General features: G+C 75.2%; 32 protein-coding genes. 17 read left to right on the forward strand and 15 right to left on the reverse strand.

Annotation, left to right across the window (positions count from 1 at the left end; genetic code table 11):
* From ACFWIC_RS25940 to ACFWIC_RS25955, 4 genes are all read right to left on the reverse strand, one after another.
* Positions 1–687, reverse strand: a 687-nt coding sequence (locus ACFWIC_RS25940; protein WP_380520131.1) for a helix-turn-helix domain-containing protein, incomplete at its 3' end; no start/stop codon positions are given.
* A complete protein-coding gene (locus ACFWIC_RS25945) occupies positions 684–2,474 on the reverse strand; it encodes an ABC transporter ATP-binding protein (RefSeq protein WP_329884330.1) in 1,791 nt (596 codons plus the stop codon). The genes ACFWIC_RS25940 and ACFWIC_RS25945, both read right to left, overlap by 4 nt.
* A complete protein-coding gene (locus ACFWIC_RS25950; protein ID WP_380520132.1) occupies positions 2,467–4,386 on the reverse strand; it encodes an ABC transporter ATP-binding protein in 1,920 nt (639 codons plus the stop codon). The genes ACFWIC_RS25945 and ACFWIC_RS25950 overlap by 8 nt, the downstream gene beginning before the upstream one ends.
* 420 nt (positions 4,387–4,806) lie before the next feature.
* The gene (locus ACFWIC_RS25955; protein WP_380362197.1) at positions 4,807–5,802 is read right to left on the reverse strand and encodes a TauD/TfdA family dioxygenase; all 996 of its coding nucleotides are present in this window, start codon (positions 5,800–5,802) and stop codon (positions 4,807–4,809) included.
* A gap of 244 nt (positions 5,803–6,046) precedes the next feature.
* Between ACFWIC_RS25955 and ACFWIC_RS25960 the strand changes: the two genes are divergently transcribed.
* The 6 genes from ACFWIC_RS25960 to ACFWIC_RS25985 all read left to right on the forward strand — a co-directional run bounded on the left by ACFWIC_RS25960 (position 6,047) and on the right by ACFWIC_RS25985 (position 18,702).
* A complete protein-coding gene (locus ACFWIC_RS25960) occupies positions 6,047–7,204 on the forward strand; it encodes a thioesterase domain-containing protein (protein WP_380520133.1) in 1,158 nt (385 codons plus the stop codon).
* Entirely contained in the window at positions 7,201–7,977 is a 777-nt protein-coding gene (locus ACFWIC_RS25965; protein ID WP_355407829.1) for a thioesterase domain-containing protein, read from the forward strand. Before ACFWIC_RS25960 ends, ACFWIC_RS25965 begins: the two co-directional genes overlap by 4 nt.
* Positions 7,974–10,226, forward strand: a complete 2,253-nt coding sequence (locus ACFWIC_RS25970; RefSeq protein WP_380520134.1) for an amino acid adenylation domain-containing protein — start codon at positions 7,974–7,976, stop codon at positions 10,224–10,226. The genes ACFWIC_RS25965 and ACFWIC_RS25970 overlap by 4 nt, the downstream gene beginning before the upstream one ends.
* Positions 10,227–10,306: 80 nt before the next feature.
* Positions 10,307–10,528: an MbtH family protein gene (locus ACFWIC_RS25975; protein ID WP_329884344.1), complete on the forward strand. Its 222-nt coding sequence runs from the start codon at positions 10,307–10,309 to the stop codon at positions 10,526–10,528.
* Between the two features lie 3 nt (positions 10,529–10,531).
* Positions 10,532–14,014 carry an amino acid adenylation domain-containing protein gene (locus ACFWIC_RS25980; protein ID WP_380520135.1) on the forward strand — a complete coding sequence of 1,161 codons (3,483 nt, stop codon included), beginning with the start codon at positions 10,532–10,534 and terminating at the stop codon, positions 14,012–14,014.
* Positions 14,014–18,702 (forward strand): condensation domain-containing protein, encoded by a 4,689-nt coding sequence (locus ACFWIC_RS25985; protein WP_380520136.1) that lies wholly within the window; start codon positions 14,014–14,016, stop codon positions 18,700–18,702. Before ACFWIC_RS25980 ends, ACFWIC_RS25985 begins: the two co-directional genes overlap by 1 nt.
* Positions 18,703–18,858: 156 nt before the next feature.
* Here ACFWIC_RS25985 and ACFWIC_RS25990 read toward each other — a convergent pair whose 3' ends face one another.
* The 3 genes from ACFWIC_RS25990 to ACFWIC_RS26000 form a co-directional block, all read right to left on the reverse strand.
* A complete protein-coding gene (locus ACFWIC_RS25990; protein ID WP_380520137.1) occupies positions 18,859–20,100 on the reverse strand; it encodes an ATP-grasp domain-containing protein in 1,242 nt (413 codons plus the stop codon).
* Between the two features lie 8 nt (positions 20,101–20,108).
* Complete coding sequence (locus tag ACFWIC_RS25995; RefSeq protein ID WP_380520138.1) at positions 20,109–22,643, reverse strand: ATP-grasp domain-containing protein; 2,535 nt, start codon at positions 22,641–22,643, stop codon at positions 20,109–20,111.
* A gap of 68 nt (positions 22,644–22,711) precedes the next feature.
* On the reverse strand, positions 22,712–23,977 hold the full coding sequence (locus ACFWIC_RS26000; protein ID WP_329952635.1) for a condensation domain-containing protein: 1,266 nt from the start codon (positions 23,975–23,977) through the stop codon (positions 22,712–22,714).
* 224 nt (positions 23,978–24,201) lie between these two features.
* Here ACFWIC_RS26000 and ACFWIC_RS26005 point away from each other — a divergent pair, with 224 nt between their 5' ends.
* Together ACFWIC_RS26005 and ACFWIC_RS26010 are read left to right on the forward strand one after the other, a co-directional pair.
* Positions 24,202–25,242: an LLM class flavin-dependent oxidoreductase gene (locus tag ACFWIC_RS26005; protein ID WP_380520139.1), complete on the forward strand. Its 1,041-nt coding sequence runs from the start codon at positions 24,202–24,204 to the stop codon at positions 25,240–25,242.
* Complete coding sequence (locus ACFWIC_RS26010; RefSeq protein WP_380361386.1) at positions 25,239–25,772, forward strand: flavin reductase family protein; 534 nt, start codon at positions 25,239–25,241, stop codon at positions 25,770–25,772. Before ACFWIC_RS26005 ends, ACFWIC_RS26010 begins: the two co-directional genes overlap by 4 nt.
* A 9-nt stretch (positions 25,773–25,781) precedes the next feature.
* On the opposite strand, the gene ACFWIC_RS26015 is transcribed toward ACFWIC_RS26010, so the two are convergent.
* The 5 genes from ACFWIC_RS26015 to ACFWIC_RS26035 form a co-directional block, all read right to left on the reverse strand.
* On the reverse strand, positions 25,782–27,716 hold the full coding sequence (locus ACFWIC_RS26015; protein WP_329952638.1) for a BTAD domain-containing putative transcriptional regulator: 1,935 nt from the start codon (positions 27,714–27,716) through the stop codon (positions 25,782–25,784).
* A gap of 268 nt (positions 27,717–27,984) precedes the next feature.
* Entirely contained in the window at positions 27,985–28,641 is a 657-nt protein-coding gene (locus ACFWIC_RS26020) for a vitamin K epoxide reductase family protein (RefSeq protein ID WP_380520140.1), read from the reverse strand.
* Entirely contained in the window at positions 28,638–29,483 is an 846-nt protein-coding gene (locus ACFWIC_RS26025) for a DsbA family protein (protein ID WP_380520141.1), read from the reverse strand. The genes ACFWIC_RS26020 and ACFWIC_RS26025 overlap by 4 nt, the downstream gene beginning before the upstream one ends.
* 83 nt (positions 29,484–29,566) lie before the next feature.
* Complete coding sequence (locus tag ACFWIC_RS26030) at positions 29,567–30,241, reverse strand: hypothetical protein (protein ID WP_329952640.1); 675 nt, start codon at positions 30,239–30,241, stop codon at positions 29,567–29,569.
* 86 nt (positions 30,242–30,327) lie between these two features.
* On the reverse strand, positions 30,328–30,825 hold the full coding sequence (locus tag ACFWIC_RS26035) for an SRPBCC family protein (RefSeq protein WP_380520142.1): 498 nt from the start codon (positions 30,823–30,825) through the stop codon (positions 30,328–30,330).
* 167 nt (positions 30,826–30,992) lie between these two features.
* On the opposite strand from ACFWIC_RS26035, the gene ACFWIC_RS26040 reads away from it, so the two are divergent.
* Complete coding sequence (locus ACFWIC_RS26040) at positions 30,993–31,862, forward strand: DNA-formamidopyrimidine glycosylase family protein (protein WP_355408495.1); 870 nt, start codon at positions 30,993–30,995, stop codon at positions 31,860–31,862.
* Between the two features lie 121 nt (positions 31,863–31,983).
* Here the strand turns inward: ACFWIC_RS26040 and ACFWIC_RS26045 are convergent, their stop codons facing one another.
* The gene (locus ACFWIC_RS26045) at positions 31,984–32,838 is read right to left on the reverse strand and encodes an SAM-dependent methyltransferase (protein ID WP_329884366.1); all 855 of its coding nucleotides are present in this window, start codon (positions 32,836–32,838) and stop codon (positions 31,984–31,986) included.
* Positions 32,839–33,045: 207 nt separating this feature from the next.
* On the opposite strand from ACFWIC_RS26045, the gene ACFWIC_RS26050 reads away from it, so the two are divergent.
* From ACFWIC_RS26050 to ACFWIC_RS26075, 6 genes are all read left to right on the forward strand, one after another.
* The gene (locus ACFWIC_RS26050) at positions 33,046–33,888 is read left to right on the forward strand and encodes a polysaccharide deacetylase family protein (protein WP_380520143.1); all 843 of its coding nucleotides are present in this window, start codon (positions 33,046–33,048) and stop codon (positions 33,886–33,888) included.
* A 179-nt stretch (positions 33,889–34,067) separates the two neighbouring features.
* Positions 34,068–34,403, forward strand: a complete 336-nt coding sequence (locus tag ACFWIC_RS26055; protein ID WP_329952644.1) for a hypothetical protein — start codon at positions 34,068–34,070, stop codon at positions 34,401–34,403.
* A gap of 139 nt (positions 34,404–34,542) precedes the next feature.
* Positions 34,543–36,222, forward strand: a complete 1,680-nt coding sequence (locus tag ACFWIC_RS26060) for a beta-N-acetylhexosaminidase (protein WP_380520144.1) — start codon at positions 34,543–34,545, stop codon at positions 36,220–36,222.
* A gap of 64 nt (positions 36,223–36,286) precedes the next feature.
* Entirely contained in the window at positions 36,287–37,384 is a 1,098-nt protein-coding gene (locus ACFWIC_RS26065) for a class I SAM-dependent methyltransferase (protein ID WP_380520145.1), read from the forward strand.
* 83 nt (positions 37,385–37,467) lie between these two features.
* On the forward strand, positions 37,468–38,340 hold the full coding sequence (locus ACFWIC_RS26070; protein ID WP_329884374.1) for a sulfurtransferase: 873 nt from the start codon (positions 37,468–37,470) through the stop codon (positions 38,338–38,340).
* 169 nt (positions 38,341–38,509) lie between these two features.
* Positions 38,510–40,072, forward strand: coding sequence for a M1 family metallopeptidase (locus tag ACFWIC_RS26075; protein ID WP_380520146.1), 1,563 nt, complete (start codon positions 38,510–38,512; stop codon positions 40,070–40,072).
* Between the two features lie 71 nt (positions 40,073–40,143).
* Here the strand turns inward: ACFWIC_RS26075 and ACFWIC_RS26080 are convergent, their stop codons facing one another.
* On the reverse strand, positions 40,144–41,526 hold the full coding sequence (locus ACFWIC_RS26080) for a condensation domain-containing protein (protein WP_380520147.1): 1,383 nt from the start codon (positions 41,524–41,526) through the stop codon (positions 40,144–40,146).
* A 384-nt stretch (positions 41,527–41,910) separates the two neighbouring features.
* Between ACFWIC_RS26080 and ACFWIC_RS26085 the strand changes: the two genes are divergently transcribed.
* Entirely contained in the window at positions 41,911–42,348 is a 438-nt protein-coding gene (locus ACFWIC_RS26085; RefSeq protein WP_329952650.1) for a hypothetical protein, read from the forward strand.
* A 125-nt stretch (positions 42,349–42,473) separates the two neighbouring features.
* Here ACFWIC_RS26085 and ACFWIC_RS26090 read toward each other — a convergent pair whose 3' ends face one another.
* Positions 42,474–43,286 (reverse strand): class I SAM-dependent methyltransferase, encoded by an 813-nt coding sequence (locus ACFWIC_RS26090; protein WP_329884383.1) that lies wholly within the window; start codon positions 43,284–43,286, stop codon positions 42,474–42,476.
* A 192-nt stretch (positions 43,287–43,478) separates the two neighbouring features.
* Here ACFWIC_RS26090 and ACFWIC_RS26095 point away from each other — a divergent pair.
* On the forward strand, positions 43,479–45,365 hold a 1,887-nt coding region (locus ACFWIC_RS26095), incomplete at its 3' end, for a DEDDh family exonuclease (RefSeq protein WP_380520148.1).

Here is a 45,365-nt window from a genome sequence, read left to right on the forward strand (position 1 = left end):
GGCGTGGTCCAGGAGGCGGTGCACGTTGGTCTGGGCCTCGAGCCCGGCCGCGGCGGGGGGCCCGGATCCGGGCCCGCCGCCGCTTCCCGTGCCGCCGCCGCTGCCGTGGCCGCCGGGGGCGCCGGCCCGGCCCGCCGGACGCCCCCGGCTCAGCTGCCTCCGCACCCGGTGCAGGACCTCGGCGGTCTGTTCCTCCCCGGGGCGCTCGGCCCTGATGTCGCCGAGCTCCACGACCTCCACGCCGTCCCGGAAGAAGTGGCTGACCTGGGCGGCCACGCTCAGCGCCATCCGGGTCTTGCCGACCCCGCCCGGTCCCAGGAACGTGGTCAGCCGGTTGGCCCGGACGGTGTTCGCGAGCTGCTGCTGGACGGCGGGGCTGCCGACGACCGGGGCCGGGTCCGGCCCCGGCAGGCCCTGCCACCGCGCGTGGTCGTGGCTCTCGGGGCTCGGCCGCTGCTCGTCGGCCACGCCGAGCGCGTTCACCAGCAGGTCGACCGAGGAGCGGCGCGGGTTCTGCACCCGGCCGAGCTCCAGGTTCCTGATGGTGCGCACGCTCAGGCCGGAGTACTCCGCGAGCTCCTCCTGGGTCCAGCCGCGCTGGATCCTCAGCGCCGCGATCAGCCGGGAGTCCCACGCCGGGAGCGGGCCGCCCAGCAGCGTGCGTTCGTGGGTGTATTCGAGTGTCATCGGTACCCCCGGGATTGAAGTTCGAAGAGCTCGGCGTAGAGCCCGCCCCGGTCCATCAGCTCCCGGTGGCTGCCCTGTTCCCTGACCTTTCCGCCGTCGAGCACGATGATCAGGTCGGCCATGCCCACGGTCGAGAACCGGTGGGAGACCAGGAGGGTGACGGTGCTTCGCTCCCGGCCGGCCCGTGCGGCGGCGGCGAAGCGTTCGAACAGCGCGTTCTCGGTGTGTGCGTCCAGCGCGGCGGTCGGCTCGTCGAAGACGGCGATCAGCGGTTCGGTCCGCATCAGTCCGCGGGCCAGCGCGAGCCGCTGCCACTGGCCGCCGGACAGCTCCGTGCCGCCGTCCCAGCGGGTGCCGAGCCGGGTGTCCAGGCCCTCCGGCAGCCCCTCGACGACGCCGGTGGCGTCGGCCCGTTCCAGGGCCGCGCCGACGGCCCGCCGGTCCTCGATCCGGGGCAGGTCGCCGATGCCCACCGTCTCCAGGACGGGGAACTCCAGCTTGGCGTAGTCCTGGAAGGCGGCCGAGCACCTGGCCCGCCACTCGGCGGTGTCACAGTCGGCGAGGTCCACGCCGTCGACCAGGATCCGCCCGGAGCCGGGCCGGTAGAAGCCGCAGAGCAGCTTGATCAGCGTGGTCTTGCCCGCGCCGTTGTCCCCGACCACGGCGACCACCGCGCCCGGCGGCAGCCGAAGGCTGACCCCGTCGAGGACACCGCGGCCTTCCTCGGAACCCGGGTACGCGAAGCCGACGTCCTGCAGCTCGATGCCGCGGCTCAGGGTGGCCGGCAGCCGGGCGGGCTCGGCGGGCGCGCGCCGCTCGCCCGCCACGTAGTCCTGCAGCCAGACCAGGCGCTGGCCGACCCGGATCACCACGAGGAAGTAGGTGCCGTACCGCACCGCCGTGCCGACGGTGGCGCTCAGCTGCGCGGCCAGGCCGAGCACCAGCACCACGTCACCGGCCGTGGCGTGGCCGCGGACGGCCAGCACCAGGGCGAGCGAGATGGCGCCGACGTACCCGGCGGCGGAGATCAGCGCGTCCAGCGACTGCAGGCCGGCGCCCTTCCAGCTGGCCCGGTTGCGCTCGCCGACGACGGCCCCCGAGGTCCGGTGGTGGCGCGTGCCCAGCAGGTCCGTCAGGCCGTAGACCCGCAGTTCGCCCGCCGCGTTCGTGGAGGTGCCCAGCTCGAACAGGTGGGCGCGCAGCCGCTCCCGCTCGCTGGTCGCCTCCTGCGCCCGGACGGTCAGGTCGCGGCTCCGCTTGCCGAGCCAGAACGACACCACGGTGAGTACCGGGAGGCAGAGCAGCAGCGGGTCCACCCCGGCCAGCAGGATCGCGGTGACCGTCAGGGTGGCCCCGACCCGCAGCACGCCGGCGGTGGCGTTCACCATGCCGGACAGCTGGAACTGCTGCTCCCGGATGCGCTGCACCTGGTCCAGGTACTCGGGGTACTCGTAGTGGGCCAGGCCCTCGGCCCCGCCGATCAGCCGCATCAGCCGCCGGCTGGCGACGGCCGTCGCCCGCTCCTGGACGGTGAAGAGGCAGTGCACGTAGTAGAAGACCGAGGTCAGCGCCGCGGCGACGGTGATGCCGAGCATCACGGCCGCGCCGAGTCCCAGCCGGAGGTCCTCGGAGACCGCCGCGTCCACGATCATCTTGGCGCCGAGGCCGCCGATCGGGACGGAGATCTCGAAGACGATGCCGGTGAGGAACTGCATCGCCGCGTGCCACGGGGCCGCGCCGAAGCCGATCCGCATCAGCTCCCGGAACGCCTGGAATGACTTACGCATGTCCCGCCTCCGCTGCGGTCCGGAGCTCGATGCCGGCTTCCCCGCCCTGTTCCGGGTCGGCGAAGCGGGCCGCCTGGATGTCGAACATCGCCGCGTAGCGCCCGCGCCGGGCCAGGAGTTCGTCGTGGGTGCCGTCCTCGGCGACGACGCCGTCGTCGAGGACGATGATCCGCTCCGCGCACCGGACGGTGGAGAAGCGGTGCGAGATCAGGATCGTGGTCAGTCCGGCGGTGAGTTCGAGGAACCGCTCGTAGATCTCCGCCTCGGCCCGGACGTCCAGCGCCGCGGTCGGCTCGTCCAGGATCAGCACGCGGGCACCGGCGTCCACCGCGAACATGGCCCGGGCCAGGGCGATCCGCTGCCACTGCCCGCCGGAGAGATCGGTGCCGCCGGTGTACTCGGGCGACAGCACGGTGTCCCAGCCGTTCGGGAGCCCCTCGACCAGGGCGAGCGCGCCCGCGCGGTCCGCCGCCTCGCGCAGCCGGTCCCGGTCGCCGGCGAACCGCGGCGCGCCCATGCCGATGTTCTCCGCCGCCGTCAGGTGGTAGCGGGCGTAGTCCTGGAACAGCACGCCGATCCGGCTGCGCCAGAGCGCCGTGTCGAGTTCCGCCAGATCGTGGCCGTCGACCCGGATGGTGCCCCCGGTCGGCGTGTGCAGGCCGCAGAGCAGCTTGACCAGCGAGCTCTTCCCGGCGCCGTTGTCGCCCACGATGGCCAGCGAACGGCCGGCGGCGATGTCGAGGTCGACGCCGCGCAGCGCCTCGCGGTCCGTCCCGGGGTAGCGGAACCGGACCCCGGCGAAGCTGATCCGGTCGGCGGGGAAGGCGGCGGGGAGCTCGGCGTGCCGCGGCTGCGCCGCGCCGGAGGAAGCGGAGAGCCGCTCGTCCAGACCCAGGACCTGGGGGACGGCGGCGCCGGCGAACGAGAGGTAGGCGTTGTTGTCGTCGAACGCCGTGTAGTTGTTGGCCAGCGCCAGCGCCTGGGTGAAGACGGCGACGCTGCCGAGGCCGATGTCGTGGTGCACGGCCGCCCAGGCCAGCACGCCGTACGAGACCAGGTTGACGAGCGCGATCGTCCCGGTGGCGCCGAGCACCACGCGCGGCCGCGGCTTGCGTTCCCGCCAGACCGGCTCGGTCGCCTCCTGCCAGGACCGGGCGAAGCGTTCGAGGAGCCAGTCCAGCAGGCCCCACAGCCGGACCTCCTTGGCGGCGGGCCGGGTGAGCACCAGGTCCCGCAGGTACTCGGCCTGGCGCAGCAGGGCGCTGCGGCCGAAGCCGACGCGGCCGACCCGGAAGTACTCGCGCTGCATGAAGTGCACGACCAGCGGCCAGGCCGCCAGCCACATCAGACCCACCCACCACTGGAAGGCCAGCAGGGTGATCGCCGCGGTCACGGCGCGCAGCCACGCCGGCAGCACCACCGCGAGGGCGGCCACCGCCTGGCTCGGCCGGTCGGTCTCGGCCATCCCGAGGCCCCGGACGACCCGCAGGGTGTCCAGGACGTGCGGGTCGGTCAGGTGGGCCGTCCCCTCCGGCCGGCCGACGGCCGCCATGACCCGCTGCTGGAGTTCCCGGTCGACCTCGCGGCCGAGGGTCTCGCCGAGCGCGGTCAGCAGCGGCGCGAGGGTCTGCTGGACCAGCACCAGCCCCCCGGAGACGGCCAGCAGGACGATCGTGTGGTGCCCGGCGGGGGAGGAGAGCCCCGCGTCGAGGGTCGCGCCGATCGAGCCGATGAGCAGACCGGTCACCACGGCGACCGCCACCGGAAGCACCGCGGACACCAGCACGCCGAACGCCCCCAGGACGGCCTTGGCCCGGTTGACCCGGGGCAGCAGGCGCAGGAGGTTGAAGATCCCGTGGATGGTCGGCGAGAGCCTGGGCCTTCGTTTCAGGGGGATGCGCAGGACGGCCATGGGGTGAGCACTCTTCCTGTCTGTCGACGGTCGCGTGGCTGGCGGAGGAGCCGGTTGAGGAGGGTCGAACAGGTGGGGAGCCTGGCGGAGCCGGGGGAGGGGTCCGGACGCGGTGCCTGGTCCGCGGTCCCCGCTGCGACGGGTCGCGAGGACGCGGTGGCGCGGCGCCCCGGAGGCCGTCGGGGCGACCGGTGGGGCGCCGCACCGCCCGGTGCCGCCCGCGGTCCGGCCGGGGTGCGCCCGGGTGGGCGGTACCGGTGGTCCGTCGGCGGTACCGAACCTAGGGACGCCTGATTCGGAGGCGGTATGGGGCCGGTATGGAACGGCTATTCGCCGTGGTCGGGGCGGTTCCGCCGGGACCGGGGCGGGCCGGGACCCCGCCCCGGCGCCGGGGCGGGGGACCCCGGCCCGGCGGAACCGTCAGGTCAGCACGGCCCCGTTGTCGGGGCGGTGCCGGCGGCTGCGACGGTGGTCCAGGTGGACGAAGACGCGGTGCAGCCACCGGTCGTTGCCGTCGTAGCGGGGTGAGAACGCGACCCGCCCGTGGACGACCAGCCGGTTGTCGACGAAGATCATGTCACCGGGGCGGAGCACCACGTCGGACCGCACCTCGACCAGCGCCTCGCGCAGCTGCGCCAGGGACTTCTCGGCGCGCTCGTCCAGGGCCCGGGTGGCGTGGAAGTCGACGCAGATGTCCGGGTCCTCGGGCGCGCCGCCGAGCACCGGGTGCGGGCTGGAGAGCCCCACCGCGTGGAAGGACGGCGGCGCCTCGGTCATGAAGCGCGCCTCCCGCAGGACGGTCAGCGCCTCCTCGTCCAGCAGCGGGAGGGCGCGCCGGATCGAGGCGACCTGGGTGCCGACCTGGTCCTCGTGCGCCGGGCGCAGGCACAACAGCCCGACGTAGTCGGGACGGTGGGGGTGGAAGGCGTTCTCCGTGTGGAACTCCAGCTGCACCGATCCGCCGTTGCTCTGGGAGCCCGCGAGCGCCGGCACCGGGACGACGTTCTGGACCAGCGCGCCGAACTTCTCGTCCCGGTAGGCGATCACCGTCCCGAGCTCGCTGCCGAGCAGGACGGCCAGGGCGGCCGGGACGGTGGTCCGGCGCTCCACGGAGTCGGGCACGGTCGGGGTGGGCGGCAGCGGCTCCGCCGGCATCGGGAGGTTGCTGATCGTCAGGGTGCCGGCGTCCCCGGCGTCGTGCCGGAACGCCCGGACCGCCCGGCTCAGCCGGCCGGGCAGCCGGCAGCTCTCCTCGCGGGCCGTGGCCTGCCAGCCGGGATCGTCCACCAGCCCCGGGCCGGTGCGCGCCAGCTGCCGGGCCAGCGACTCCAGCTCGGCCCGCTCGCCGCCGGTGAGTTCGAGTACGGAGGTGTCTCCGCGGTGGTCGGTATTGGTGCTCGCCATGGTTGAGGTCACGCTGGTTCTCCTCGTCGGAATACCCTTGAGGCGACCGGGGCCTGTCCTCTCGGATGAGAGTCGCCGCGGAATACACAATCGCCGTGCGGCGACCCGACGGCGATTCTTTCCCGCCACGTCGCACGGTCTCCAGGCAGCCAACCGGCAATTGGGGGCGGGTAACTTGCCTGCCGGATGCCTGTCCTGGGGCGGGCGCGGAAACCAAGCTTTCCGACAAGCCCGATCCAGGAGACGGAGCCTTGCCGTGCAGCCGAACTTTCGGACCCGAATACCTCCGCCCCCACCGGCGGACGGCCGCCGTGCCGGCCGCGCGGACACCGCGGACCCGCTCGGCTGCCGTGCCGTCGAGCGCCTGCTGTGCGAGCTCTGGAGCGCGCACTTCGGGCACCGGGTCTCGCCGTACGACGACTTCTTCGACCTGGGCGGCGACTCACTCGCGATCACCACGATCGTGGCCGCCGCCCGGGAACGCGGCCTCCGGGTCCGGAGTTCGGCGGCGCTGCGCCACCCGACGCCGGCCCGGCTGGCCGAGCACCTGACCCTCGGCGGCCCCGGCGCGGGCGGCACGCCGACCGGCCCGCCGCGCGCCCTCGCCCTCGACCCCGGGGCCGCCGCCGCGGTGTCCGCGCCGGACTGGACCGCGGCGGACGTCCGGCCGGAGCCGATAGCCGAGGGCGACCCGGCCGCGCCGCTGTTCGTGGTGCATTCCGACCGTCACGTCCGGGCCGAGCGCGCGGCGGTCGCCCGGTGGACCGGTGGCCGGGCCGCCCACGGGTACGCCCTCCCGGGCGCCCGCGGCCCGATCCCGCCGTTCGGGAGCGTCGGGGAGGTCGCCGAGCGGCTGCTCGCGGACCTGCGCGGGCGCCGGCCCGACGGGCCCTACCGGCTGGCCGGCTTCGGCCTCGGCGCGGTGGTCGCCCTCGAACTGGCCCGCCGGCTGCGCGGTTCGGGCGCCCAGGTGGCGCTGCTGGCCCTGGTCGCGCCGCCCGCCGGGCCGGCGCCGGGCGAGCCGGACGCCGGACCCGACGACCTGCTCGGCCGGCGGCTGGCCCTGCTCGCCGGACGGTTCGGGCTCACCGGGGGCGAGAGCCTCGCCGAGATCCACGACCGGATCGCCGAGGAGGAGTGGTACGACGGGACGGTGGGGCCCGGCGACCTCCCCCGGCTCCAACTGGCCTGGGCCCGGCTCGCGTCGGCCGTCCGGGCCCACGCGTACGAGCCGTACGACGGGCGGGCGCTGCTGTTCCTGGACGGCCCGGACCCGCATCCGGCGGAGCGGGCGTGGGCGGGCGCGGCCCGGCCGCCGGACGTCCACCGGCTCGACCACGGGCTCGAATCCCCCCTGGCCGTCATCCGCGACCCGCAGGTGGCCGAGACGATGAGGAAGGCGCTCGACGTATGAACGGCGGTACCACGAGTGCAGCGGCGAACCGGGTGATCGCCCGGCTCAGGCCCCCGGAGCGCCCCGCGCTGCGGATCTTCTGCTTCCCGCACGTCGGCGCCGGCGCCGCCGCGTTCAAGCCCTGGCTCGACCACCTGCCGCCGGAGGTCGACCTCTGCGCGGTCCGGCCGCCCGGGCGCGAGAACCGGGTGCGGGAGGCCCTGCTCACCGACGGGCACGCCCTGATCGACGACCTCCTGCCGCACCTGACCCCGCTGCTCGACCTGCCGTACGCGGTGGTCGGCCACTGCTCCGGCAGCGTGCCGGCCACCGAGCTGGTGCGCCGGCTCGCCGCCGTCGGCGCACCGGCCCCGGTCGAGCTGGTGGTCTCCTCCGCGGAGGGACCGCGGGTGCGGACGGTCGAGGACCCGCCGCTGCACCGGCTGCCCCGCGCCGAACTGCTGGCGCGGGTCGTCAAGTACGGCGGCATGGCCGAACAGGTCCTGGGCGACCAGGACCTGATGGCCATGTTCGAGCGGATCCTCCGGGCCGACTACCAGATCGTCGAGACCCTGGAGTACACCCAGGGCCCGCCGCTCGACCTGCCCGTCACCGTCGTCGGCGGTCGCCGCGACGAGTTCGTGAGCGCCTCGTCGATGGCCGCCTGGAGCACCGAGACGAGCCGCGAGTTCACGCTGCACCTGCTGGACGCGGGTCACTACATCCTCAACGACGCGGGCCCCCTGATCGGGCGGATCGCACGACGGCTGCTGGACCTGGAGGGCGAGGCGTGAGCGCCGGAGACGTCAGACTGCCCAGTGCGTGGCGCACCGACCGGGCCGGAGCGACGGCCCACCGGGCCGAGGTCCGCTACGACGACCTGGCCGCCGCCCTGGACGCGCTCGCCGCCGCGGCCGGGGCCGACCCGGTCGCGGCACCCGCCGCGGCCCACGTCAAGGTCCTGAACACCCTGGTCGAGGAGGCCGAGTTCAGCACCGACGTGCTCCCGGCCGGGGACGGTCCCGGCCCGCACAGCCTCACCGTGCGGCCCGGTGCCGCGCGGACCTGGCGGGAGCTGGTCGGGCTGGTCGGGACGGCCCTGCGCGCGGTGCGGCCCGCCGCCGGACCGGAGGGCGGGGCGGCCGGGCCCGCCGACCACGTGCTGTTCGCGGCCGACGCCGCCGACCTCGGCAAGCCGGACGAGCCGGCCGACCCGGCCCGCCGCCACGGCCTGCGGGTCGGCGTCGACGGCCGGACCCTGGTGCTGCACGCCGACGGCTACCTGGCCGCCGCCGAACTGGACCGGCTGGCCGTCATGTACCGCCGCGTCCTGGAGGCGATGGCGGGGGCGCCGGAGGGTGACGCGGTGGCCGCCGTCCTGCCGGACGGCGAACGGCACGCCGTGCTGCGCCGCTGGGCGCTCGGCCGGAGCGTTCCGCGCGAACCCGTCGGCGTCCTCGAACTCTTCCGGCGCCAGGCGGCCCGGACGCCCGACGCGCCGGCCGTCCGCGCCGACGGACGGACGCTCAGCTACCGCGAACTCGACCTGCGGTCCACCCGGATCGCCCGGCACCTGCTCGCCCGCGGCGCGCGGCCCGAGGCGCTCGTCGGCGTCTGCCTGCGGCACGGGGAGGACCTGCTGCCGACGCTCCTCGGCGTCTGGAAGAGCGGCGCGCCGTACCTCCCGCTCGACCCCGACCTGCCCGCCCAGCGGCTGCGCGGCATGGTCGCCGCCGCCGGGTGCCCGCTGGTGGTGACCCGCTCCGAGCACCGCCCGCTGTTCGACCGCCCCGCCGCCGACGGCCTGGTGGACGAGGGACCGGCGGCCGAGGGTTCCGGTCCGGAAGGCTCCGGTCCCGAGGGCCTGGGTCCCGAGGGTCTGGGGGACGAGGCGTTCGTCCTGCTCGACCGGGAGCGCACGGAGATCGACGCGCTGTCCCCGGACCTCGTCGACGTCCCCTCCGGACCGGCCCACCTGGCGTACGTCATCTACACCTCCGGGTCGACCGGAGCGCCCAAGGGCGTCATGGTGCACCACGCCGGACTCGCCAACTACGTGCTCTGGACGGCCCTGGAGTACGCCGCCCGGGGCACCGGCGGGTCCCCGCACTTCAGCTCGATCGGCTTCGACCTGGGCGTGCCGAGCCTGTACACGCCGCTGGTCGTCGGACAGCGGGTCGACCTGCTGCCCGACCCGCTCGACCCCGCCGACCTCGGCGCGCTCCTGGTCGACGGTGCGCCCTACAGCTTCATCAAGATGACGCCGGGCCACCTGAACCTGCTCAGCACGGACCTCGAACCCGAGGAGGCGCACGGTCTGGCCGGGCTGGTGATCGCCGCCGGAGACGCCTTCCCGACCGACCTGGCCCGCCGCTGGCACGACCTGGCCGGCCCCGGCGGCACCCCGGTGGCCACCGAGTACGGCCCGACCGAGATCACCGTCGGCAACTCCGGGCAGGTGACCACGGAACTCCCGGACGACGGGCTCGTCCCGCTCGGCCGGCCCATCCCCAACACCACGATGTACGTCCTCGACGACCGGCTCGAACCCGTCCCCGAGGGCGTTCCCGGCGAGGTGTACGTCGGCGGGGCGGGGGTGGCCCGCGGGTACCTCGGAGCGCCCGCACTCACCGCCGAGCGCTTCCTGCCCGACCCCTACGGGCCACCGGGATCGCGCCTGTACCGCACCGGCGACCGCGGCCGCTGGCGCCGGGGCGAGCTGGAGTTCCTCGGCCGCACCGACCACCAGGTGAAGATCCGCGGCTACCGGGTGGAGCCCGGCGAGATCCGGGCCGTGCTGCAACGGCGCCCGGAGATCGTCGAGGCCGTGGTGATCGCCGTCCCCGGGCCGTCGGGGGCCCAGCGGCTCGCGGCGTTCCTGGTGCCCGAGGCGGGCGCCGCCGTCGACGTCGCCCGGGTGCGGGCCGACCTGGCCGGGGGCCTGCCCGCGTACATGGTCCCCGCCGAGGTCCGGATCGTCCCGGAGATCCCGCTGACCGCGAACGGCAAGGTCGACACCCGCGCGCTCCAGGCAGGCCTCTGACCCGCGCGGCGTCGCGCCGCCCCCGCCGGCCCGCGACCCGCCACCCCACGTACCCGAAGCACTCAGGAAAGCAGGATCCGGTGAGCGACACGGCTGCGGACAGGACGTACCAAGTAGTGGTCAACCAGGAGGAGCAGTACTCGATCTGGGACGCGGACCGCCGACCGCCGGAGGGCTGGCGGGCCGCCGGCTTCACCGGCGACCGGCGGCAGTGCCTGGCGCACATCACCGCGGTCTGGACGGACCTGCGTCCGCTCGGTGCCCGCGGCGGCCGGCCCACCGCGCAGAGCGAGGCGAGGTAGCCGATGAACCGCCTGCTGCCGGAGCTCTTCCTGGCCCGCGCCAGGGAACACCCCGACGCCCCCGCGGTCGTCGCCGGGACCGACGAGCTCTCCTACGGCGCGCTGGAGCGCTCGGCCCGGCGGGTCGCCGGCGCCCTCGCCGGGCTCGGCGCCGGACCCGAGTCCGTCGTCGCCGTCCTGATGGCCCCCGGGCCGCAGCTGGTCGAGGCACTGCTCGGCGTCTGGCTGGCCGGTGCCTGCTACCTGCCGCTCGACCCCTTCGCCCCGCCCGGGCGGCTGCGCCGGGTCGTCGAGGCGGCGGGTGCGCACCTCACCGTCGTGGACCGGACCTGGTCCGGACGGGGCGCGGAACTCGCCCCGTCGACCGCCGCCCACCTGGTCGACGACCTGCTCGACGCCGGGGACCCGGACACCCCGCCCCTGCCCGCCACCGGGCACCGGGCCGCCTACGTGATCTTCACCTCCGGCTCCACCGGCGCTCCCAAGGGCGTCGTCGTGGACCACGCGGGCATCGCCAACCGCGTGTGCTGGGGCGTCCGCGCCCTGGGCCTCGGCGCCGACGACCGGGTCCTGCAGAAGACCCCGCTCACCTTCGACGCGGCCGGCTGGGAGATCTTCGGCCCGCTGGTCTGCGGCGCCCCGGTGACCTTCGGCCGCCCCGACGCGGGCCGCGACCCCGCCGAACTCGTCGCCTCGATCCGCGAGCAGCGGGCCACCGTGGTGCAGGTCGTCCCCACCATGCTGCGCCTGCTGGCCGCCGAGCCCGGCCTGGACTCCTGCACGACTCTGCGGACCGTCTGCTCGGCGGGCGAGCCGCTGCACGCCGAACTCTGCCGGCGCGTGCTCGACCGGGTCGACGTGGAGATCTGGAACACCTACGGGCCCACCGAGTGCTCCATCGACGCCCTGGCGCAGCGCTTCGACCGCGCGCAGCTCACCGGGGCCGTTCCGATCGGCGAGCCCATCGACAACGCCCGCGTGCTCCTCCTCCCGCCCGGGGACGGCGAGAACGGCGGGGACGCCCCCGCCGGGGACACCGCCGCCGGGGACGGTGATCCGCTGTACGAGCTCTACCTGTGCGGCCCCGGCGTCGCCCGCGGCTACCACGGGGACCCGGCCCGCACCGCGACGCGCTTCCTGCCGGACCCCGCCGGGCCGCCCGGCGCCCGGATGTTCCGCACCGGCGACCTCGTCCGCCGCCGCCCGGACGGCGCCCTGGAGTTCGCCGGCCGCATCGACGACCAGCTGAAGGTCAACGGCGTCCGGATCGAACCCGGCGAGGTCGAGGCGGCCCTGGAGACCCACCCCGAGGTGGTCGAGGCCGCCGTCCGGGCGGTCGACGGGCCCGACGGCACCCGGCGCCTGGTGGCCTGGGTGGTCACCTCGCGGACCGGCGCCGCCGAGGACCTCGTCGCCCACCTGCGCGACCGGCTGCCCCCGGCCCTCGTCCCCGCCCTGGTCACCGAGACCGACGCCTTCCCCCGGACCACCAGCGGCAAGACCGACCGGGCCCGGCTGCCCGAGCCCGACTGGTCGTCGGCGCCGGGCCCCGCCGCCCCGGCCCCGCAGACCGCCGAGGAGCGGATCGTGCTGGCGGCCTGGCGGCAACTGCTCGACACCGACGGGATCGGGCCCGACGACGACTTCTTCCGCCTGGGCGGCCACTCGCTGATGCTGACCCGGCTCGCTGCCGGGCTCACCCGGGCCTCCGGCCTGGACGTCCCGCTGCGTGACCTGCACTACGCGTCGACCGTGCGGCAGCAGGCCGAACTGCTGTCCCGGGCCTCCGCGGCGCAGCCGATCGAGGCGCTGCCGCCCGGCGCCCGGCTGCCGCTCACCCACGCGCAGGAACGGTTCTGGGTCCTCGACCGGATGTCCCCCCGGAGCCGCGAGTACCTCCTCCCGATCCTGCTCTGGCTGCCCGCCGAGGTGCCCGCCGACCTGGTCGAGGACGCGCTGGCCCGGCTGGTGGAGCGGCACGAGGTGCTGCGCACCCGCTACGTGATGGACGGCCGGGGCCTGGCCGCCGTCGTCGAGCCGGCGGACGCGGCCCCGGTCAAGCTGCGCACCGTCGAGACCACCCCCGACCGGGTCGACGGTCTCGTCGCCGAACAGCTCGGCGAGGGCTTCGACCTGGCGTCCGCGCCGCTGCTGCGGGCCGCGCTGCTGCGGGACGGCGGGCCGGAGCAACTGCTGCTGCTGGTCTGCCACCACATCGTCGGCGACGGCTGGTCCTCCCGGCTGCTCGAACAGGAGCTGCGTGCGACGGTCTCCGCGCTCGGGGAGGGCCGTGAGCCGGTCCTGCCGGAGCCCGCGCTGCGCTACGTCGACGCCGCCGCCTGGCTCCGGGCCCAGCTGACCGACGACCTGTTGGAGGAGCAACTCGCCTACTGGCGCGAGACGCTGGCCGACCTGCCCGCGCTGGAGCTGCCCACCGCCCGCGAACGCGCCGAGCGGCGAGGCATCGACGGCACCGGGGTCGTCGTCGACCTGCCCGCGCCGTCCGTCGAGGCGCTTCTCGCGCTCGGCCGCCGGACCGGCGCGACCCCGTACGTGGTCTTCCTGACGCTCTGGACGGTCGCGCTCGCGCGGGCCGCGGGCCAGTGGGACTTCGGGACCGGCTCCCCGCACGCCGGGCGGATCCGCCCGGAGCTGCACGACCTGGTCGGCCTGTTCCTCAACACCGTGGTCCTGCGGCCCCGGCTCACCCCGGACCTGCCCTTCGAGGAGGCGGTGGCCGTGGTCGAGCAGACCTGCCGGGAGGCGTTCGCCCGGCACGCGGCGCCCTTCGAGGCCGTCGCCGAGGCGGTCGCCCCGGCCCGCGACCTCTCCCGGACCCCGCTGTTCCAGAACCTGTTCGCCCTGACCGGCGACGACGGGATCGGTCAGGTCCCGCGCGAGCGCGACCTCGAACTGCTCGGCCGGGCCTGGACGGTGTCCCGCACCGACCTGGCGCTCACGCTCTGGCCGTACCCCGACGGCAGTTACGGGGGAGCCCTGGAGTACTCCTCCGCGCTCTACGACGAGGCGGTGGCGACCGGCCTCGCCGGGCGCCTGCGCGACCTGGCCGAGCGGTTCGCCGCCGACCCGGCCCTGACGGTCGGCGCGGCCGGCCTGGACGAACCGGAGGTGACGGAGGTGCCGGAGTTGACGGAGACGGCGGAGGTGCCGGACGTGGCGGAGGCCGACGGGACGGCCGCGGACGGGACGGCCGCCGGGCTGGAGACGATCCTGGGCTTCGTCCGCGAGCTGCTGGAACTGCCCGACGCCGGCCCCGACGACGACTTCATGACGCACGGCGGCAACTCGCTGCTCGCGGCCCGCCTGCTGTGGAACATCCAGACCGCCTTCGGCGTGGAGGTGTCGATGCGCGCCTTCTTCGACCGGCCCACGGCCACCGACCTCGCCCGGGAGGTCGAGGAACTCCTCCGGGAGTCCGACGGCACCCCCGACCGGCAGGGCGACTCGACAGGGAAGGACACCTGATGGCGGCCGCACCGTCCCGGGGAAGGCGGACCATCGAACCGGCGGACCGGAGCCGTCCGCTGCCGCTCTCCTCCGGCCAGCAGCAGATGTGGCTGCTGCACCAGTTCGCCCCCACCGGCCGGGCCTACCTGATGACCTGGACGCTCCGGCTCTCCGGGCCGCTGGACACCGAGGCGCTGCGCCGCTCCTGGGAGCGGCTGGTGACCCGCCACGAGATCCTCCGGACCCGCTACCAGCAGATCGACGACGAGCCCTGCCAACTCGTCGACCCACCCGGGCCGTTCGCCCTGCGCGTGGTCGACCTGGCGGACGAGCCGGCCGCGACCCGTGAGGAGCGCGCCGGGCAGATCGCCGAGTGGGAACGGCGCCGGCCCTTCGACCTGGCCAGGCACCAGCCGGTCCGGGTCACCGTGATCGGGGCAGGCCCGGAACTCCACCTGATGGTCGTCAGCATCCATCACATCGCCGCCGACGAGGACTCCTACCAGGTGATGGTGGCGGAGCTGGCGGCGCTCTACGGGGAGGAGAGCGCCGGCACGCCGTCGGGCCTCGACGAACCGCCCGTCCAGTACGCCGACTTCGCGGTGTGGGAACAGGGCCGCACGACGGACGCGGCGCTCCGCAGGCACCTGGACTACTGGCGGGACGCGCTCGGGGACGTCCGGGACGTGCCGCTGCCGCTGGACCGGCCGCGGCCGGCCCGCGCCGACCGCCGCGGCGGCCTCGTCGACCTGACGGTCGCCCCGGAGACCGCCGACCGCGTCCGCGCGCTCGCCGCGGCCAACCGGGCCACCCCCTTCATGGTGCTGCTGGCGGCCTACCACGTGATGCTCGCCCGGCTGACCGGCAGCGACGACGTGGTGGTGGGGCTCCCGGTCTCGACCCGGACGCCCGATCTGGACGGGCTCCTCGGCTACACCGTCAACACCGTCGTGGTCCGGTCGCGGCACACCGCCGGGCAGACCTTCACCGACCTGGTCGCCCGGATCAGGGCGGGCGTCCTGGACGCCTTCGACCACCGGTTCGTCCCGTTCAAGCGGGTCGTCGACGAGGTGAACCCGGCCCGCGGCCTCGACGAGAACCCGCTGTTCCAGGCCGCCTTCGACATGGAGGCGGCCGGGGAGGACGGCGGATTCCGGCTGCCCGGCCTGACGGTCGAGCGGACCGGCTCCGGCGTCGCGCCCGACGCCAAGTTCGACCTCAACATGCACGTCGCCGCCACCGAGGACGGGCAGTTCGTCGTCCGGCTGGAGTACGCCGCGGCGGTGCTCGACGAGGCCACCGTGCAGGGCTGGGCCACCGCCTGGGAACCGCTGCTCGACGCGCTGGTGCGCGAGCCCCTCGCGCCGCTCCCCGCCGGCGGGCAGGCCGCCCCGGACCGGGCCGCCGGACCGGGCACCGCCGCCGCCACCGAGCCGGGCACGGAACCGGACGGTCCGGGGCCGGCCCCGGGCGGGACCCGGGCCACGGCCGCCCTGGCCGCGACGCTGCACCGGATCTGGGCCGAGGTCCTGGAACTGGACGCCGTCGGCCCGCAGGACAACTTCTTCGACGTCGGCGGCGACTCGCTGCGCGCCGTGGCCCTGTCCGGCCGGCTGCGCGCGGAGGGCCTGGAGGTGTCGGCCACCGACATCTTCGCCTACCAGAGCATCGAGGAACTGGCCGAGTGGTGCGCGGAGCAGACCTCCGGCACCGGGCCCGACCTGCCCGTCCGGGTCGCCCCCTTCGCCCAGCTGTCCCCGGAGGACCGCGCGGCCCTGCCGCCCGACGCCGTGGACGCCTACCCGCTGACGGCGACCCAGCTCGGCATGCTCATCGAGCTGCGGGCCCGGCCCGACGTCAACACCTACCAGGACACCACCTCCTACCTGGTCCGCGACGAGGAGCCGCTGGACCACGCCGCGCTCCGGCGGGCCACCCAGCTGGTCGTCGACCGGCACGAGGTCCTGCGGACCGGCTTCGACCTGAACCGGTACTCGGTGCCGCTCCAACTGGTGCACCGCGCCGCCCTGATCGACGTCGGCGTCACCGACCACGGCGTCCTCGGACCGGGCGGCTGGCGGCCGGCGCTGGAGGAGTACGCGGCCGGCGAGCGCCGCAACCCGATGGACATCGCCGCCGCGCCGCTGATCCGCGTCCACGGCCACCGCGCCGAGGACGCCAAGGAGTGGTGGATCACCATCACGGAGTGCCACCCCATCCTGGAGGGCTTCAGCTTCCACACGATGCTGATGGAGATCCTCACCGGCTACTACGAGCTGCGCGCGGGCCGCACCCCCGCCGAGCCCGAGCCGGTGGCCTTCCGGTACGCGGACTACGTCGCCGCCGAGGCGGCGGCGCGCGAGTCCGAGGAGCACCGCGCCTTCTGGCGCGGCGTGGTCGAGGGCCGGACCGGCACCGCCCTGCCGACCGCCTGGCAGGGCGACCGGGCGCTCGCCCGCGAGCGGTACCAGCACATGCTGGACTTCCGCGACCTGGAGGACGACCTGCGCCGGCTGGCGAGCGAGACCGGCACGTCGATGAAGGCCGTGCTGCTGGCCGCGCACATGAAGGTCATGAGCGCGGTCGTGGCCACCGAGGACTTCTACACCGGACTGGTCTGCGACGCGCGGCCCGAGGTCCTGGGCGCCGACCGGGTCCTCGGCATGTACCTCAACACGCTGCCGTTCGCCATGCCCACCGGGGCGATCACCTGGGGCGGGCTGGTCAAGGCGGTCTACGACGGACTGACCGGGCTCTGGCCGCACCGGGTCTTCCCGATGCAGGTCATCCAACAGGAGTTCGGCCCCGGCGGCCGGCTGCTCGACGTGTTCTTCAACTACCTGGACTTCCGCCAGGTCGACAGGAGCCTGCTCGACGAGGACGCGACGTACAACGACAACGACAACGAGTTCGCGCTGCACGTCTTCACCATCTCGGGGATCCTCAAGCTCAACACGACCAGCCACCGGTTGAGCCGGGCCGCCGCCGTCCGGCTCACCGCCCTCTACCGGACGGTGCTGGAGCGGATGTCCCTCGGACCGGAGGGGGACGCCCGCGCCGACTGCCTGCCGGCGCGCGAGCGGGAGAGCCTGCGGGTCCTGGACCGTACGGAGCACACCGGGCGCACGGCGAAGCGGACGGACGAGCGGACTGACGAGCGTGCGGCGAGCGTCACCGGGGCCTTCGCCCGGGTGCTGGCCGCGCACCCGGACGACCCCGCGCTCCGGTACGGCGACCGGGTGACCGGCTACCGGCAGCTCGACGCCAGGGCCGAGGAGATCGCCCGGGGCCTGCGCGAGCGCGGCGTCGGTCCGGGCTCGCTGGTCGCGGTCGCGCCCGAGCGGGGGCCCGACACGGTCGCCGCGGTGCTCGCCGTCTGGCGTCTGGGCGCCTCCTTCGGCCTCGCCCCGGACGACTCCGGCGGCCCCGCCCTGCCCGCCCTGCCCGTCCTCGCGCAGCCCGCGGTGATCCCCGGGGACACCGCCTGCGTCCTGCCCGGCGCCCCCGGAACGGCCGTGACGCACCGCGCCCTGGCCCGCGCCCTGCACCGGATCCACGTCGAACTCGACGCGCGCGGGGCGGGCAGCGGCCGGGGCTCGTCCTGGCTCTGCGCCGCGCCGCCGGTGACCGCCGCCGGGCTGGTCGAGGTGCTCGCCGCGCTCACCTCCGGGGCCTGCGCCGTCCTCACCTCCGCCCCGCTGCCCGACGCCGTCCCCGAGATGCGGGAACTGATCGCGGGCGGGCGGGTGACGCACCTGTGGACGACCCCGCTGGTCGCGGAGCGCGTGCTCGACCCGGCCCCGCGGCCGGTCACCGTCCTCCTCGGCGGCGACGTCCACGCCGGCCCCGCCCCGGCGGCCGGTCTGCGCTCCCGGGCCAGGGTGATCGAGGTCCTGGACGCCGACGGGCTGCTCGGCCCGGTGGCCTTCGACGGCAGGCCGGTGCCGGGACTGGCCCTGCGGGTCGCCGACGACCGGCAGCGCCGGGTGCCGGTCGGCGTGGTGGGGGAGCTCTGCGTCGACGACCCGGACGCGGACACCGAGGGCGGGCGACCGCACCGCACGGGCCGGCTGGCCCGGCTCGGCCGCAGCGGGCGGCTGGAGCCGCTCGGCCCGGTCGGCGGCCCGCACCGGACCGCGGAACTGCTCGGACTGCACCCCTCGGTGCGGGACTGCCGGGTGGTGGTCCGTCAGGACCCGGCCCGCCAGGACCCGGCGCCGGCGGGCGCGTCCGGGCCTGCCGGACCGCGGCTGATCGGGTACGTGCGCACCGTGACCGAGGAGTTCGCGCCGGACGAGGTGCGCCGGGCGCTCGCCGAACGCAGGCTGCCGCGCCACCTCATCCCGGACGCGCTGGTCGTGGTCGACGAGTGGCCGCTCACCGCGTCCGGCACGGTCGACCCGGACCGCCTGCCCGAGCCGTCCGCCGCGCCGCCCGCCGACGGGCCGGACGAACTGCCCTGGGACGACGGCTTCGCCGACCTCCTGCGCGAGGTACTGGCCGGCGCGTCGTACGAGGGCGCGCTCGAACCGGACGTGCCGCTCGCCGACATCGGTCTGAACTCGATGGCCACCGTCGGCCTGATGGTCGCCATCGAGCAGCTCTACGACATCGTCTTCCCCGACGACTTCCAGGTCGTCGACATGTTCCGGACGCCCCGGATGCTGTGGGAGGCGGTCACCGAGTTCCGTGCGGCGGATCTCTGACGCCGCGGGGGACGGCACGGCCGCGGGGCCGGCACCGGCATCACGTCGGTGCCGGCCCCGGCCCGTCCCCGCCCGCCGTCCCCGGGCCACCGCGCCGGGCGGGTCCGGAAACGCCGACGCGGCCCGGCCGGAGCCGGGCCGCGTCGGGGGCGGGCCCTACAGGAGCGGGTCGACGACGATCTCGATCGCCGTCGCGGCGGCCAGGGCGTTGGCCACGGCCTCCTCCCGGTCGGCGCCGTGGGCGACGATCTCGCCGACCCGCGCGCCCGAGGCGGTGAGCGGCGGCACCGTCCCGCCCGGCTCGACGGACACCCAGACGTACTCGACGCCGGGGGAGGACTGGGCGGCGTCGAGACCGCGCACCTCGCGCACCACGCCCGGGGCCGCGTCCACGAACCGGACCGCCGCCCCGCGGACCGGGGCCGCGGCCATCTCCGGCTCCTTCCCCTCCAGCACGTCGAGGTAGCCGCGGAACAGGTCGCTGCCGTAGGCGAGGCCGATCAGGAACGGGATGTAGTCCCCCGGGAGGCGGGCGGCGCATTCGAGGAGGTGGGGCACTCCGTCCCGGAGGATCCACTCGGCGTGCAGGATGCCGGTGCGGAACCCGGTCGCGGTGACCAGCGTGCGCATGGCCGGCTCCGCCGCCGCACCGGCCGGGGCCGGCACGACGTGACCGCGCTCGACCGGGTGCGGGCCGGGGTAGAGCTCCGTCTCGGTGGTGTTGAGGAAGACCACGCGGCCGTCCAGCACCAGCGCCTCGACGCTGAACTCGCCGCCGTGCAGCCACTCCTCGACCACGTAGCCGGACGCGCCCGCGTGCGCGGTGCGCAGGTGCGGCTGGTCGGCGGACGCCGTCCGCTTCCAGGCCTCGTCGAGGTCGTCCCCGGGACCGAGGAGCTGGACGCCGAGGCTGCCCTGGAGGTGGGTCGGCTTCAGGACGCACTCCCCGCGGTGCGCGTCGCGGAAGCGGGCGACCTCCTCCGGGCCGTCGATCCGCTGCCAGTCCGGCTGGGCGACGCCGGCCGGCTGCGTGGCCTCCCGCAGCAGCGACTTGTCGCGGAAGAGCCGGACGGCGTCGGGCCCGCCGTTCGGCAGCCCCCACGCCTCCGCGAGCTCGGCGGCCGGGACGACCGTGTACTCCAGGGCGGGCAGCACGGCGCGGACGGCGTCCGGCCGGTCGACGTGGTCCGCGAGCCGGACGCTCCCGTTCTGGACGGGGGCCGCGACGAACCCGGCCGCGCAGCGGAACCTCGGGAGCTGCCCGGCGACGTCGCGGGCCTCGCAGATCGTCGGCTCCTCGACGACCAGGACCGAGCCGGGGGGCAGGACCCGCTCCAGCTGGTTCAGCAGGCCGACGCTGAATCCGACCACGACGTGGGTGACTTCGGGAGAGTCCATGTGCGTGTTCACGCCTCCTCGGCGGGGGTGATGGTTGCTTCGATCCGGCTGAACGCCTCGTTCAGGACGCGGTCACAGGTGGCGGCGTCGGGCCCGGTGGCGACGACCGCGGCCAGCCGCGGCACCACGCCGCGGGGCGGGAGCAGCAGCCGCTGACCCGGCTCGGCCAGGGCCACCACCCTTTCCACGCCCGGCACTTCGCGGGCGCCGGAGACGTCCAGGCGGGCGACCGTGCCGTCCTGCGCGGGGTAGAGGAACCGCACCTCGGCGCAGTCGTCGCGGACCGGCCGCAGGTCGGGGACCAGGCCGAGGGCCGTGTCCAGGGCGGCGGCGGTCAGGTCCACGCCGGTGGCGAGCCGGCCGAGCAGCGGGATGAAGTCGCCGCCGAGCCGCCCGTTGAGCTCCACCAGGCGCGGGCCGCGGGCGGTGAGCCGCAGCTCGGCGTGGGTCACACCGGTGGTCACCCCGAGCGCCGCGTGGATCCGGGCGACCAGGTCGGTCGTCTCCCCGGCCCACGGCTCGTGGTGCCACGGCGCGACCAGGTGCCCGACCTCCTCGAAGAACGGGGGGTAGCCGATCCGCTTCCGCGCCAGGTTGACGGCGTGCACCTCGCCCGCGACCACCACGCAGTCCAGGCTGATCTCCGGACCGTCCAGGTACTCCTCGATCAGCAGGCCGTCGAGCGGGTCGAGGCCGGTGAACGCGGCCCGGTCGGCGTGCCGGTGCAGCTCGGTGAGCGCGGTGGGCGAGGCCGCCAGGACTACGCCGCTGCTGCCCGCCAGGGCCCGGGGCTTGACCACCACCGGGTACCCGATCGACTCCGCCGCCGCGAGTGCCTCGTCCAGGCCGTGCGCGACCGCGTAGCGCGCGGACGGCAGCCCGGCCTGCTCCAGCAGGCGCCGGGTCCGGAGCTTGTCGCGGCAGTTGCGGACCGCCTCCGGGGACATGTGGGGCAGCCCGAGCCGCTCGGCCGCCTCGGCGGTCCGCTCCAGCTGCACCTCGCTCCAGGTGAGCAGGCCGACCGGTCCGGTGTCCCCGGCCAGGGCCTCGGCGACGGCCCGGGTGAGCGCGTCGGCGTCCCCGGTGTCCGCCACCAGGTGGCCGGCCAGGTACGGCAGTTCCCAGTCGGCGGGCGCGTCGTTCACCGTGGACACCCGGCCGTGCGCCGCCGCGTCCCGGAGCGCGTACTCCCGGTAGACACGGCCACCGGTGCCGACCAGGACCACGTGGGGCGGGCGGGCCGGGTCGACCGGCTCGCAGCGGTAGTCGAGCCGGTCGACCGTGCGCCTGATCGCGCGCTCCACGTCGGCGGTGGTGCGGCCGCGGAAGCGGAACCGCGCGCCGGAGTGCTCGTACCCGGGGAGGTCGGCCAGGTGGCGGCCCGGGGCCGGGAGCCGCTCGGCGTACGGCCCGTCCTCCAGGCCGGTCTGCGGCGTCGCGGCGAGGACCCGGCACGGGCGCGCGGCGGGGGTCGGGACGAGCAGCCAGCCGCCGTACTCGCCCTCGTCGTCGCCCTCGTGGTCACCCTCGTGCCCGTCCTCGGCCCGGTCCGCCGGAAACGGGAACGCGGGCAGCGGCCGGCCGAGCTGGATGTCGACGGCGGCGGCCATCAGGTCGACGCCGTGCACCTCGCGCCAGACGAACGGGACCTCCGCCCCGCCGGGCCGCGCGCCCACCTCCAGGACGTGGAACTCCGGTTCGGAGCCGTCCGCGGAGGCGAACAGTTCGAGGTGGAACACCCACGGCTCGGCCGACATCGCCAGCACGGCGCGCCGGGTGAACTCGCCGACGGCCTTGAGCAGCGCCGGGTCGTCGATCTCGGCCGAGCCGAGCGCGTCCCCCCGGGTGAAGTCCAGGCAGGTGTTGAGGTAGCGCGAGGCGCGCCAGACCCGCAGGTCGCCGTCGGCGGCGACCCCGTCGACGTGCAGGATCTCGTGCGGCACGTACGACTGCACCAGGACGGCGACGTCCGGCGGGAAGGCGTACGCCGCCAGGTCCTCCGGGCCGTCGAGCCGCGTGACGTGCGAACTCGCCGTCCCGCGGACCGGTTTGAGGATCACCGGCCAGCCGTGCCGGTCGGCGAAGCCGGCGACCGCCGCCCGGTCCGGGGCGGGCCCGGTGGCCGGGACCGGGACGCCCTGCGCGGCGAGCCTTCGGGCCATCGCCAGCTTGTCGCGGAACGGCCGCAGCCGGGCGGGCGTCTCGCCGGGCACGCCCAGCTCCTCACGGAGCTCGGCGGCGACGTCGAGGTCCACCTCGTGCAGCGCCACGATCCGCGCGGGCGCGCCGTGTTCGGCGGTCAGCCGGTCGACGGCGGCCCGCACCGCGGCGCGGTCCTCGGTGCTCGGGACGACGGCCACGGCGGCGGAGGCCGAGGCGGGGATCCCGGCCCGGCCGCCCGGGGTGGTCACGTAGCTGACCCGGTACGCGGTGTGGTCCAGGTAGGCGGCGTAGTCGGCGTAGGAGTCGGTCCACCGGTGGAGCACGACGACGTGGGCGGCGGCCGGGGCGGCGGACGGGGCTGAGGACGGGGCGGCGGGCACGGGCGGCTCCAGGGACGGCGGGCAGGGAACCCGGGTGTGAGGACCGGTTCGGGTGAGCGGTGGCCGGTTCAGGAGGCGGAGTCCGCCAGCCTGGCGACGGTTCCCCGGAGGAGGTCGAGGGTCAGGGCGTCGCCGAGGCCCATGGTCCGCAGGCGCAGTTCGAGCGCCTGCTCGCCCTCGTTGGTGACACGCAGGTAGCAGGGGTGCCCGATCCGGGAGAAGGGGTCCTCCCGGACCGGTCCGGTCTCGTCCTCGGCGCAGGGCGGCGGCGCCTCGCCCGGCAGGAAGTTGAAGGCGAAGGTCGCCCGGTAGGGGTCCCGGTCGCGGCGGACGGCGTCGCGCAGCGCGTCGACCTCGTCCACGTCGTACATCCCGTACCGGAAGGCGGTCAGGCTCCGGGTGTGGACGTGGCGGGCGTACGGCCCGAACTCCTCCGGGCCGGAGTCGAACGGGGCCGCCGCCCACTGGTTCATCGAGCTGACCACGCCGTTCCACGGAGGGACGAAGCGGTTGGAGGACATCAGCTGGCCGACCAGGGCGCCCGGTCCGGCCGCGAGCGCCGCGGTCCGGGCGAAGGCGGCCAGCACGACGCTGGACAGCGGCACGGAGAGCTCCTCGGCGAGCCGGCGCGCGGCGGCGTGGGCCGCCCGGGAGCGGACGGTGTACTGGACGGCCTCGTCCTGGGCGGTGTCCTGGGCGGTGCCGGGGCCCGCGGGGCCGAGCTGTGCGGCGGAGAGGCCGAAGACCCGCTCCCAGTAGCCGGTCAGCGCGGCCCGGCGCGCCCCGCGGCCGGTCGCGTGCTGCCACACCGCCAGCTCCCGGGGCGTGGGCGGCGGGGCGCCGTCCGACGGCTTGCCCCGCTCCAGGGCGGTGCGGAACCCGGACTCCAGGATGCCGAGGCTCCAGCCGTCCGCGACGATGTGGTGCTTGATCACCACGACCGCGCGGGGCCGGCCGTGCTCGGTCGCGACGCGGAACCGCCACGCGGGCGCGGCGCCCAGGTCGAAGGGCTCGGCGGCCAGCGCGGCGGTCATCCCGTCGAAGGTCTCGGCGGTGCACTCGACCACGCCGGCGTCGACTCCGTCGGCGGTCGGCAGCACCCGCTGGGACGGCGCGAACGGGTCCGACACGTCGTAGACGGTCCGCAGCGACTCGTGGCGCGCGGCGAGCGCGAGGACGGCGTCCTGCACCTCGGCGACGCTGACCCCGGCCCCGTCCTCGGGCGGGATCCACACCGTCCGGACGTTGGCCTCGTGCCACCGGCCGCGCGCCAGGTGCCTGACGTCGCGCCAGACCGACAGCTGGCCGTACGAGAGGGGAACCGGCTCGTTCACGGAGGACTCCGTTCGTTCGTGTGGCGCCCGACCTGCGCCCGAGGCTGACGCCGGGTCAGCCTAGGAGCGCCGCGTCGACCGGGAACAGGCAAGAGGGCGGCAGCCGGGGCCCCGGTCCGCAGGCAGCAAAGTTGCCTGCCGCTTACCTGGACGCGGCCGGGAACGCGTCCCACTGTGGGGGTGATGTTCCGTGACCCGTCGGGCCGACGACGAGAGGTGTTGCCGTGGCCGAGGAAGTGCCGGACCTCCGGCTGTTCACGACCGTTCCGCCGCCCGCGGACCGGCACGGCTACCTCGGGGTGGTCCGGCAGGCCGCCCGGCTGGCGGAGGAGGCCGGCTTCCGGGGGGCGCTCGTCTACTCCGACAACAACACGGTCGACCCCTGGGTCGCCGCCCAGGAGGTGCTCGCCGCCACCACCGACTTCGCCCCGCTGGTCGCCGTGCAGCCCGTGTACGCCCACCCGTACGCGGTCGCCCAGCGGATCGCGAGCTACGGCATGCTCTACGGGCGCCGGATCGCCCTCAACCTGGTGGCCGGCGGCGTCGTCGGCGACCTCACCGCACTGGGCGACGCGACCCCGCACGACGACCGCTACCTGCGGCTGACCGAGTACGCCCAGCTGGTCGGCCTGCTGCTGGCCGGTGCGGGCCCGGTGACCTTCGAGGGCCGCTACTACCGGGCCCGCAACCTGCCGCTGGCCCCCGCGCTGCCCGCCGGGCTGGCGCCGGAGCTGTACATGTCCGGCTCCTCCGAGGCCGGCCGCCGGGCGGCCGGGACGCTCGGCGCCGTCCCCGTCCGCTACCCCGTGCCGCCCGGCCCGGGCACCGAGGGGGATCTCGGCGGCCTCGACGGCGGGGGCGTCCGGATCGGGATCATCGCCCGCGACACCGACCGGGAGGCGTGGACCGTGGCCCACGAGCGCTTCCCGGCGAGCCGGGCCGGCCGGCTCGCGCAGATGCTGGCGCGCGGCGTCTCCGACTCGGAGTGGGTGGCCCGGCTGTCCGCCGCCGACGAGTTCCCCGGCGGGCCGGACAGCCCCTACTGGATGGGCCCGTTCCGCACCTACGCGACCTTCTGCCCCTACCTCGTGGGCAGCCACGAGAAGGTCGAGGCCGAGATCGCCCGCTACCTCGACGCCGGGTGCCGGACGTTCATCATGGACACCGCGCGCGCCGCGTCCGACTACACCGCCACGGCCGCGGCCTTCGCCGGGGCCCGGCGCCGCCGCCGCGGCGGACCGGACGCGGCGCCGGTGGGACCGTGAACGCCGACACCGGTGTCGGAGCCGGCGCGGGCGTCGGGACCCCGGTGCTCCGGACCACCGACCCGCTCGCGCTGCGCCGGGTCTACGGCGCCTTCCCGACCGGCGTGACCGCGCTGGCGGCGCTGGTCGACGGCGAGCCGGTCGGGATGACCGCGTCGTCCTTCGTCCCGGTGTCGCTCGACCCGCCGCTGGTCTCCGTCTGCGCCGGGCTCGCCTCGACCACCTGGCCGCGGCTGCGGCGGACCGCCCGGCTCGGTGTGAGCGTGCTGAGCGGCGACCAGGAAGGTGTCTGCCGGCAGCTGTCCGCGCGCGGCGTCGAACGCTTCGCCGGGCTCGACTGGTACCGGACCGGGGAGGGCGCGGTCCTGCTGGACGGCGCGTGCGCCTGGTACGACTGCTCGGTCGAGCGCGAGATCACCGCCGGGGACCACCGGATCGTCCTGCTGCGGGTGCACGTCACGGGCGTCGACCCGCAGACCCCGCCCCTGGTCTTCCACGGCAGCCGCTACCGCCGGCTCGCCGGGTCCTGAGGACCGCGGTCAGCGGGCGACCCGCTGACCGCAGTGTCCGGGACGGTGCGCCTGCGGGCGGTCCGGTGGCGGGGCCGCGCCCTCCCGCGCGTACAGGTGGATCAGCCGCGGCACGGCGTAGACCGCCCGGTGCGCGGTGACCTCGTCGACCGGCGAGGTCACCATGCCGGCGCTGATCAGGGCCTCCAGCTCCCGCAGTGCGGCGCTCTCGTCGCAGTGGAGCGCGGCGGCGGCCTCGGCGAGGGTGAACGGGCGGGCCAGCGGGAGCCGCGCGAGGCGCAGCAGCGCCGCCCGGCCCGAGGGCGTCAGCTCGCGCCAGCAGCGCGCGAGGTGCGGGCGGACGGCGACGTCGCCGGCGGCGAGCTCGTCGAGCACCGCGTCCGGGTCGGCCAGCCGGGCGGCGTACTCGCGCAGCGGGAGGTGCCGCAGGACGGCGAGCTTCAGCCCGCCGGCGCGCACCGCGAGGGGCAGCATCCCGGTCGCGTCGACGATCTCCTCCGCGGCCGCGAGGTCGCTGCGCAGGCGGTCCGGGCCGATGATCCGGCCGAGCAGCTCCAGCGCCTCGTCCGGCGAGTAGGGGGGCGGTTCGACCCGGTGCACCGGCGCGAGGCCGGCCAGGTGGACGCGCGAGGTGACCACGGCGGCGCTCACGCCGTCGGCGGGCAGCAGCGCCCGGGCGACCGTCTCGTCCGGGACGTCGTCGAGGATCAGCAGCACCCTGCGGTCGGCCAGCCAGGCGTGCCACCGGGCGACCGTCCGGCAGGGGTCGTCGGCGGGCTGCTCGGCCATGCCGGCCAGCCGTGCGACGTCGCCCAGCACCTCCTGCCAGGACCGGGGCGACCCGTCCTCGGTGCGGGACCGCACCAGCATCCGGCCTTCCGGGAAGTCGGCCTGCAGCAGGTGCGCGATGCGGACGGCGAGCGTGGTCTTCCCGATCCCGGCGGGGCCCACCAGGGCCGCCACCCGGCCGCCGTCGACGAGCAGTTCCCGCAGCTCGCGCACCTGCTCCGCGCGGCCGGTGAAGTCCGCGGTGTCGGGCGGCAGGACGGTCCGGGCGGGTCCGCCGGCCGGACCCGGCCGGCCGCCGCCGCGCCGGGCGGCCAGGATGCGGCGGTACTGCCGCTCCAGGGCCGGGCTCGGCGACAGGCCCAGTTCGCGGGCCAGCAGCTGCCGGTACCGGTCGTAGGCGGCCAGGGCCTCGGCCTGGCGGCCCAGCACGTGCAGGGTGTTCATCCGGGCCGCCTGCAGCCGTTCGCGCAGCGGGTGCCGTTCGATCAGCTCGCCGACGCCCTCCGCGACCGCGGCGATGGCGCCGCCGCGTTCCAGCTCCGTCTCGGCCCAGTCCTCGTAGCCGCCGAGGCAGCGCTCCTCCAGCCGGGCGGCCTCGGCCCGGACCATGGGGGAGCAGCGCAGGCCGGCGAACGGGTCGCCCTGCCAGAGGTCCAGTGCCTGGCGGAACAGGCCCGCCGCCGCGTCGAGTTCGCCGGCGACCGCGGCGGTCCGGCCGGCCTGGGCGAGGTCCTGGAACCGCGAGACGTCGTACTCCGACCGCTCCGTCCGCAGGCAGTAGCCGCCGTAGTCGTGGACGATCCGGGCCCGGTCGCCGTCACCGCCCTCGCCGGCCTCGTCGCCGAGCAGCCGGCGCAGGGCGGACACGTAGACGTGGAGGTTCTTGCGGGCCGTCCGCGGCGGCTCGTCCTGCCAGACGGCCTCCGTCAGCAGCTCCAGCGAGACGGGGCGGTTGGGGCAGCAGAGCAGCATGGCCAGGACCAGCCGCTGTTTGGGCGGTCCGAGCGGCACCGGCCGGCCGGCGACCTCGACCTGGAGGGGGCCGAGGACCGAGAACCGCACTGTGGTCCGCCGCTGCTCGTCCAAGGACTCCTCCAACGGGTGTCGGTCGCGGTGGTCCGGCGTGGCGGGGGCGTCGCCCGGGACCGCTCGCATCGGGCCGGTCCGGCCGGCGCCCTGCCGGGGGGCGGGCCGCCGCCCCCACCGTGATCTTCCCGATCCTCGCGCGGCCGGACAACGGGGGACTCTGCCTATGTTCTGGCCGCGGCCCCCGACCAGTCCGGTCCGCCCGCCCCCATGAACCGGACGGCGCGAGCAGTCGGTCCCGTACCTGCCGCGGGCCGCTCGGGCCGGGCGGGTGCGAACCGGTCACCGCCCCCGGAGGGGCGGTGACCGGTTCCGTCCGCGGTGACCGGCCCGCCGCTCAGATCAGCGTGCGCCAGTAGTACCAGAAGCGGTTGAGGACCAGCAGGGCGATCACCGCGTACCAGAGCACCGGGACCACCCAGTGGTAGCGGGCCGCCTCGCGGACCGCCGGGCGCAGGGCGCGCGGCACCGGGAGGACGCCGGAGCGCAGGTTGTGCAGGGTGGTGTACCAGAACAGCGGGATCATCGCCGCCCAGACCACCATGCAGTACGGGCAGAGCGCGCCGATCCGGTACAGCGCCTGGTACGTCAGCCAGCTCACGAAGCCGATGCCGAAGACCGTCCCGGCCTGCAGCCCCAGCCAGAACCAGCGCCGGTAGGAGGCCCCGGCCAGCAGCCCGGCGCCGATCGTCAGGACGACGGCGAAGCCGGCCAGGCCGAGCAGCGAGTTCGGGAAGCCGAAGGCCTCGGCCTGGTCGCTGCGCATGATCGAGCCGCAGCTGATGATCGGGTTGATGTTGCAGTTGGGGACGTAGGACGGATCCTCCAGCAGCCGGATCTTGTCCAGCGTGAGGACGGCGGAGGCGAACAGCCCGAGCGCTCCGCCGATCACCAGCAGCAGGGCGAACGGCCGGCTCGCGCCGAGGCCGGCGCGGCGGGCGGGTGCGCCGCTCCCGGGTGCGCCGGAACCGGTCGCGGGGGCGGCGGCGGTCACCCGGTCACCTGCTTGACCATGGCGGTGAAGCGCTCCGGGGTGGCGGGGGCGCCGCCCGAGAAGACGTCGAGCTTCCTGCCGTCCAGCCGGACGGTCGGGGTGCCGGTGACGCCGCTCTTGTCGAAGGCCTTGTTGACCTGCTCGGCCCAGGGCACGTACGTGCCGTCCTGGACCGCCTTGACGAAGCCGTCGGTCTTCAGGCCCGGCACCTGGCCGGCCAGGTCGAGCAGGTGGTTGACGTCGGCGAAGGCGTCGTCCCGCTCGTCCGGCTGGTTGGCGTAGAGCACGTCGTGGAACTGCTTGAACTTGTCCACGCCCTCGTTCAGCGCCGCACCGGCGGCGGCCAGCGCGGTCCGCGAGCCCTTGCCGCCGAGGCCCTGGTCGAGGAAGGTCGCCAGGCGGTACTCGATCTTGTACGTGCCGGCGTCGGCGAGCTGCTGCATGGTCGCGCCGGTGGTGGTCTCCAGCTGCTCGCAGTAGGGGCAGCGGAAGTCCTCGTACACCTCCAGGGTGTGCGGGGCGTCGGCCTTGCCGTAGGTGATCACGGTGCCGTCGGCGCCCGCGTTGGCCGGGGTGACCAGCGGCCCCGTGGCCGCGGTGTCGCCGGAGCCGGAGGAGCCGCCGACGGCGAAGGCCACGCCCGCCGCGAGGGCGAGCACGGCGGCGGAGGCGACGCCGACCACGGTGCGGCGGCGGATCCGGGCGGACCGCTCGGTGCGCTCGCGCTCCTCGCGCATCCGCTCGGTGGCGGCCCGGCGGGCGGCGGCCCTGGCGGACGCCTTGGGGCCGGTGGCGCCCTTGGTGTTCTTGGGGTTCTTCGGGTTCTTCGGGGCGGTGCTCATGGTGACGTCGTCCTGGTGCTCGTGGCGTGCGTGCGGGCGCGGCGGGACGACCGGCGGAGGACCACCGGGGGAGACGGGGTCGCTCAGCAGGCCGGCGCGGACACCGGGGGGCCGCGCCGGACGGCGGGCCGGAGCAGGACGGACTCGGCCGGTACCCGGACCCGGCTGGCGCGCGGGAACGGCATCCGGACGACCGGGCGGGCCGGGCGCGGCGCGACGAGCAGCAGCACCCAGCGGCCGGCGGCGGAGAGGAAGCGCCGGGCGAAGTCCCCGAGCATCCGGACCGACCCGGCCAGGCCGGTCAGCGCGGCGTCGGCACGGCGCAGCCAGAAGGCGGCGGCCAGCGCGATCGCCGAGTGCAGCAGCAGGAGCAGCAGCAGGCTGGTCGGTCGGGAGAGGCCGTGACCGACCAGGAACCCGCCGAGCGAGCCACCGCCGCAGAGCAGCGGTTCGAGGCCGCGGGCGGCGCCCGGCGGCAGCGAGGGGCAGGTGGACTGGGCGAGGTCGAACAGGGCGCTCAGGCCGAGCTGCAACGGCAGGAAGACCGCCGCGACGGCCCGGTAGCCGCGCTCGCGGCCGGCCAGCGCGAACGCCACCGCGAAGACGGCGGCCCCGGCCACGGCCAGCGTGCCGAGCGGCAGCGGGCGGCCGGTGACCAGCACCTGGCCGAGCCCGGCGAGCAGCACGAGCAGCGCGGCGAAGACCGCCGCGCGGAGCGTCCTGGAAGCCGGGCCGACCGGGCCGGTGTGGGTCTGCATAGGATCCGAGTCTGCCACAGGTTGAAACCCGGACGACTGTTCCGGGCGCCCCCTGTGAAGATCCTCACCACGGCCCTGAGCTGCACTTATGGGCCGTTTACGTCCTGGGTGCCGGGCGCCGCGACGACCGGTTCGGCGGGCCGGGAGGCAGCCGCCATCCGGGCCTCCACCAGCTCCCGGAACAGCTCCAGGTCGGCCCGGACGGTCCGCTCGATCGCCCCGGCCTGGGCGAAACCGCGCGGCCCGCCGAACGCCTCGTGCACCGCCTCCGGGTCGTACTCCACCCGGACCTGGAGCCGGGTGTGCTCCCGGTCGAGCGCCAGCAGGGCGAAGGCGCCGTGCAGGTCGAGGCCGTCCAGGGTGCGCCAGGCCATCACCCGGCCCCGGCCCCGGTCGGTGATCTCGGTCTCGACGTCGTGCTCGCTGCCGGAGACCTCGACCCCGAGGTGGGCGAGGTTGCGGCCGTGCGGGTGGGCGCTGCGGACGCCGTCGACGAAGCGCGGGTAGTCGTGGACGCGGTGCAGCTGCTCCCAGGCGGCGAGCACCGGGGCGTCGATGTCGATCTGTTCCTCCAGCGTGCTCATGGCGGGGCGGCCTCCCTCGGTGGTGCGCGGTCCACCTCCCAGCCTGCGCCGGGGGTGGCCGGTCGGCAAAGAGAGCCGCCGGGGCCGCGGTGCGCGGTGGTGCTGTGCGGGGTCGCAGCGGGGTCGCAGCGGGGGCGGAGCGCGGGCGGCTGCGCGAGACTGGGCGCATGCCGGAGCTGCCCGAGGTCGAGGCCCTCACCGCCTACCTGTCCGAGCGGCTGACCGGGCGCGTGATCGCCCGGGTCCAGCCGGTGGCGATCAGTGCGCTGAAGACGTACGACCCGCCGGTCACGGCGCTGGAGGGGCGCACGGTGGGGCCGGTCGTCCGGCACGGGAAGTTCCTGGACATCGCCGCCGGGGACCTGCACCTGGTGGTCCACCTGGCCCGCGCGGGCTGGCTGCGCTGGAAGGAGAGCCTGCCCGCGGAGCCGCCGCGGCCGGGCGGGCGGAACCCGCTCGCCCTGCGGGTGCGGCTCGACGGGCCGGACGGGGACGGGTTCGACCTCACCGAGGCGGGCACCAGGAAGGGCCTCGCGGTGTACGTGGTGCGGGACCCCGCGGAGGTCCCGGGGGTGGCCCGGCTCGGCCCGGACCCGCTCGACCCCGGATTCACCCCGGAGCGCTTCGCCGAACTGCTGCACGGCGAGAAGCGCCGGATCAAGGGCGTGCTGCGGGACCAGGGCGTGCTGGCCGGCGTCGGCAACGCCTACTCGGACGAGGTGCTGCACGCGGCCCGGATGTCCCCGTACAAGCTGGCGTCGAGCCTGTCCGAGGAGGAGACGGCGCATCTGTACGAGGCGCTCGGGTCGACGCTGCGCGACGCGGTGGAGCGCTCCCGGGGGCTGGCGGCGGGGGAGCTGAAGGCGGAGAAGAAGCTCGGCCTGCGGGTGCACGGCCGGACCGGGCAGCCGTGCCCGGTCTGCGGGGACACCGTGCGGGAGGTGTCGCTCGCCGACTCGTCGTTCCAGTACTGCCCGACCTGTCAGACCGGGGGCCGGCTGCTGGCGGACCGGCGGCTCTCCCGGCTGCTCAAGTAGCCCGCCGGTCCCGCCCCTGCCCCCGTCCCTGCCCCTGCCCCCGTCCGTGGCCCCGACCCGGCCCCGCGGTCGGTGCGCAGGCCGGCCCCCGGCGTGCGGGGGCCGGGCCCGTCGTGGGCGTTCAGAGCTTGCGGGCGACGCCGCCCCAGTAGTACGCGGCGTACGGGTCGGCCGGCTGCTCGCCGTCCGGGTGCCAGGCCATGACCGGGGAGACGCCCGGCTCGATCAGCTCCCAGCCGTCGAAGAACCGGGAGACCTCCTCCTTGGTGCGCGGGACGAGGGTCATGCCGCCGGCCCGCGCGGCGTCGGCGACCTTGCCGACGGCCACCGGGTCGAAGTCCTGGGTGGGGTGGGTGAGCGCGAGGAAGCTGCCGGCCGGCAGGGCGTCCCGCAGCGCGGCGACCTTGCCCCACGGGTCGTCCTCGTCGGCGATCAGCATCAGGACGGCGATCATCAGCAGGCCGACCGGCTGGGAGAGGTCCAGCGTGGAGGTGAGCGCCGGGTCGGACAGCAGTTCGGCGGGCTTGCCGAGGTCGGCGTGGATGTAGGTGGTGCGGCTGGCCGGGGTGGAGACCATCAGCGCGCGGGCGTGGGCCAGCACGATCGGGTCGTTGTCCACGTACACCACCCGGGTGCCGGGGCTGGCCGCCTCGGCGATCTCGTGGGTGTTCGGCGACGTCGGGATGCCGGTGCCGAGGTCGAGGAACTGGCGGATGCCCTGCTGCTCGGCCAGGTGGCGGACGGCGCGGCCCTGGAAGGCGCGGTTCTCCTTGGCCATCGCCTTGACGCTGGGCACGGCCTGCTCGATGGCCTGACCCATGGCGCGGTCCGGCGGGAAGTTGGTCTTCCCGCCCAGCCAGTAGTCGTAGACGCGGGCGGAGTGCGGGGCGCTGGTGTCGACCCCGTACTTCTCCCACTGGCTGAGCTCGGCGGCGTCGTTGTCGGGCTGGTCGGCGAAGTCCTGACTTGTCGTCATGGCCACGTCCTCTGAAGACAGATCATCACACTGGGAGAGGTCAGACTAGCGGGCCCGGCCCGGCTCCGGTCGGGGGGAGGGGGGATGAGCTGCGGTTTGGTCCGTCAGGGTGGTGATCGAGCTCGTCGGAGTTGCCGCCGGGAGGCGGGGCGGTGAACGGGGGAGACATTCGACATGCTGTCTGATCGTCAGATTACTTCGCGAAGATTGCTGCTGGTCGCGGCCGGGATGTCGCTGCTCGGGATCGCCGGCTGCCGGGGTCCGGCCGAGGGCGGGGGAGGGGGTGCGGCGGAGGGTGCCGAGGCCGCCGGCCCGCCCGGCCCGGGCGCGGTACCCGGCTCCGCCGACCCGTCGCCCCCGGCGGAACCCTCCCCCGCCCCGTCGCCGTCCGCGGCGCCCTCCCCGACCGCCGCCCCGTCGGTGCCCCCGCCGGTGGCGCGGGCGCTGACGGCGGCCGAGACCCGGCCCGTGTACGAGCTGGACGCCGAGCGCCGGGTGGTCGCGCTCACCATCGACGACGGTCCCGACCCCCGCCACACCCCGACCGTCCTGGCGCTGCTGGAGCAGTACGGGATCCGGGCCACCTTCTTCCTGATCGGGGAGAACGCGGTCGAACACCCCGGGCTGGTCCGGGAGATCGCCGCCCGGGGCCACCACATCGCCAATCACACCTGGTCCCACCCCGACCTGCGGAGCCTCTCCGAGTCGAAGGTCCGAGAGGAGCTGGAACGCACCTCGGACCTGCTGCACCGGTCCACCGGGAAGGTGCCGACCTGGTTCCGCGCCCCCGGCGGGGACTGGTCCTCGACGTCGCTCAAGGTGAGCGCCGACCTGGGGATGCGGCCGATGGCCTGGTCGGTGGACCCCCGGGACTGGGCCCGCCCGGGGACGGGCGTGATCACCGACCGGATCCTCAAGGACGTCCGGCCCGGGGCGATCGTGCTCAACCACGACGGTGGCGGGGACCGTTCGCAGACCGTGGCGGCGCTGAAGACGTACCTGCCGGTGCTGATCGACTCGGGGTACCGCTTCACCGCGCCGCCGGGGTGAAACGGGGCGGCGGCGGCGCCGACGACGGCCGTGCGGTGACGGAAGGTAGCGGGAAATGGTGCTAAACCACCCGAAAGGATGGATTAGCAGAATCGTTTCACCGATTTTTGGGCCTCTAGGGTGAACTCGCATCAATTACCCAGGTACCACCCGGTACCGCCCTGAAAGGGCCACCCGCCATGCGTCTCCGCAACGCCGTGCTCGCCGCCACCAGCGCCGTCGCTCTCGTCCTCGCCGTCCCGGTCTCCGCCAACGCCGCCGACGGCGTCTTCCGCTACACCTATCTGGACGGCGGGTCCGGGCAGCGTGGCGAGCTCGTCGATCCGGCGAGCGAGACGTGCATCGACCTCCCGGGGGCCACCGAGGCCGACCCGGCCTTCGCTCCCGTCAACCGGACCGGCGGGACCTCCGTCGTCTTCCTGGAATTCGGGTGCGGGGGCGACGTCTACTACACGCTGAAGCCGGGTGGCTCGGCCGGGCGGCGCCTCCACGTCCGCTCGGTGCTGTTCTCGTAGCGGAGCCGTCCGGGCCGCCGCGCCTCCGCACGGCGAATTCGTACGAAGCGCGGGACAAGCGGGGAATTGGTTGAGACCATTCCGGTGAACCGGCCGTGAACGCGGGCCGGTCGACTGCGCGACGACACCGGGAGCGACCGTGCCGATTCGAACAGCCGGGCTCTCCGCCCGGGCCCGCGGAGTGTTCGTCCTCGCAGCCGTGCTGCTCCTCGCGGCCGTCGGCTTCGGCGTGCAGCGGGCGGCCGGCGGCGGGGACGCCGGGCCCGGCGGAGGCGCCGCCCCGGCCGCCGCCCCGGCGGGGCCGCGCACCGCCGACCGGATCGTCCCGGCGCCGCTCTCCGCCACCACCGGCTCCGGGCCCGGCTACCGGCTCACCGCCCGCACCGCCGTCCGGACCGCCACCGGTCCGGACGCCCCGGCGCAGCAGGCGCAGGAGGTGCGGCGGATCGCCGGGCAGCTCGCCGAGGCGCTGCGCCGCCCGACCGGCCTGCCGGTCGAGGTGGTGGCCGACGGCGACGCGGCGGCCGACGGCATCGGCCTGCTGCTCGACCCCGCCCTCCCCGCCGAGACCGGCGCCGAGGGCTACCGGCTGACCTCCGACGCCACCGGCGTCCGGATCTCCGCCCGCACCCCCGAGGGCCTCTACCGGGGCACCCAGACACTGCGGCAGCTGCTCCCGCCGCAGATCGAGGGCCCGGCGAAGGCGGCTGACGGCACCGAGTGGACGGTCGCGCCGGTCACCGTCGAGGACCGCCCCCGCTACGCCTACCGGGGCGCGATGCTCGACGTGGCGCGGCACTTCTTCACCCCCGCCGAGGTCAAGGGGTTCATCGACCGGCTGGCCCTGTACAAGGTCAACCACCTGCACCTGCACCTGACCGACGACCAGGGCTGGCGGATCGAGATCCCGTCCCGGCCCGAACTCACCCGGGTCGGTGCGGTGAGCGAGGTGGACGGCACCCCCGGCGGCTTCTACACGGCGGCCGACTACCAGGAGATCGTCCGGTACGCGCAGGAGCGCTACCTGACCGTCGTCCCCGAGATCGACCTGCCCGGCCACAGCAACGCCGTCCTCGCCTCCTACCCGGAGCTCGACTGCACCCGCAGCGCCCGGCCCTGGCCGTACACCGGGATCGAGGTCGGCTTCTCGACGCTCTGCCCGACCGGCGACGCCGTCTTCGCGTTCACCCGGGAGGTGATCGCCGAGGTGGCCCGGCTCACCCCCGGCCCGTACCTGCACATCGGCGGCGACGAGGTGAAGACGATCTCCTCGGAGGAGTACGCGGGGTTCGTGCAGCAGGTGAACGCCCAGGTGCTGGCCGCGGGCAAGACGCCGGTGGGCTGGAACCAGGCCGCGCCGGCCGGGGTCGGGGTGCTGCAGTACTGGGACGGCCGCGGCGGGCGCGACGTCGAGCTCGGGCAGGCCGCCGAGCGGGGCGCCAAGGTGATCATGTCGCCGTCCGGCCGCAGCTACCTGGACATGAAGTACGAGAAGTCCTACCCGCTCGGGCTGGTCTGGGCCGGCACGATCGACGCCCGGCACGCCTACACCTGGGATCCGGACAACGTGCTCAAGCTGCCGGCCGGGTCGGTGATCGGGATCGAGGCACCGCTCTGGACCGAGACCCTGGACACCCCCTACGAACTGGACCTGATGCTGCTGCCCCGGCTGCCCGCGCTGGCCGAGCTGGGCTGGTCGCCGAAGGCCGCCCTCGACTGGGACGGGTTCAAGCGGCGCCTCGCCGAGGAGGGCGCGCGCTGGGACGCCGCCGGGTACGCCTACGAGCGGCGGCCGGAGGTGCCCTGGCCCGCACGGTAGCCCGGGGCGGCGTAGCGTGACGAGGGGAGGGTTCGCGCACGTCCCGAGTTGTGCAGGAGGAACGATGTCCGCACGGGAGCCGGACCCGGCGAGGCAGGAGCGGTTCGCGGGTCGCGTGGTGCAGGTGCTGAACGACGCCTGCCTGGGGATCATGGCCAGCGTCGGCCACCAGACCGGGCTCTTCGACACGATGGCCGGCCTCGCCCCGTCGACCAGCGGGGAGATCGCCGCCGCAGCCGGGCTGGACGAGCGCTACGTCCGGGAGTGGCTCGGCGGCATGGCCGTCGGCGGCTTCGTGGAGTACGAGCCCGGGCCCGAGCCCGGCCCCGAGCACGGTCGCTACCGGCTGCCGCCGGAGCACGCCGCCTCGCTGACCCGGGCGGCCGGGCCGGACAACGCGGCGGGCATGATGCAGTACCTCGCGCTGATGGGCGAGGTGGAGCAGCGGGTCGTCACGGCGTTCCGCGAGGGCGGGGGCCTGCCCTACTCGGCGTACCCGCGGTTCCAGGCCCTCCAGGGCGAGGAGACCGCCGCGGTCTACGACCGGTTGCTGGTGGACGGGGTCGTGCCCCTGGTGCCCGGCCTGACCGAGCGGCTGCGGGCCGGCATCGACGCGGTCGACATCGGCACCGGACAGGGCCACGCCGTCAACGTCCTGGCGAAGGCCTTCCCGGCGAGCCGGTTCACCGGCGTGGACATCTCCGAGAAGGGCATCGGGGCGGCCGAGGCCGAGGCCGCCGCGCAGGGCCTGGACAACGCCCGCTTCGTGCTCGCCGACTCCGCCCGGCTCACCGGCGCGTACGACCTGGTCACCGCGTTCGACGTGATCCACGACCTGGCCCGGCCGGCCCCCACCCTGAGCGCCGTCGCGGGAGCGCTGCGGCCCGACGGCGTCTTCCTGATGGGCGACATCGCGGCGAGCAGCCGGCTGGAGGAGAACCTCGACCACCCGCTGGGCCCCGCGCTGTACGCCTTCTCGGTCTTCTACTGCATGACGGTCTCGCTCGGCGAGGGCGGCGCCGGGCTGGGCACGGTCTGGGGCGAGCAGACCGCCCGGCGGATGCTGGCGGAGGCCGGGTTCGGCACGGTGGACACCCGGCGGGTCGAGGGCGACGTGCTCAACCTCTACTACGTGGCGCGCCCGGCCGGCACCCCGGCGTAGCGGCGGGTGCGGGGCCGGCGGGTGGCCGGGGCGCGGGCGCGGACGTAGGTTCGAAGGGTCCGTCCGAGTGAAGGAGGGCGTCGATGACCGGCAACGGCTACGCACACCCCGAGACGCTGGTCGACACGGAGTGGCTGGCGCGTCACCTGGACGACGGCACGCTCCGCGTCGTCGAGGTGGACGAGAGCACCGGGGCGTACGAGCAGGGCCACATCCCCGGCGCGGTCGGCTGGAACTGGGCCACCGACCTGCACAGTCCGGTCGGCCGCGACTACATCGACCGCACCGGCCTCCAGCACCTGCTGCGCGCCGCCGGGGTCGAGGACGACACGACCGTGGTGCTCTACGGCGGCCGGAACAACTGGTTCGCCGCGTACGCCTACTGGCTGATGCGGCTGCGCGGCTTCGGGCCGGTGCGGCTGCTGGACGGCGGGCGCAAGAAGTGGGAGCTGGAGGCGCGCCCGCTCACCCGGGAGGTCATGGACTACCAGCACAGCGGGTACCGGATGACCGAACCCGAGCACCCCGAGGTCCGGGCGCTGCGGGACGAGGTGCTCGCCAAGGCCGAGGTGTTCGCCAAGCCCGGTACGGACGCGGTGCTGGTGGACGTCCGCTCGCCCGCCGAGTACCGCGGCGAGGCGCTGGCGCCGCCGCACCTGCCGCAGGAACAGGCGCAGGTGCCCGGGCACATCCCCGGTGCGGTGAACATCCCGTGGTCGCAGGCGGCCAACGAGGACGGCACCTTCCGGTCGGCGGAGGAACTGCGCGCGCTCTACGGCGTGCAGGGCGTCGAGTCCGAGCGCGAGGTGATCGCCTACTGCCGGATCGGCGAGCGCTCGGCCCACACCTGGTTCGCGCTGACCGAGCTGCTGGGGTACCCGCACGTCAAGAACTACGACGGGTCGTGGACGGAGTACGGCTCGCTGGTACGGGCGCCGGTGGCGCTGGGGGCGTGAGGGTCCGGGCGCGGCGGAGGCCGCACCCGGCCGGACGTGGCACGGGCGCGGCACGGTGATGTCGGCCTGTTTCTTCTCATGAACATTTCATCTCCAAGGCGTGAGACGAGGTCCGCCGGGACAAGGATCGTTGCGACCCGTTGTCCCAGCGATCCTGTGGAGGACCCCTGTGCGCAAGAGGCTGATCGTCTCTGCCGCTGCCGGCGCGCTCGCCCTGCTCCTGTCCGTCCCCGCCTCCGCCGCCCAGGCCGGCCAAGGCGCGGCCGGCATCGGAGACTCCTACTACCCGAACGCCGGCAACGGCGGCTACGACGTCTCGCACTACGACATCCGCCTCAAGTACCAGCCCGTCACCGACGAGCTGGAGGGCACCGCCACCCTCCTCGCCACCGCCACCCAGGACCTCACCCGGTTCAACCTGGACTTCGTGCTCAAGGTGAACGAGGTGCTGGTCAACGGGCGCCCCGCCAGGTTCGCCGCCACCGGTGACCAGGAGCTGGAGATCACCCCCGCCCGGACGATCGCCAGGGGCAGCCGGATCACCGTGGTGGTCCGGTACGCCGACAAGCCCGGCGAGGTCGAGCGCGGCGGCTACTCCGCCTGGATCCGCACCCCCGACGGCGGCGTCGTCGCCAACGAGCCCGAGGGTTCGGCCTGGTGGTACCCGAGCAACGACCACCCCACCGACAAGGCCAGCTTCGACGTCTCCGTCCTGGTCCCCGACGGCACCCAGGCGATCAGCAACGGCACGCTGACCCAGAGCTCGCGGGCCGGCTGGACCCGCTACAACTGGCGGCAGCCCAAGCCGCAGGCCACCTACCTGGCCACGCTGGCGATCGGCAGGTTCGACCTCTACACCGACACCACGGCGGGCGGACTCCCCGTCACCACCGCCTACAGCAAGGACCTCGGCGAGAACGACGGCGCCGCGCGGGCCAGCGTCGAGCGGACCGGCGAGATCGCCGACTGGCTGAGCGGGTACTTCGGCCCCTACCCCTTCGGCTCGCTCGGCGGCTACGTGCCCAACGTGCGCACCGGGTACGCGCTGGAGACCCAGACCCAGATCTTCTACAGCCCCGCCCAGTTCGCGCGCGGCGCCAACACCGGCGTGGTGGTCCACGAGCTGGCGCACCAGTGGTACGGCGACAGCGTCTCCGTCCAGCGCTGGAGCGACATCTGGCTCAACGAGGGCTTCGCCCGGTACTCGCAGTGGCTCTGGTCCGAGCACGAGAACGAGGGCACCGCCCAGGAGTTGGCCGACTACGTCTACGCCTTCTACCCGGCCGACAACGCCTTCTGGACCGTCAAGCCGGGGGACCCGGGCGCGGACCACCAGTTCGCCGCCGCCGTCTACGACCGGGGGGCGCTGGCCGTCCAGGCGCTGCGCAACACCGTCGGGGACGACAAGTTCTTCCGGATCCTGAAGGGCTGGCCGACCGAGCGCAAGTACGGCAACGCCACCGTCCAGCAGTTCCAGGCGTACGCGGAGCGGATCTCCGGCAAGCCGCTCGGGGGGCTGTTCAACACCTGGCTGTTCACCGTCGGGAAGCCGGCGGTCGGCTCGTCGGGCGTCGCGGCGGGCGTCGCGTCGCCGGCTCCGTCGTTCGGTGCCCCGTCGGCGACCGCCCCGTCGGCGGCCGCACCGGCGTCCGGCGCGGCGGACGTGCCGCCGGAGCCGAAGTCGTGGAAGAAGATCCAGGAGACCAACGCGGTCCACGACCACCGGGGCTGACGCCCGGGCGGGACCTCCGGCCCGGCCGCCCGCGCAGTTGCGCGGCCGGCCGGGCCGTCCGGTTCGGCGGGTCAGCCCGCCGGGACGGCGACGGCCTCGGCCGCCCCGGCCAGGGCCTCGGCCTCGCCGACGACCAGGTTCTCGATGCCGAGGAGGAAGCGGGCCATGGCGGGGCGGGGGAGGACGGCCGGATCGGCGGTCATGGCGAGCTGGAGGGCGTCGCCGGTCTGCAGGGCGTCCAGCGCGTAGCTGAGGCCGGGCCGCGGGTCGAACTCGGTCGGCCAGGTCAGGGTGGTCCGTTCGCGAGCCCGGTCGAGCGGCTCGGAGGACGGCACGGGGGCGGTCGCCAGGGTGGCCGGCAGGAGGTCGCGGGTGTCGTTGAAGATGCACGACCGGTCGGCCAGCGGGACGCCCTCCGCCGTCAGGCGGTCGATCTCGCCGTCCAGCAGGCGCCGCTCGTAGTAGGCGTGGCGGTACGTGGCGATCGCGGCGGCCTGGGTGCGCCGGACCGTCTCGCCGAAGTCGCCCGCGGCGTTCGGCAGATGGAACACGCCGTCGCTCGCGATCACGCTCACCGCGTCGGTCAGGCCCGGCAGGAAGCGGTTGCTGACGATGACCTGGATCACGACGTCCGGTGATCCCGAGAGCTCGGCGGTCATCGTGCAGGCCGCCGCCAGCAGCACGGAGGAGGAACTCGCCCGGTGGGCGGTGGCGACCAGGTCGACCGCGCGGAGCAGGGCCGGCGAGTCGAGCAGTGCGTTCGGGAACGGCGCGGACTCCGCGGTGGTGGGCGGGAAGAGGCGGGGCGGGCCGAGCCGCAGCTTGCGCAGGACGTGCGCGCGGGCGTTGGCGTCGCGGCGTCTTCCCCGCTCCGACCGCTGGAACTCCGCCTCCTCCAGCGGCTGCTGGGGCGACCGCTCGGCCCGGACGGACTCGGGGGTGGCGCCCAGGGCCAGCTCGGTGAGGTCCTGGATCACCCGGCCCATTCCGCTGCCGTCCACCGCGGTGTGGGAGAGGACCAGGGTGATGTGCCGGACCAGCCCGTCGGCGATCACCAGACCGACCCGGAGCGGCCAGTCGGTGGCACTGTCGAACGGGTCGGCGGCCAGCCGGCGGTGGAGTGCGCTGCCGGCGGTGGCGAGTTCGGTGGGGTCGTCGTCGCAGTGCCGGGTGTGCACGGTCAGCAGGCCGTCCGGGTCGACGGTCTGGCGCAGCCCGGTCCCGCTCTCGTCCGGGTGCAGACGGGTGTGCAGGGAGTCGTGCAGGTGGAGCAGGTCGCGCAGGGCGTCCAGGGTGGTCTGCACGGGGATGCCGGGGTCCACGGGTGAGGCCGTGGTGATGTTGTAGCGCGGACGGTCGGCGGGGGTCAGGCGGTTGACGACGTCCCAGATGGCCTGCTGGCCCCAGGTGGCCGGGCCGCTGCCGGATCTTCCGTTCGAGAAGCTGATGTCCAAGGTTCGACTCGTAGTCACCGTGGGGGTTCTCCGATGTGTGGTCCGAGGATCAGTGGTGCTGCGGAGGGTGCGGTGGGAGCCGTAGGGAGAGTCTGGCGCACCACCGGGAGATCGTCGAGAGTCCACCGGTGGGGTGGGGGTGGTTCAGGGGGGTGGCCGGTGCGGGCGAGCGGCGGAACCCGGGGCCGGGAGGGTGGCGTGGCCGCCGCATGCGGAACCGCGAGATCCAGCCATGTGAAGGTCGGATCAGGTAATCATCTTCGGACGCAAGGCGAACAGCCGGTGAATCTCCGGAACCCATGGAAACATCTGACATGTGAAGCGTGAAATTGCACTGCTTCGCACCTCGGCCCACCCTGTGCCCTTGTGAAGGAGAGATCTCCGATGAAACGATTCACCGCGATCCTTGCCGGTGCCGCCGCCCTGTCCGCGCTCGGCGCCGTGAGCGCCACCGAGGCCACCGCGCAGGCCTCCACCGCCACGACGGCGACCAAGACCTGTGTCTACGGTTTCGAAGGCATCCTGCGGACCCAGCTCTGTGCCACCGTCGACGGGGACCAGGTCTGGCTGTCCGGCTACGCCACCCCGGTCGCCATCAGCTGGACCCCGCAGACGGTCTCGTTCGACCTCACGGCCGGGATCGTCGGCGGCGCCTCGCTGGGGACCGACACCCCGAACGTCGTCATCCCCGTCGGCGGCCGGCCGGTCGGCTACGTGGCCGGGACCGCCCCCTGCGGATCGACCGTCACCGGGACGTTCTCCGTCACCAAGTGGGGCTGGCCGCCGTCGACCGCCACCGTCTCGGTGCCCGTCCCCTGCTGATCCCCGCCGGGTCCACGGACGCGCCGGTCGGCCGGCCCTCACGGGGCGGGCGGCCTGCGGGCGCGTGGACCCGGCCTCCGGAACGGTCGCCGGCCGAGCCGGGCCCGTGACGGCCCGCGCGCCGGTCAGGACCGTTCGGCGGTGACGACGTGGTAGTCGAGCAGGCCGTCCCGCCACGTCGTCAGGAAGTTGCGGGTCCAGTGGCCGGACGGGACCGTCCCCTCCAGGTAGCGGTCCAGCCCCGGCCAGACGTCCTCGCCGATGGATCCGGTGGCGATGCGGGTGAACCCGGCGTCGGCGAGGTCGGCCGTGAAGGCGTCGAGCGGGTGGGCGACGTCCAGGCCGTCGGCGAAGCTCCCGAGCAGGATGCTCAGCCGCTCGGCCGCCTCCGGACCCTCGGCGCTGAAGAACGTGGTGACCACCAGCCGGCCGCCGGGCCGCAGGACCCGGGCCGTCTCCCGCGCGAAGCCGGTCAGCTCGCGGAAGTGCTGCGCCGCCTCGACCGAGTACACGCCGTCCAGGGAGCCGTCCGCGAAGGGGAGCTCGTCCGCCGAACCGAGGGTGTAGCCGAGCCGGTCAGGGAACGTCGCCAGGGCGCGGGCGTTGACGGCGCGGGCGCGTTCGACCTGGTCGGGGTGGATGTCGACGCCCGTCACCCGGGCGAAGCGGAACTCCCGCAGCGCGAGCGCGGCGCCGAGCCCGCGCCCGCAGCCGACCTCGGCCAGCCGCAGGGACTCGGCCGGCGCGGGGAAGGCGCGCAGCACCCGGCGGTACAGGTTCTCCTGACTGAGGACGCGGTCCTCCGGCGTGGGCGCGGTGGTGTCGATGCCGCGCCAGTCCCCGAAGTTGATGAAACCGCCCGCGAAGCTCGCGGCTCGGGAAAGGTCGTCAGGGCCGTAGGTCTGGCGTACGGACGCGGGGATGCGGTCGTTGCTCATGGGGGCTCGGTCTCCGTGTGAGGGCTGAGTGGTGTCGTGGAGGTGCGTGGGTCCGCGCCCGCTCGCGGGCGCGCGCCGCAGTACGTACCCAAACGTGCCGGTGACGGAACTACCCGAAGGGGGTGGTTTCGCGGATAACAAGCAGGTCAATCGGGTTGTGAGTGATACGTGAGGATGAGCATGCTTAACGGCATGACTTCGGCTACGTCACCTCTCCGCCAGACCGCCGCGCCCGTCGCGGACACCGCCGACTACGAGCACGACTGGGCGCTCGTCGACGTCGAGACCTCCGGGCTGAGGCCCGGGCAGCACCGGGTGCTGTCGGTCGCGGTGGTGACGGTCGACGCCCAGGGCCGGCAGACCGGGGAGTTCTCGACGCTGCTCGACCCCGGGGTGGACCCGGGACCGGTCGACATCCACGGTCTGACGGCCGAGCGGCTGCGCGGGGCGCCGACCTTCGAACGGGTCGCCGGCCGGATCGCGGAGCTGTTGGAGGGACGGGTCATGGTCGCGCACAACGCCCAGTTCGACTACGACTTCCTCAGCCACGAGTTCGCGCTGGCCCGGTCCTGGCTGCCGGTCTCCCGGCGGCTCTGCACGCTCGCGCTGAACCGCCGGATCGAGACCCCCACGGACGACCTGAGGCTCGGCACGCTCGCCGCGCACTACGGCGTCGTCCAGCGGCGGGCCCACGACGCCCTGGACGACACCCGGGTGCTGGCGGGGATCCTGCGGGGGTCGCTGGTGGAGGCGGCCCGGCTGGGGGTCCCGCTGCCGCTGGTCGCCTGCCCGCCCCGGCGCACCTCGGAGTTCCGCCCGCGGATACCGAAGACGCCGTGCGGCTACCGCAACCCGGGACGCTGGGCGGCGGGCGGGCCGCTGGTGCAGGGCATGAAGGTCGCCGTCACCGGCGAGACCGTGACGGCGCGGGAGGAACTGGTGGCACGGGCGGTGGCCGCCGGACTCAACGTCATGACCTCGGTGAGCCGCCACACCAGCGTGCTGGTCGCCAACGCGGGGCCGGACGGCGCGGCTTCGGCGAAGGCCCGGCGCGCTGCGGCGGAGGGCGTGCCGCTGGTCGACGAGGCGGCGTTCCTGGCACTGCTGGCGGAGGTGCGGCCGGGGCAGTCGCACGACGCGGCCGACGGCGGCGGACCGGCGGCGCCGGTCGTGCCGGGGCCCACGGCGGCGGAGTCGCCGGTGCGGGAGTCGCCGGTCGCGGCCGGGGCGGCCGGCGCGGTGACGGACCCCGCGGCGCAGCCCGCCCCGGACGCCGCCCCGGACACGACCCCGGACGCCGTCCCGGACACGACCCCGGTCGTCGCCCAGGTCCCGCCGGCGACGGCGGCCGGGCCCGGCGGGCGGGCGCCGGGGCGGCGCGGCGGGGCGCGGGAGCGGCGGGCGTTGACCGGGCGGCGGATCCTGGTGCTGGGCGGCCGGCACCAGGAGTCGGCCGAGGCCCGGACGGCGCTGGTCGACCTGGGCGCCGCGGCCGCGGTGAACCTCTCGGCCAACGTCACCGACGTCCTGGCGCTCACCGGCGCCCACGCCGACCGGCGGATGCGGCGGATCGAGTGGCTGGGGCTGCCGGTCCGCGAACCGGACTGGATCGAGGAGGTCCGGAGTGCGCCGCCGGCGGGCCTCCCGGCGGGCGGGTCGCCGGACGGCGCCGCGCCGGACGAGGACGGCGAGGTGGTGCTGCCGCGCGGCGGCGTGATCGACCTGCCGCTCGCCGCGGACGGCACGCGCTGGACCGTCCACGCGTCCTGGGCCCAGCAGAGCACCTGCGAGGTCGACGTGGTCGCCTTCGCCCTCGACGAGGAGGAGCAGGTCGCCTCCGACGAGGACTTCGTCTTCTACGGGGCGCCGGAGAGCCCGGACGGGACGGTCCGGCTCGCGTTCGACGGCCCGCAGGAGCAGGGCGTGACCGTCGACGTGGGCCCGCTCGCGTCCTCGGTGCGCCGGATCGTCATCGCGGCGGCGATCGACGGCGCGGCCACCTTCGGCGACGTCGGGGCGGTCGAGATCGCGCTCGCGGGCGGGACGCGGGCCCGCCCGATCGTGCGGGCCACCCTGGAC

The organism is Kitasatospora sp. NPDC127035, assembly GCF_042726075.1.
Classification (GTDB): Bacteria; Actinomycetota; Actinomycetes; order Streptomycetales; family Streptomycetaceae; genus Kitasatospora.

Excerpts from the sequence above, each read along its gene's own strand:
- ACFWIC_RS25945 (WP_329884330.1), bottom strand. The coding sequence starts at position 2,474 with ATGCGTAAGTCATTCCAGGCGTTCCGGGAGCTGATGCGGATCGGCTTC.
- ACFWIC_RS25950 (WP_380520132.1), bottom strand. The coding sequence starts at position 4,386 with ATGGCCGTCCTGCGCATCCCCCTGAAACGAAGGCCCAGGCTCTCGCCG.
- ACFWIC_RS25965 (WP_355407829.1), top strand. The coding sequence starts at position 7,201 with ATGAACGGCGGTACCACGAGTGCAGCGGCGAACCGGGTGATCGCCCGG.
- ACFWIC_RS25980 (WP_380520135.1), top strand. The coding sequence starts at position 10,532 with ATGAACCGCCTGCTGCCGGAGCTCTTCCTGGCCCGCGCCAGGGAACAC.
- ACFWIC_RS25985 (WP_380520136.1), top strand. The coding sequence starts at position 14,014 with ATGGCGGCCGCACCGTCCCGGGGAAGGCGGACCATCGAACCGGCGGAC.
- ACFWIC_RS25990 (WP_380520137.1), bottom strand. The coding sequence starts at position 20,100 with ATGGACTCTCCCGAAGTCACCCACGTCGTGGTCGGATTCAGCGTCGGC.
- ACFWIC_RS26015 (WP_329952638.1), bottom strand. The coding sequence starts at position 27,716 with ATGCGAGCGGTCCCGGGCGACGCCCCCGCCACGCCGGACCACCGCGAC.
- ACFWIC_RS26025 (WP_380520141.1), bottom strand. The coding sequence starts at position 29,483 with ATGAGCACCGCCCCGAAGAACCCGAAGAACCCCAAGAACACCAAGGGC.
- ACFWIC_RS26030 (WP_329952640.1), bottom strand. The coding sequence starts at position 30,241 with ATGCAGACCCACACCGGCCCGGTCGGCCCGGCTTCCAGGACGCTCCGC.
- ACFWIC_RS26035 (WP_380520142.1), bottom strand. The coding sequence starts at position 30,825 with ATGAGCACGCTGGAGGAACAGATCGACATCGACGCCCCGGTGCTCGCC.
- ACFWIC_RS26040 (WP_355408495.1), top strand. The coding sequence starts at position 30,993 with ATGCCGGAGCTGCCCGAGGTCGAGGCCCTCACCGCCTACCTGTCCGAG.
- ACFWIC_RS26045 (WP_329884366.1), bottom strand. The coding sequence starts at position 32,838 with ATGACGACAAGTCAGGACTTCGCCGACCAGCCCGACAACGACGCCGCC.
- ACFWIC_RS26055 (WP_329952644.1), top strand. The coding sequence starts at position 34,068 with ATGCGTCTCCGCAACGCCGTGCTCGCCGCCACCAGCGCCGTCGCTCTC.
- ACFWIC_RS26065 (WP_380520145.1), top strand. The coding sequence starts at position 36,287 with ATGTCCGCACGGGAGCCGGACCCGGCGAGGCAGGAGCGGTTCGCGGGT.
- ACFWIC_RS26070 (WP_329884374.1), top strand. The coding sequence starts at position 37,468 with ATGACCGGCAACGGCTACGCACACCCCGAGACGCTGGTCGACACGGAG.
- ACFWIC_RS26085 (WP_329952650.1), top strand. The coding sequence starts at position 41,911 with ATGAAACGATTCACCGCGATCCTTGCCGGTGCCGCCGCCCTGTCCGCG.
- ACFWIC_RS26090 (WP_329884383.1), bottom strand. The coding sequence starts at position 43,286 with ATGAGCAACGACCGCATCCCCGCGTCCGTACGCCAGACCTACGGCCCT.